Genomic DNA, 56,703 nt, shown 5'->3' on the forward strand with positions numbered 1-56,703 from the left:
TCATCACGGCCTTGCGGAACGGCCAAGGACCGGCGAGCCGGTGTGTCGCCCCGCCCTCCTCGAGGATGGCGTCGAGGAGCGCGAGGAAGCGCGCCCGCTCCCGCTCCAGCCGCGCGAGCGTCGCCGCCCGGACGGTCTCGGCCGGGATGGCGCGCGCCTTCAGCGCCGCGACGGCCTGTGCGACGGCGCGCGGATCGGGCGGTACAGTGAGGCAGAAGTCCGGATCGAAATGGACGTGCCGGCCGCCGATGCTCGGCGTGCTGACGACCGGCAGGCCGGCGAGCAGATATTCCGTGCTCGCGAACATCGCGCCTTCCGTCTCCGACAGGCACAGCCCGACATGCGCCCGGCCGAGCGCCCGGTTGACCTTGGGCGGCGACAGCCGCACCGGCTCGCCCTTTCGATCGAAGGCGTTGAGGAAGACATGGCCCGGCGCCTCCGCCTTGTGGCGGGCGATGATCGCCGCCTCGGCGGCCGGCTCCGGAAGCAGGCTGTTCCGATAGAAAAGAAAGGCGCAGCTCGGGATGGCGAGGCTCAGCTCGTGCCGCTTCCAGGGCACGAGCTGCGCATTGTAGATCGCGTCGAACTCGCGCGGCGTGCCGAGCGGACGGAATACCGCCTCCGGGGCGTTCGCCGTCTTGTTGTAGAAGAAGGCCGCCTCGCCCGTCGCCCGGACGAGCGCCGTTTCTTCCGGCGTGTTGCAGAGGAAGACGAGGCGATGCTGCGGATGGGAAAGGCGGTGCAGCACCGCGCGCCGGCGGAGCAGCGCGACGGCTTCCTCGCTCTCGATCGTCCGGGTCGGCGAAAAGAGGAACCAGACGGTGCGGCCGGCGAGACGTGACCCGGCGACGCCGGCGAGGCCGAGCGGCACAGTCTCGCCGATGCCGGAATAGGAGATCAGCGGATCGGCGCTGATCACGGTCGCCGGGAGGAGTGTGACGGTCGGCGCCTCGGGCGGCGGCTCGGCCCGCACGCGGGCGATCTCCGCCGCACCGGGCGGAACGAAGCCCAGCTCGTCGATCAGCATAGCGGCCGCCCCGCCCCCGTGCCCGCCCCCGTCATCTAGGCCCCCCGCAGCCGGCCGGGCGGCGCCCCTCAGCGCGCCTCCGGCTCGCGGATGTTGGCGCGGAACGGATCGGCGGGGAAGACCCCGAGCAGGCGCAACTCGGCGGAGAAGAAGGCGAGCTCCTCGAGCGCGCGGGCGAGCGGCGGCTCGTCGGGATGGCCGTCGACCTCGGCATAGAATTGCGAGGCGAAGAACTGCCCCTCGAGCTGGTAGCTCTCGAGCTTCGTCATGTTGACGCCGTTGGTCGCGAAGCCGCCGAGCGCCTTGTAGAGCGCCGCCGGCAGGTTGCGGACGCGGAAGATGAAGGAGGTGACGACCGGCCCGTTGCCCGCCGGGGCGCGGAGCCCCTCGCGCGACAGGATGACGAAGCGGGTGGTGTTGTGGGCGGCGTCCTCGACGTCTTCCGCAAGGATGGAGAGGCCGTAGATCTCGGCGGCGAGCCGCGGCGCCAGCGCGGCGCGGGTGACGTCGCGCGCCTCGGCGATCACGCGGGCGGCGCCCGCCGTATCGCCCGCCACATGGGCGACATAGCCGCGCTCGCGGATCAGCCGGCGGCACTGGCCGAGCGCGTGGACATGGCTCTCGACGACGCGGATCGTCTCGAGCGTCGCGCCTTCGACCGCCATCAGCTGGAAATGGATCGGCAGGAAATACTCGCCGATGATGTGGAGCCCCGAGCCGGGCAGCAGGTGGTGGATGTCGGCGACCCGGCCGGCGAGCGAATTGTCGATCGGGATCATGCCGAGATCGACATCGCCGCGCATGATCGCCTGGAAGCAGTCCTCGAAGGTGGCGGCGGGTACCGCCTCGCAATCGGGATAGACGTTCGAGCAGGCGATGTGCGAGTTCGCGCCGGGCTCGCCCTGGAACACGATCTTTTTCATGGGGATGGGATCTTCCGGTCGGATGGCGGCCGGGCCGAGGGGGCCGGTCCGCGAAGGGGCCTCACGACGTCGCGCCGAGGATCGCGCGGGCGCGCTCGAGGTCGGCGGGAGTATCGACGCCGAGCGGAACCGCGTCAACGAGGGCGACGTCGATGCGCATGCCGGCTTCGAGGGCGCGGAGCTGCTCCAGCCGCTCGCGCAGTTCGAGCGGCGAGGGCGGCAGGGCGACGTAGCGGTCGAGCGCCGCACGCCGATAGGCGTAGAGGCCGATATGGTGATAGTGCGGCCCGGCGCCCCAGGGGGCGGTCGCGCGGGTGAAATAGAGCGCCCTCAGCCGGTCGGGCCCGACCGGGCTGCCGACCACCTTGACGACGTTCTCGTTCGTCCGCTCCTCCTCGCGCACGATCTCGGCCGCGAGCGTCGCGATGTCGACCGCCGGATCGGCGAGCGGCGCGGCCGCGGCGGCGATCGCGGCCGGGTCGATCGTCGGCAGGTCGCCCTGCACATTGACGACGACGCCGGCCCGCCCGTCCGGATCGGCCGCAGCGAGCGCCTCGTGGATGCGCGCGGAGCCGTTCGGATGATCGGCCCGCGTCATCAGCGCGCGGCCGCCGGCTGCGGCGACGGCGACGGCGATCTCGGGCGCGTCGGTCGCGACGAAGACCGGGCCGATCGCCGCTTCCATGGCGCGGCGCCAGACATGGACGATCATCGGGACGCCGGCGATATCGGCGAGCGGCTTGCCGGGCAGGCGCGATGCGGCGAGCCGCGCGGGAATGAGCACGACCGTGCCGCCCGCCGTCCTTTCCGAGGAAACCATCGCTCCGTCTCCGCGCCGTTCCGGGCCACGCCGCCCGAGGTGGCAAAAGGTCTCAAGGGCGAGGCGCTTATACGTATTGCGCGGCGTGCGCGAAAGAAGCTAGTTTCCGCCGCACAATGGACGGGTCTCGCCGCCTCAGCGCGACGACGGCTGCGTTTTCATGCCGGTGTGGAGCCCCAGGCGCGATGGACTCTTTCGAGCTCAACAAGATCGTTGGCGCGGTCCTGTTCACCCTCCTCGTCACCATGTCGCTCGGCATCGTCGCCGAGGCGATCTACACGCCGGAGGAGCCCGAGAAGCCGGGATTCGCGATCGAGGTTCCGGAGGAGCAGGCTGCCGGCGGCACGCAGACCGCCGCCGCGGAGGAGACGCCGATCGCCGTGCTGCTCGCCAGCGCCTCGGCCGAGGCCGGCGCCGATGTCGCGAAGAAGTGCGTGTCCTGCCACACCTTCGGCAAGGGCGAGCCGGCGAAGGTCGGCCCCAACCTCTATGGTGTCGTCACAGGGCCGATCGCCCATATGGCCGGCTTCAAATACTCGGCGATCTTCACCGAGAAGCACGAAGCCGGCGACACCTGGACCTACGAGAACCTCAACCATTTCCTGCACAATCCGAAGGGCTTCGCGCCCGGTACGGCGATGGGTTTCGCCGGCCTGAAGAAGGATTCGGAGCGGGCGAATATGATCGCCTATCTCCGCTCGCTGTCCGACAACCCGCCGCCGCTGCCGACGCCGGAAGCTGCCCCGGCCGCCGAGCAGCCGGCCCAGGTCGGAGCCGAGCCGGCCGAGGGCGCGCCGCCCGCGGAGGGCACCCAGCCGGCCCCCGCCGGCGCCCAGCCCGACGCCGCGCCGCCCGCCGTCTCCCCGGCCAGCGAGCCGCCGGCCGCCGAGCCCGCCGCTCCGGCGACGCAGGCGCCTGCTGCGACCGAGACCCCTGCGGATCCGGCCCCCGCCGCGCAGCCGCCGGCCGACGCCGCGCCGGCCGCGCCGGCGACGGAGCCGCCCGCCGGTGCCGCGCCTTCCGAGCCCGCTCCGGCCGAGCAGCCGATCGCTCCGCCGGCGACGACGCAGCCTCAGGCCCCCGCCGAGGAGCCGGCCGGTCAGTCGACCGCGCCGTGAGCCCCACGCGATCGTGAGACGGATGAGGGCCGGAGGTCATCCTCCGGCCTTTTTCTTGCCTTGGGCTCGGGTAACCCGTTGCCGCCGGAGCATTCCGCCTTATCAATGAAGGCGGGATACGAGGAGTACCGCCAAGGATGAGAGCCGCCTTCTTCGCCGCCCTTCTGGCCATCGCCGCCCTGTCTCCGGCGGCCGCCCAGGAGACCCCGGACGGCACGAGGGCGGAGGCCGCCGGCACCTGGCGTCACGCCACCTCGCTGATCGGCGAGCCGAAATATCCGGCAGGCTTCACCCAGTACGACTATGTGAACCCCGGGGCGCCGAAGGGCGGCACGCTCGATCAGGCCGTGCTCGGCACGTATGACAGCTTCAACCCCTACATCGTTCAGGCGACGCCCGCGGCCGGCATCGGCCTCCTCTGGGATTCGCTGATGGAGCAGGCGACCGATCAGGCCGGCACGAGCTACGGCCTGATCGCCGAGGCGATGCGCTACCCGGCCGATCTTTCCTCCGTGACCTTCCGGCTCGATCCGCGCGCCCGCTGGCACGACGGAACCCCGATCACCGTCGACGACGTGATCTGGAGCTTCGACACGCTGAAGAAGAACTATCCCTTCTACGCCCAGTATTTCGCGAACGTCACCGGCGGGGAGAAGACCGGCGAGCGCGAGGTGACCTTCCGCTTCAGCGAGACGGGCAACCGCGAACTGCCGAACATCATGGGCGACCTGCCCGTCCTGCCGAAGCACTGGTGGGAGGGCACGGACGCGAAGGGTGAGAAGCGCGACGTCTCGCGCGGGACGCTCGAACCACCGCTCGGATCGGGGCCTTACAAGATCGGCGCCTTCTCGGCCGGCCGGTCGGTCGAATGGGTCCGCGTCGAGGACTATTGGGCGAAGGACCATCCGCTGCGCGTCGGCCGCTTCAATTACGACCGCATCCGCTACGAGTATTTCCGCGACGACAATGCGGTCTGGGAGGCGTTCAAGAAGGGCGGCATCTCGGATTATCGGCGCGAGAACCGGGCGCAGCGCTGGGCCGAGGGCTACGACTTCCCGGCCGTGCTGCGCGGCGACGTCGTCAAGCGGACTTTCGTCTCCGGCGCCGGCGCGCCGATGCAGGGATTCGCCCTCAACACGCGGCGGCCGCAGCTCCAGGATCGCCGCGTCCGCCGGGCGATCACGCTGGCGCTCGATTTCGAGGCGATGAACAAGAAGCTCTTCTTCGGCCTCTATCAGCGCACCGACAGCTATTTCGAGGGCCAGGACCTCGCCGCCTCGGGCCTGCCGCAGGGCAAGGAGCTCGAGATCCTCGAGACGGTGCGGGACAAGGTGCCGCCCGAGGTCTTCACCACGCCGTTCACCCTGCCGGTCTACGACACGCCGGCGAAGCTGCGCGACGGGCTGCGCGAGGCGAGCCGCCTGCTCGCCGAGGCCGGCTGGACACAGCAGAACGGCCGGCTCGTCAACGGTGAGGGCCAGCCGCTGACGATCGAGTTTCTCGGCGACGACGCCAGCGACGAGCGCGTCACCAATCCGATCATCGTCAATCTGCGCCGGCTCGGCATCGACGCGAAGCTGCGCATCGTCGACCCGATCCAGTTCCAGCGCCGCGCCGACAATTACGATTTCGACGCCACGACGGTCATTCTGCCGCAGTCGCAGTCGCCCGGCAACGAGCAGCGCGATTTCTTCGGCTCGGCGGCGGCGGAGCGGCCGGGCAGCCGCAACCTGATGGGCATCCGCGATCCCGCGGTCGATGCGCTGATCGACCGCGTCATCTTTGCGAAGGACCGCGCCGAGCTCGAAGCCGCCACCCACGCGCTCGACCGCGTGCTCCTGTGGAACTTCTACGTCGTGCCGCACTGGAACAATCCCGACATGTGGTTCGCGCTGTGGGCGAAGATCAAGGTGCCCGAGAAGCAGCCGGCCTATGTCGGCGTCGATCCCTTCTCCTGGTGGATCGACACGGCCCGCGAGAAGGCGGCCGGAGCGCAGCCGTGAGCGGCGGACCGACCCGCCGCTTCGTGCTCGCGGCCGGCGCCGCGGCGCTCGCCCTTCCGGCGGCGGAGCCCTTCGCCTGGGCGGCCGGCCGAACCGGCCTGCACGGCCTGTCGACCTTCGGCGACCTCAGATATCCGGCGGATTTCTCTCACTTCGCCTATCTGAACCCGGAAGCGCCGAAAGGGGGGCGGATCAATTTCCAGCCGCCCTACTGGTTCTTCAACCAGGCTCCGAACACCTTCAACACGCTGAACGGCTTCGTGCTGCGCGGCGACGCGCCGCCGCGGATCGAGCTGCTGTTCGATACGCTGATGGCCTCGGCCGCCGATGAGCCGGACTCCGTCTATGGGCTCCTCGCCGAAAGCGTCGCGGTTTCGGAGGATCGCAACAGCTTCACTTTCACGCTGCGCGAGGGGCCGCGCTTCCATGACGGCACGCCGCTTACCGCCGAGGATGTCGCCTTCTCGCTGATGCTTCTGAAGGAGAAGGGCCACCCGAATCTCTCGCAGCCGATCCGCGAGATGGTATCGGCGACCGCGCCCGACCCGAAGACCGTCGTCGTCACCCTGTCGGGTAAGCAGAACCGCGCGACCATCCTGACGGTGGTCGGCCTGCCGGTGTTCTCGAAGGCCTTCTATACGGCGAACGATTTCGAACGGGCGACGCTCACCCCGCCCCCCGGCTCGGGACCCTATCGTGTCGGCGCGGTCTCGGCCGGGCGCTTCATCGAATATGAGCGCGATCCGGACTATTGGGGCCGCGACCTGCCGGTCAATCGCGGCAGTGCCAATTTCGACCGCATCCGCATCGATTTCTTCCGCGAGCGCGCGGCCGCCTTCGAGGCGTTCAAGAAGGGCGACATCACCTTCCGCGAGGAGTTCACCTCGATCACCTGGGCGCGCGACTACAACTTTCCCGCCGTCGCCGACGGACGGGTGAAGAAGTCGCTGTTCGATGCCGAACAGCGGCCGTCCTTCCAGGGCCTGTTCTTCAACACGCGGCGGCCGAAATTCGCCGATCCGCGGACCCGCCAGGCGATCGCGCTCGCCTTCGATTTCGAGTGGTCGAACAAGAATCTCTTCTTCGACGCCTATCAGCGGCTCGCCTCCTATTTCGAGAAGTCCGACTTCAAGGCCGAGGGCGAGCCGACTCCGGCAGAGCTGGCCCTCCTCGAACCCTATCGGGCCGAGCTGCCGGAGGCGGTGTTCGGCCCCGCCTATGTTCCGCCGAAGACCGACGGCTCCGGCCGCGACCGGACCATGCTGCGGCAGGCCTCACAGCTTCTCGCCGCGGCGGGCTGGACGCGCGGGGGATCGGGCCTCGTCGATGCGTCGGGCGCGCGGCTGACCGTCGAATTCCTGATCGACGCCGAGGTCTTCGTGCGCGTCCTGTCGCCCTATGCGGAGAACCTGCGGGCGATCGGCGTCGACGCCTCGATCCGCCAGATCGATCCCGCGCAATATCAGGCGCGGCAGAACGATTACGATTTCGACATCGTGCTCAGCGCCGTCTCGCTCTCGGCGACACCCCTCGACGGGCTCGAGACGCTGTTCGGCTCCAGGGCCGCCGACTCGCCGGGCACCTATAACTTCTCCGGCATCAAGGAGCCGGTGGTCGACGCGCTGATCGGCAAGGTCGCGACGGTCGGCTCGCGCGACGAACTGATCGCGATCACCCGCTCGATCGACCGCATCCTGCGCGCCAGGCACTATTGGGTGCCGGCCTGGTTCCAGCCGAACCATCGGGTGGCGCATTGGGACCTGTTCGGCTGGCCGGCGGAGAAGCCGCCTTACGCCTTCTCGCCCGAGACCAGCTGGTGGTTCGACGCCGACAGGGCGCAGGCCGCCGGCAAGCCGAACGGGTGAGATCGACGCGCTCATGGCCGCCTACATCCTCCGCCGCCTGCTCCTGATGATCCCGACGCTCGTCGGCATCCTCGCCATCTCCTTCGTCGTCGTGCAGTTCGCCCCCGGCGGCCCGGTCGAGCGGGTCATCGCGCAATTGCAGGGCAGCGACGTCACGGCGTCGAGCCGGCTGGGCGGCGGCGGGGCGGGGGATTTCGCCAGCCAGAATCTCGACGCCGGCGCGACCGACGCCGTTTCCTCGCGCTATCGCGGCGCGCAGGGACTCGATCCGGAATTCATCAGGCAGCTCGAGCGCCAGTTCGGGTTCGACAAGCCGCCGCTCGAACGCTTCGGGCTGATGCTGTGGAACTATCTGCGCTTCGATTTCGGCCAGAGCTTCTTCCGCGACATCTCGGTCGTCGACCTGATCCTCGAGAAGATGCCGGTCTCGATCTCGCTCGGCCTGTGGATGACGCTCCTCTCCTACGGCATCTCGATCCCGCTCGGCGTCGCCAAGGCGGTGCGCGAGGGCTCCCGCTTCGACGTCTGGACCTCGGCGGTGGTGATCGTCGCCTATGCCATCCCCGGCTTCCTGTTCGCCGTGCTGCTGATCGTGCTGTTCGCCGGCGGCTCCTTCTTCGACTGGTTCCCCTTGCGCGGCCTCACCTCCGACAACTGGAGCCAGCTCTCCTGGCCCGCCCGCATCCTCGATTACTTCTGGCATCTCGCCCTGCCGCTGCTCGCCATGTCGCTTTCCGCCTTCGCGACGACGACGCTGCTGACGAAGAACTCGTTCCTCGACGAGATCCGCAAGCAATACGTCGTCACCGCAAGGATGAAGGGTCTTTCCGAGCGCCGCGTGCTCTACGGCCACGTCTTCCGCAACGCCATGCTGATCGTCGTCGCCGGCTTTCCCGGCGCCTTCATCGGCGCCTTCTTCACGGGCGCGCTGCTGATCGAGCAGATCTTCTCGCTCGACGGACTCGGCCTGCTGAGCTTCGATTCGGTGATGGGGCGCGACTATCCGGTGGTGTTCGCGACGCTCTACATCTTCTCGCTGATGGGCCTCGTCGTCGGCCTGATCTCCGACCTCACCTATACCTGGATCGATCCGCGGATCGATTTCGAAAGCCGGGAGGTCTGAGGCATGGCGGTCACGACCCCCTCTGCGGCGGAGTTGGGCGCGCCGCCGGCCCGCCGCCGTCTGGTCCTCTCGCCGCTCAACCAGCGCCGCTGGCGGAATTTCAAGGCGAACCGGCGGGGCTACTGGTCGCTCTGGATCTTCCTCGTCCTCTTCGTCCTGTCGCTGTTTGCCGAGTTCATCGCCAATGACCGGCCGATCCTCGCCGTCTACAAGGGCGAGTATCTGATGCCGATCTTCGTCGACTATCCGGAGGAGAAGTTCGGCGGCTTCCTCGCGACCACCGACTATCGTGACCCCTTCATCCAGGACGAGATCGCGGCGCATGGCTGGATGGTCTGGCCGCCGATCCGCTACTCCTACCGCTCGGTGAACAACGAGGTGGCGACCCCGGTGCCCGCCGCGCCCTGGTGGATGCTCGATGCCGGCCAGCGCTGCAGCGCCTATCCGCAGGGCGACGCCGACCCCAATTGCCGGCTCGGCAATTTCAACTGGCTCGGCACCGACAATCAGGGTCGCGACGTCGCCGCCCGGCTGATCTACGGCTTCCGCATCTCGGTCCTCTTCGGCCTGATCCTCGCTCTGATCTCCTCGGTGATCGGTGTGCTCGCCGGCGCGGTGCAGGGCTATTTCGGCGGCTGGACCGACCTTCTCTTCCAGCGTTTCATCGAGATCTGGACGGCGATCCCCTCGCTCTATCTGCTGCTCATCGTCTCCTCGGTGATCGCGCCGAGCTTCTGGGTGCTGCTCGGCATCCTGCTCCTCTTCTCCTGGGTGGCGCTCGTCGGCGTCGTCCGCGCGGAGTTCCTGCGCGCCCGCAATTTCGAGTATGTCCGCGCCGCCCGCGCCCTCGGCGTCGGCAACCGCACCATCATGGCGCGGCACCTCCTGCCGAACGCCATGGTGGCGACGCTCACCTTCCTGCCCTTCATCCTCAACGGCTCGATCACCACGCTGACCTCGCTCGATTTCCTCGGCCTCGGCCTGCCGCCCGGCTCGCCCTCGCTCGGCGAACTGCTCTCGCAGGGCCGCAGCAATCTCGAAGCCCCTTGGCTCGGCCTGACCGGCTTCGCCGTGATCTCGGTGATGCTCTCCCTCCTCATCTTCATCGGCGAGGCGGCCCGCGACGCATTCGACCCGCGCAAGACCTTCGCGTAGGATGGGAGCCGAAGGAGCCGAACGATGAACACGCTCGTCAGGAGCCACTATCCGGCATCGCGCCTGCCTGAAGAGTTGCGCGGCAGCATCGCCCCTCGCGCGCGGGTCACGGTCACGGTGTCCGTCGAGCCGCCGACCGCTCGCGAGCCGACTCTGCGGGAGATCGTCGGTCGCCTCGATCCCTTGCGTGCCGAGGGCCGCATCGCGGCCGTGACGGTCGACGAGGCGGTCGCGCAGGTCCAGGCGTTGCGGGACGACAGCCCTTCCTGATGTGTGTCTACCTCGATACCAATTTTTTCATCGGCCTGGTGGAGGGAGACGCGGCCCAGCGCGACGCCGCGCACCGGGTGGTGGAGAATGCCGGCGGAGGTCGGGCGACGCTCGTGACGAGCGAGCTCACGCTCGGCGAAGTCCTCGTCGAGCCCTATCGGCTCGCGGCCGTCGATCCGCACGCCTCGGCGGCGCTTCTCGACGTTTATGGCGACGTCGTTTCGGAACCGTTCGTGCACGCGTTGATCCCCATCGATCGGGATATCTTGCAAAGCGCGGCGCAACGGCGCGCGGCGAGGCCGGCCCTCCAATTCCTCGATGCGATTCATCTCGCGACCGCAGAAGCGGCGCGTTGCACGATACTCCTCAGCAGCGACCAGCGCATCCTGACGGCGGAGCAGCAGGGCCTCGAGCGGATCGAGGTGTCGGCTGACGGTCTCTCCGCCTTCGCGGAGCGGTTGGCATGATGGCGTGCCGCCCCCTTCCAGATCGCAGTTCCCTCGGTCCGGATCAGCGGTGGACTCGTCGTGGCCGCATTCGACCCGTGCAAGACCTTCGCGTAGGATGGCGTCTTGGGAGTGGAGCGATGCGCGCCGCGCTACGATGGCCTGGAGCCCAGTAACTGACGCATGACCGACGCGCCCCTCCTCTCCGTCGAAGATCTTTCGGTCCATTTCGTCCAGGGCGGCCAGCGCTCGGTCGCGGTCGATCATGTGTCGTTCACGGTCGGCCGCGGCGAGACCGTCGCGCTCGTCGGTGAATCGGGCTCCGGCAAGTCCGTCACGGCGCTGTCGATCGTCAAGCTCTTGCCCTATCCCCCCGCCGAGCACCCTTCGGGCCGCATCGTCTTCAGGGGAGAGGACCTCCTCGCCGCCTCGCAGAAGGCGCTCCGCAAGGTCCGCGGCAACGACGTCACGATGATCTTTCAGGAGCCGATGACGTCGCTCAACCCGCTCCACACCATCGAGCGGCAGATTACGGAAATCCTCGAACTGCATCGCGGCGTCCGCGGCGCCAGGGCGCGGGCGCGCGTGCTGCAGCTGCTCGAGGAGGTCGGCATCCGCGACGCCGGGAAGCGGCTCGACGCCTATCCGCACCAGCTCTCCGGCGGCCAGCGCCAGCGCGTGATGATCGCCATGGCTCTCGCCAACGAGCCGGACCTGCTGATCGCCGACGAGCCGACCACCGCCCTCGACGTCACCGTTCAGGCGCAGATCCTCGCCCTCCTCAAGGAAATCCAGACCCGCACCGGCATGGCGCTCCTCTTCATCACGCACGATCTCGGCATCGTGCGGAAGATCGCCGACCGGGTCTGCGTGATGACGGGTGGCAAGATCGTCGAGGCTGGTCCGACCGCCGAGATCTTCGCCGCGCCCAGGCACGCCTATACCCGCAAGCTGCTCGCCGCCGAACCGAGGGGCGTGCCGCCCGCGGCCGATCCGTCCGGCGACGTGGTGATGAAGGCCGACGATCTGAAGGTCTGGTTCCCGATCCGGCGCGGCTTCTTCCGCCGCACGGTCGACCATGTCCGGGCGGTCGACGGAGTGGATGTCGCGGTGCGGCGCGGCGAGACGGTCGGCGTCGTCGGCGAGTCGGGCTCGGGCAAGACGACGCTCGGCCTCGCGCTCCTTCGGCTGATCGCCTCCGAAGGGCCGATCGCCTTTCGCGGCGTGCGCATCGACGGCCGCAATTCGGGCGCGCTCAGGCCGCTGCGGCGGCACATGCAGGTGGTCTTCCAGGATCCGTTCGGCTCGCTGTCGCCGCGCATGTCGGTCGCCGACATCATCGGCGAGGGACTGCGCGTCCATGAGCCCGGCCTCGCAGCGCCGGCGCGCGAGGCGCGCGTCGTCAAGGCGCTCGAGGAGGTCGGGCTCGACCCCGCGACCCGCCACCGCTACCCGCACGAGTTCTCCGGCGGCCAGCGGCAGCGCATCGCGATCGCCCGGGCGATGGTACTCGAGCCGGAATTCGTGCTGCTCGACGAGCCGACCTCGGCGCTCGACATGTCGGTGCAGGCGCAGGTCGTCGACCTGTTGCGCGAGCTGCAGGCCCGGCACGGCCTCGCCTATCTCTTCATCTCGCACGATCTGCGCGTGGTGCGGGCGCTCGCCAACGAGGTGATCATCATGCGCGGCGGCAAGGTCGTCGAGCGCGGGCCGTCGGAGAAGATCTTCACGGCGCCCGAGACCGATTATACCAAGGCTCTGATCGCCGCCGCCTTCGACATCGAGACGGCGCGAGAGGGCGTCGTCTCGCAATAGCCGCCAGGAAAAGATCAAGACCCCCATCATGAAACCGGCCATCCTGCTCGCCACGGGCCCCTGGAATCCCAAGCTCTGGGAGGGGCCGCTCGCCGCGGCCGATCCCGACCGGCCGGTCTTCACCTATCCCGACGTTCCGGACCGCGCCGCGGTCCGCTACGCGCTGCTCTGGAAGTCGCCGGCCGATGCGCTCGCCCGCCTGCCCAATCTCGCGGCGATCTTCTCGCTCGGCGCCGGCGTCGATCACGTCGTCGGGCTCGACCTGCCGCCTGTGCCGATCGTGCGGATCGTCGATCCCGATCTCACCATGCGGATGACCGAGCACGTCGTGCTCCATGTGCTCTATCACCACCGCAAAATTCCGCAGTATCAGGAGCAGCAGAAGAAGCACATCTGGCGCGAACTGCGTCAGCCGGCGGCGAACGCCGTCCGGGTCGGCATCATGGGCCTCGGCGAACTCGGCCGCGACGCCGCCGACGTGCTGGTCCGGCTCGGCTTCCAGGTTTCGGGCTGGAGCCGGACGGCGAAGGCCGTGCCGGGCGTCGCCTGCTTCGCCGGAGCGGACGGCCTCGCGCCCTTCCTCGCCCGCACCGACATCCTCGTCGTCCTCCTGCCGCTCACCCCCGGGACGCGCGGCATTCTCGACCGTCGGGTCTTCGAAGGGCTGGCGCGCGACGGCGCGCTGCCCGGCCCCGTTGTGATCAATGCCGGCCGCGGCGGGCTGCAGAACGAGGCGGACCTCCTCGCCGCGCTCGACGACGGCACGCTCGCCGGGGCGAGCCTCGACGTCTTCGTCAACGAGCCGCTCGCCAAGGAGAGCCGGTTCTGGGATCATCCCCGCGTGATGCTGACGCCGCATGCCGCCGCCTCGAGCGAGGCTTCGGCGCTCGCGCCCGGCATCCTCGCGCAGATCGAGGCCTTCGAGCGGGGCGAGCCCCTGCGCAATCTCGTCGATCGCGAACGCGCCTATTAGGAGGCCGCCGATGCTGCCGCAGGAGATCATCCGCCGGAAGCGCGAGGGCGAGGCGCTCACCGCCGACGAGATCCGCTTCATGGTCGACGGGCTCACCCGCGGCTCGGTGACCGAGGGTCAGGTCGCGGCGCTCGCCATGGCGGTGTTCTTCCGCGGCATGGGCCGCGACGAGGCGGTGGCGCTCACCCTCGCCATGCGCGATTCGGGCACCGTGCTCGACTGGTCGCAGCTCGACGGGCCGGTGGTCGACAAGCATTCGACCGGCGGCATCGGCGACAATGTCTCGCTGATGCTCGCCCCGGCGCTCGCCGCCTGCGGCGCTTTCGTGCCGATGATCTCCGGCCGCGGGCTCGGCCATACCGGCGGGACGCTCGACAAGCTCGATGCGATCCCCGGCTATATCAGCCAGCCCTCGAACGAGCGCTTCGCCGCGGTGGTCCGCTCGGTCGGCACGGCGATCATCGGCCAGACCGCCGAGCTCGCGCCGGCCGACAAGCGGCTCTATGCGATCCGCGACGTGACCGCGACGGTCGAATCGATCCCGCTCATCACCGCCTCGATCCTGTCGAAGAAGCTCGCCGCGGGGCTCGGCGCGCTGGTGCTCGACGTCAAGACCGGCTCCGGCGCCTTCATGCCGACGCTCGAGGGCGCCCGCGCGCTCGCCGAGAGCCTCGTCGCGGTCGCGAACGGCGCGGGCCTGCGGACGACGGCGCTCGTCACCGACATGGACGAGCCGCTCGCCTCGGCCGCCGGCAATGCGGTCGAGGTGCGCAACGCCGTCGACTTCCTGACCGGCGCGCGGATCGACCCGCGCCTCTTCGAGGTGACCGTGGCGCTCGGCGGCGAGTTGCTCGCGACCGCCGGCCTCGCCGAGACGGCGGAAAGCGGACGGCGCCAGATAGAGATCGCGCTCGGCAGCGGCAGGGCGGCCGATCTCTTCGGCCGCATGGTCGCGGCGCTCGGCGGACCGGCCGATTTCGTCGAGCGGGCGGCCGATCATCTGCCCGGCGCGCCGATGGTGGCGGACGTCTTCGCCGAGGCTTCGGGGATCGTCACGGCGATCGACACGCGCGGCGTCGGCGTCGCCGTCGTCGAGCTCGGCGGCGGGCGGCGCACCGCGACGGACCGGATCGATCCGGCGGTCGGCTTCACGGATCTCGCGCCGCGCGGCGCGGCGGCCGGGCCGGATCGGCCGATCGGCCGCGTCCATGCCCGCTCGGCCGAGGACGCGGCGCGCGGCGCCGCGCTCCTTCGGGCCGCCTATCGGATCGGCGATACGCCGCCGCAGGCGCGGCCGGTGATCCACGAGCGGATCGACGTCGCCGCGGCAGGCTGAGCGCGCGAGGAGACGGCACGCGGGGTCGGCGAGGCCGCCGCGCCTATGTGCCGCGCGGCTTCGCCCGGCTGGTCGCCTGCGCGGCGAGCGGGTCCTCCGGCCAGACGTGCTTCGGATAGCGGCCGCGCATCTCGGCCCGCACGTCTTTCCAAGAGCCGCGCCAGAAGCCCGGCAGGTCGCGCGTCATCTGGATCGGCCGGTGGGCCGGCGACGTCAGCTCGACGAGGAGCGGCACGGCGCCGCCGCCGACCGCCGGATGGATGTCGAGGCCGAACAATTCCTGCACCCGGATCGATAGCAGCGGGCCGTTCTCGGTCGCGTAGTCGATCGGCAGCCGGCTGCCCGAGGGCGCGTCGAAATGCGACGGCGCCAGCCGGTCGAGCGCGGCCCGCTGGTCCCAGGGGACGAGCGCCCGGAGCGCTTCGGCGAGCGTGTCGGGGCCGATCGCGTCGGGGCGCCGCACGCCGGCGAGAAAGGGGCCGAGCCAGTCGCCGAGCGTCGCGGCGAGCGCCTCGTCCGAGACGTCCGGCCAGGGCGGGCCGAGCCGGCCGAAGAGAAAGCCGAGCCGCGCGCGGAACGCCGCCGCGCCCTTCTCCCAGGGGAGGCGCGCGACGCCGCGGCGGCCGATCTCGGAAAGCAGGGCGTCGCGGGTCTGCGCTTCCGTGACGGTGCCGAGCGCCCGCTCGGCGAGCACCAGCCGGCCGTAGCGGCGGACGCTGCGGCCACGCACCGAGCCGGTCCGCTCGTCGAAGGCGACCGCCGCCTCCTCGACGATGCGGTCGGCGAAGCCGGCCTCGATCGCGGCGCGGTCGAGCGGGGCTGCGGCGAGGATGCGGGCGTTCTCCGCCGTGCCGGTGACGCCCGCCACCGCGAGGAAGGCCTCGCGGGCGAGCGCGTCCGCCGGCTCGACCCGGGCGCCGCGGCCGCCCGCCATGACGAAGCCGCCGGGCGCGCCGCGCGCCATCGCCACGCGCTCCGGGAAGGCGTGCATCAGCACCGCGCCCGCCTCCTCGATCCTGTCGCGGCCGTCCGCCGGATCGGCGCCGACCGCCCGGGCGAAGCGCGCGGCGAGCGCCAGCGCATCGCGGCTGCGGCCGTCGCGCGCCGCGAGAAGCCGGCGCGCCCGCTCGCGCAGATCCGTGTCGTCGCCGGCGAGGCCCGGCTCGGAGAGCAGCACGGCGAGGCCGGCGGCGAGACCGCCGAGCCCCTCCGACGCGGCCCGCCGCAGCATGTGGCCGAGCCGCGGCGCGAGGGGGAGGCGGGCGAGCGCCCGGCCTTCCGGCGTCAGCCTGCGGTCGGCATCGAGCGCGCCAAGCTCGGAAAGCGTCTTCAGCGCCTCGTCCCAGGCGGGCTTCGGCGGCGGATCGAGAAAGGCGAGGGCGGCGGGGTCGGCGACGCCCCAGGCGGCGAGATCGAGGGCGAGCGGGGCGAGATCGGCCTCGAGCATCTCCGGCCGGTCGAAGGGGGCGAGCGCGGCGGTCTGGCCCTCCTCCCACAGCCGATAGCAGACGCCCGGCTCGGTGCGGCCGGCGCGGCCGCGGCGCTGGTCGGCGGCGGCGCGGCTGACCCGGCGCGTCTCCAGCCGGGTGATGCCGGTCGCCGGCTCATAGGCCGGCACGCGGGCGAGGCCGCTGTCGATCACCACGCGGACCCCCTCGATCGTCAGCGAGGTCTGCGCGATCGCGGTGGCGAGCACGATCTTGCGCCGGTCCGGCGCGGCGGGCCGGATGGCGCGGTCCTGGGCGGCGAAATCGAGCGCGCCATAGAGCGGCGCGAGTTCGGTCTCGGCGGGCAGCCGCCCCTCGAGCCGCTCCGCGGTGCGGCGGATCTCGGCCTGGCCGGGCAGGAAAACGAGCAGGCTGCCCGTTTCTTCGGCGAGCGCACGGCGGATGGCGGCGGCCGCGTCGTCCTCGATCCGGCCGCGCGGATCGCGCGGCAGGTGGCGCGTCTCGACCGGGAACATCCGGCCCGCGCTCTCGATCACCGGCGCATCGCCGAGGAGCCCGGCGACGCGCGCGCCGTCGATCGTCGCCGACATGACGACGAGGCGCAGGTCTTCGCGGAGCGCGCCGCGCGCGTCGAGCGCGAGCGCGAGGCCGAGATCGCCGTCGAGGCTGCGCTCGTGGAACTCGTCGAAGAGCACGGCGGCGACCCCGTCGAGCGCCGGATCGTCGAGGATCATGCGGGTGAACACGCCCTCGGTGACGACCTCGATGCGGGTCGCGGCGGAGACCTTCGTCTCCATCCGCACCCGGTAGCCGACGGTGCGGCCGACCTCCTCGCCGAGCGTCTCGGCCATCCGCCGCGCCGCGGCGCGGGCCGCGAGCCGCCGCGGCTCGAGCACGACGATCCGGCCGTCGCCGCGCCACGGCGCCGAGAGCAGGGCGAGCGGCACGCGCGTCGTCTTGCCGGCGCCGGGCGGCGCGACGAGCACGGCGCGGCCCTTGTCGGCGAGGGCGGCGATGAGATCGGGAAGGACGGCTTCGACGGGCAGCATCCCCCGCCTTCTAGAGGCTGACGGGCGGGCTTCCAAGCGCGCCGTGGACCGGGCTCCCGGGCAAAGGGGACGGTGCGCGTCCTCGCTCCCGCCGGGCCGGAGGGGGAGGGTGCGCGGCGATCGTCCGGATCGGCCCGCGCTTACGTCAATCGACGTATATGCCGCGCCGCACAACGGGCCGAGACTTGGCCACGACGGCGGCGGGCGCCCCTGGCAGGGACCTTGCTTGGACGCTGATGCGGAACGCTGCAGCCGTCGCGAGTCAACAAAGCGCCATGCCCCTCTCTCCCAGGGGGCCGGCAACAGGGGGACTTCCGATGTTCAAGAAAACCAGCCGCTTCCTCGCGGCGCTCGCCACCGCCGCCGTGCTCGGCGCCGGTGTGTCGGGCGCGTCGGCGCAGGAAGACACGATCAAGGTCGGCATCCTGCATTCGCTCTCCGGCACGATGGCGATCTCGGAGACGACGCTCAAGGACACCATGCTGTTCCTGATCGACGAGCAGAACAAGAAGGGCGGCCTGCTCGGCAAGAAGCTCGAGGCGGTGGTGGTCGATCCGGCCTCCGACTGGCCGCTGTTCGCCGAGAAGGCGCGCGAGCTGATCTCGGTCGACAAGGTCTCGGCGGTGTTCGGCTGCTGGACCTCGGTCAGCCGCAAGTCGGTGCTGCCGGTGTTCAAGGAGCTCAACTCGATCCTCTTCTACCCCGTCCAGTACGAGGGTGAGGAATCCGAGCGCAACGTGTTCTATACCGGCGCCGCGCCGAACCAGCAGGCGATCCCGGCCGTCGACTATCTGATGAACGAGGAAGGCGTCCAGCGCTGGGTGCTCGCCGGTACCGACTATGTCTATCCGCGCACGACCAACAAGATCCTCGAGGCCTATCTCAAGGCCAAGGGTGTCGCCGCCGAAGACATCATGATCAACTACACGCCGTTCGGCCACTCCGACTGGCAGACCATCGTCTCCGACATCAAGGCCTTCGGCTCGGCCGGCAAGAAGACGGCGGTCGTTTCGACGATCAACGGCGACGCCAACGTGCCCTTCTACAAGGAGCTGGCGAACCAGGGCATCAAGGCGGAAGACATCCCGGTCGTCGCCTTCTCGGTCGGTGAGGAAGAACTCGCCGGCATCGACACCGGCCCGCTGGTCGGCCACCTCGCCGCGTGGAACTATTTCGAGTCGGTCGACACGCCCGAGAACGCCGACTTCATCGCCAAGTGGAAGGCCTACATCAAGAACGACAAGCGCGTCACCAACGACCCGATGGAAGCCCATTATATCGGCTTCAACATGTGGGTGAAGGCGGTCGAGAAGGCCGGCACCACCGATCCGGACGCCGTCATCGACGCGCTGGTCGGCGTCTCCGTGCCGAACCTCACCGGCGGCTATTCCGCGATGATGCCGAACCACCACATCACCAAGCCCGTGCTGATCGGCGAGATCCAGGCCGACGGCCAGTTCGACGTGGTGTGGAACACGCCCGGCCTCGTGGTCGGCGACGAGTGGTCGGACTTCCTGCCCGACTCGAAGGACCTGATCTCCGATTGGCGCGCTCCGCTCTCCTGCGGCAACTTCAACGTCGCCACCGGCAAGTGCGGCGGCAGCTGACCGACGCCGGACACCAAGCGGGGAGGCGGCTTCCGCCTCCCCGCAAGCCTCTTTCTCCGAAGGTCTCGTTCTCCGCACTCCCTCTTCGGACGCCCCGTGGCGGGATCTCCCCGCCGCCCTTTCGAGAGCTCCGCATGACCCGCTTCGGCGCCTTCCTGACCGTTCTCCTCGCCGCGCTCGTCCTCCTCGCGGCGGTGCCGAGGAGCGAGGCCGCGGAGATCCGTCCGCTCGTCGACGCGCTCGGCAAGGGCGGCTATTCCGAACTCGATGCCGCGATCGGCGCGCTCGCCGCGACCGGCGACCCCGCCGCGGCGAACGTGCTCCAGGCGCTCGGCGACGGCACGCTGCAGGTCCGCAAGAGCGACGGCGCCGTCTTCATCGTGCGCGAGACGGGCGGCAGCTTCACCCTCGTCGATCCGGTGACCGGCGCCGAGGCCGGCACGGAGAGCCGCGGCGGGCTCGAACGCATCCGCGTCAACAACCGCGTGCGCCGCACGATCGCCGCCGCGATGGGCTCGCTCACCCTGATGAGCCCGGAAATTTCCCAACGCCGCGCCGCCGTCGAGACGATCTTCCGCTCCGGCGACCCGACGCAGCTTCCCCTCCTCGACGAGGCGATCGCCCGCGAGAGCGATCCCGCCGTTAAGCAGGCGATGGTCGAGGCCCGCGCCTCCGCCGTGCTCAAGTCGGACCGGCCCGAGGCCGACAAGATCGCCGCCGTCGACACGCTCAGGACCCGCGGCGGACAGGACGCGCTCGCGCTGCTCACCGCCGCGTCGGGCACGGCGACCGGCGCACTGAAGGCCGCGATCGACGAGGCGATCGGCACGATCGAGGGCACGCTCCGGCTCTGGCAGGGCGCACAGAACATCTGGTACGGCCTCTCGCTCGGCTCGGTGCTGCTGCTCGCCGCGATCGGCCTCGCCATCACCTTCGGCGTGATGGGCGTCATCAACATGGCGCATGGCGAGATGGTGATGATCGGCGCCTACACGACCTTCGTGGTGCAGGAATTCATCCGCACCTCGGCGCCCTGGCTGTTCGACTGGTCGCTCGCCATCGCCCTGCCGCTCGCCTTCCTCGTTGCCGGCGCGGTCGGCGTGGCGATCGAGCGCGGCGTGATCCGCTTCCTCTATGGCCGGCCGCTCGAGACGCTGCTCGCCACCTGGGGCCTGTCGCTGATCCTGCAGCAGGGCGTGCGCACGATCTTCGGCCCGACCAACCGGCAGGTCGGCAATCCGTCCTGGATGTCCGGCTCGTTCCAGATCGGCGAGCTCGCCATCACCTACAACCGGATGTGGATCATCGTCTTCGCGCTCGCCGTGTTCGCGATCCTGATCCTCGTGCTGCGCTATACGCCCTTCGGACTGCAGATGCGGGCGGTGACGCAGAACCGGCCGATGGCCTCCTCGATGGGCATCCGCACGCCCTGGGTCGACGCCTTCACCTTCGGCCTCGGCTCGGGCATTGCCGGTATCGCCGGGGTGGCGCTGTCGCAGGTCGACAATGTGAGCCCCGATCTCGGCCAGAGCTACATCATCGATTCCTTCATGGTGGTGGTGTTCGGCGGGGTCGGCAATCTCTGGGGCACGCTCGTGGGGGCGCTGACGCTCGGCGTCGCCAACAAGTTCATAGAGCCCTTCGCGGGCGCGGTGCTCGGCAAGATCCTCGTCCTCGTCTTCATCATCCTCTTCATCCAGAAGCGTCCGCGGGGCCTGTTCGCCCTCAAGGGCCGGGCGGTCGAGGCATGAGCGTGAGCGCGCGGGCGATCGGACTTTCGGACGGCTTCGGGGCGATGGGGCGCCTCGTCGCCCGCGGGGAGGACCGGGCGGAGGGGAAGACCCTCGGCACGGCCCTCTCCCGCGGGCGGCAGTCAGAAGCTTCCGGCCTCGCTCTCTCCGGGCGGGCCGCCGGAGGCCATTGGGTGAAACCCCTTCTCCCGCATGCGGGAGAGGGCCGGGGTGAGGGTCTTCGGACATGCTGAGCGGATTCCTCCTGCGCGCGCTCGACCGGCGGACCTGGATCGTTCTCCTCCTCCTCGTCGCGATCGGGCTCGCGGTCCCGGCGCTCAACCTCTTCACCGACCCGTCGAGCCCGATCCATGTGCCGACCTATGTCGTGGCGCTGCTCGGCAAATATCTGACCTATGCGCTGCTCGCGCTCTCGGTCGACCTGATCTGGGGCTATTGCGGCATTCTCTCGCTCGGCCACGGCGCCTTCTTCGCGCTCGGCGGCTATGCGATGGGCATGTATCTGATGCGCCAGATCGGCGCGCGCGGCGTCTATGCCAATCCGACCCTGCCGGACTTCATGGTGTTCCTCAACTGGAAGGAACTGCCCTGGTTCTGGTACGGCTTCGACATGTTCTGGTTCGCCGCGCTGATGGTGCTCGTCGTGCCGGGCCTGCTCGCCTTCGTCTTCGGCTGGTTCGCCTTCCGCAGCCGCGTCACGGGCGTCTATCTGTCGATCATCACCCAGGCGATGACCTATGCGCTGCTGCTCGCCTTCTTCCGCAACGACATGGGCTTCGGCGGCAATAACGGCCTGACCGATTTCAAGGACATTCTCGGCTTCAACATCCAGGCCGACACGACGCGCGGCGCGCTGTTCCTCGCCTCGGCGCTGGCGCTGGCGCTCGGCTTCCTGGTCTGCCGCGCGGTGATCGCCTCGAAGTTCGGCAAGGTGCTCGTCGCGGTGCGCGACGCGGAGAGCCGCACCCGCTTCATCGGCTACCGGGTCGAGGGCTACAAGCTCGTCGTCTTCGTCCTCTCCGCGATGATGGCGGGCGTCGCCGGCGCGCTCTATGTGCCGCAGGTCGGCATCATCAATCCGGGCGAGTTCGCGCCGGCGAACTCGATCGAGGCGGTGATCTGGGTGGCGGTCGGCGGTCGCGGCACGCTGATCGGCCCGATCGTCGGGGCCGTCCTCGTCAACTTCGCGAAGACCTGGTTCACCACCGGCATGCTCGCCGAATACTGGCTGTTCGTGCTGGGCGGCCTGTTCGTCGCGGTCACGCTCTTCCTGCCGAAGGGCGTGGTCGGAACCTTCATCGGCCGCAAGGGCGCCAACCGGCCCGGAAACGGCATTCCCGCGGCGCCCGCCGCGCAGCCCCAGCCGGCGGAGTGAGCGCGATGAACGAGAAGGCGAAGAATTCGCTCCTCTATCTCGACGGCGTCTCGGTCTCCTTCGACGGCTTCAAGGCGCTCAACGCCCTGTCGCTGGTCATCGAGCCGGGCGAGATGCGGGCGATCATCGGCCCGAACGGCGCCGGCAAGACGACGATGATGGACGTCATCACCGGCAAGACGAAACCCGACGAGGGCGACGTCTATTTCTCCGGCTCGGTCGACCTGCGCCGCATGGACGAGGCCTCGATCGCCTCGCTCGGCATCGGCCGCAAGTTCCAGAAGCCCACCGTCTTCGAGAGCCACTCCGTCTGGGACAATCTCGAACTGGCGCTCGCCGGCCCGCGCGGCCCCTTCGCCATGCTGTTCCACAAGCGGACGCGGGCGGAGGAGGAGCGGATCGAGGCGATCCTGACAACCATCCGGCTCGGCGAGAAGCGCGACTGGCTCGCCGCCAATCTGTCGCACGGCCAGAAGCAATGGCTGGAGATCGGCATGCTGCTCGCCCAGGAGCCGAAACTGCTTCTCGTCGACGAGCCGGCGGCCGGCATGACCGACGCCGAGACCGCCGAGACGGCGATCCTGCTCAAAGAGATCGCCAAGACCAAATCGGTCGTCGTCGTCGAGCACGACATGACCTTCGTGCGCGATCTCGACGTCAAGGTGACGGTGCTGCACGAGGGCTCGGTGCTGTCGGAAGGCACGCTCGACCATGTCTCGGCCGACCCGCGGGTCGTCGAAGTCTATCTGGGGCGGTGACCATGCTGAGCGTCGAGAAGATCGATCTGCACTATGGCGCCGCGCAGGCGCTGCGCGGCGTCTCGCTCGTCGCCAATCCCGGCGAGGTGACCTGCGTGATGGGGCGCAACGGTGTCGGCAAGACGAGCCTTCTCAGGGCGATCGTCGGCCAGCGACCGATCTCGGGCGGGCAGATCGTCTGGGAGGGCAAGCCGCTCGGCCGGATGGCGCCCTATGACCGCGCCAAGGCGGGCATCGCGATCGTGCCGCAGGGCCGCGAGATTTTTCCGCTCCTGTCGGTCAAGGAAAATCTCGAGACCGGATTCGCACCGCTCGCCCGCCGCGACCGGCATGTGCCGGACTATGTCTTCGATCTCTTCCCCGTCCTCAAATCCATGCTGCGGCGGCGCGGCGGCGATCTCTCGGGCGGCCAGCAGCAGCAGCTCGCGATCGGCCGCGCCCTCGTCACCCGGCCGCGCCTGCTCGTGCTCGATGAGCCGACCGAGGGCATCCAGCCGTCGATCATCAAGGACATCGGCACGGCGATCAAATGGCTGCGCGATCAGGGCACGATGGCGATCGTGCTCGTCGAGCAGTATTTCGACTTCGCGCACGAACTCGCCGACCGTTTCGCGGTGATGGACCGCGGCGAGGTGATCGTCTCGGGCACCCGTGCCGAAATGGACCCGGACAAGGTCCGGGCGCACATGACGGTGTGAGTGAGGCGCGGGGGCGGTCCGGACCGGACGGCCGCTGCGGATCCTCGACGGGTCGGATCGGGCTGACACGAGGGCGGCGTCCCGGTCGATAGCGCGTCTGCGCGCGGTCTCGCCGCTCGCCGGGCAGGGATGGCTCGGCCACGCCGGCGCTGCCATTCCGGTCTCGGGATCATGGACGCGAGATCGGGCGCGGTAGACGCCGGCTGCACGCGCCCGGTGGGGCCCTGCAGCGGCGCGATCGCACGGCCGCCACGAGATTGCGGACGGCCGATGCGGCCTGCGTCCGCGCCGGAGGGTCGGCGGAGCCGGCGGCCTTGCACACGAACATGATGAGCGGCAGCACGCGACGGGCCGTTGTCCCGGCCACGGATGGCGGGTGTGGCCTCAGAGCGCGCCCATGCCGGCGCTCTCTTCCGCCGAGGTGCCGAGCGGTTCGGGGCAAGTGACCAGCGCGCCGCTCTCGGCGAGAATCTTGCGCACCAGCGTGAAGCACACGGTGCATTGCGCCCGCACACCGAGTTCACGGTAGACGCGGGCCGGCGTCAGCGGACGGCCCGGAGACGCGGCGGCGATTTCCGCCGCCGTCTCCAGGATGATCCGCTTGGTGAGCACATTGCAGGAGCAGACGATCATGACGGCCTTCGAACCGGGCGAATGGAGCTAAACTAGGGTCTCTGCCTCAACTATTCCAGCCGGACCCCACCGATTCACCCGGTTCGCGATGCCGCGACCGCCTCAGCCGGCCCAGCCGCCGACCGCGCGCTTCGCCATCACGGTGACGAGATTGGCGCGATAGGCCGCCGACCCGTGGATGTCGGCGAGCATGCCCGCCGGGTCGATCGAGACCCCGTCGAGCGCCGACGGGGTCGGGTTCGCGGCGAGCGCCGCCTCGATCGCCTCGGCGCGGAACACGCCATCCGAGCCCGCGCCGGTGACCGCGACGCGGATCGAGCCGTCCTTCATCTGCGCCGCGAACACGGCGGTGAGCGCATAGCGCGAGGCGGGGTGGCGGAACTTCTGGTAATCGGCCCTGGCCGGGATGGGGAAGCTCACCCGCGTGATGATCTCGCCCTCTTCGAGCGCCGTGGTGAAGAGGCCCTGGAAGTACTCCTCCGCCGCGATCGACCGCTTGGTGGTGTGCACGGTCGCGCCGAGGCCGAGCACGGCGGCCGGATAGTCGGCCGCCGGGTCGTTGTTGGCGAGCGAGCCGCCGAGCGTGCCGAGATGGCGGACCGCCGGATCGCCGACGAGGCCGGCGAGCTTCGCGAGCGCGGGAATGGCGCGCGCCACCTCGGCAGAGGTCGCGACGGTCGCGTGGGTCGTGCCGGCGCCGATCGTCACCGCGTCGGCCGTCACCTCGATGCCCTTCAGCTCGGCAAGGCGTGAAAGGTCGATCAGGTCGGTCGGCGCCGCGAGCCGCTGCTTCATCGTCGGCAGCAGCGTCTGGCCGCCGGCGAGGAACCGCGCCTCGGAAGCGCCCGAGAACAGGCTCGCGGCTTCGGCGAGCGTCGACGGGCGATGATAGGTGGTCTCGTACATGGCTCTTCCTCTCGCCTCTTCTCTATTCCGCGGCCATTGCCGGCGCCGCCGCGCGATAGGCTTCCCAGACGCGCGCCGGGGTCGCCGGCATGGCGATGTCGCGAATGCCGAGCGCGTCGGTGATCGCATTGATCACCGCCGGCGGCGAGCCGATCGCGCCCGCCTCGCCGCAGCCCTTCATGCCGAGCGGATTGCCCGGGCAGATCGTTTCGGTCGTCATCAGCCGGAAGGAGGGCAGATCGTCCGCCCGCGGCATGGCGTAGTCCATATAGGAGCCGGTCATCAACTGGCCGCTCTCCCGGTCGTAGACCGCTTCCTCGAGCAGGGCCTGGCCGATGCCCTGCGCGATGCCGCCATGGACCTGGCCCTCGACGATCATCGGATTGATGATCTTGCCGAAATCGTCGGCGGCGACGAACTGCACGATCTCCGTCTTGCCGGTACCGGGATCGATCTCGACCTCGCAGACATAGGTGCCGGCCGGAAAGGTGAAGTTGGTTGGATCGTAGAAGGCGCCCTCCTTGAGGCCCGGCTCCATGCCGGCCGGCAGCGAATGGCCGGTATAGGCGGCGAGCGCCACCTCGAGGAAGCTCTTCTCGCGATCGGTGCCGGCGACCTTCAGCTTGCCGTCCTCGATCACGATGTCGCTCTCGTCCGCCTCGAGCAGGTGCGCCGCGATCTTCTTCGCCTTCGCCTCGACCTTGTCGAGCGCCTTGACGATCGCGCTCATGCCGACCGCACCGGAGCGCGAGCCATAGGTGCCCATGCCGAACTGCACCTTGTCGGTGTCGCCATGGACGATCGCGATCTTGTCGATGCCGATGCCGAGCCGGTCGTTGACGAGCTGGGCGAAGGTCGTCTCGTGGCCCTGGCCGTGTGCATGACTGCCGGTCAGCACCTCGACCGTGCCGACCGGATTGACGCGCACCTCGGCCGATTCCCAGAGACCGACGCCGGCGCCGAGCGAGCCGACCGCGGCCGACGGGGCGATGCCGCAGGCCTCGATATAGCAGGAGAGGCCGATGCCGCGGAGCTTGCCGCGGCGCGCCGCCTCGGCCTTGCGGGCGCCGAAGCCGGCATAGTCGGCCGCGGCGAGCGCGGCATCGAGCGTCGCGTCGTAATCGCCGGCGTCATAGGCCATGATCACCGGGGTCTGGTGCGGGAAGGTGCGGATGAAGTTCTTCCGCCGCAATTCGGCCGGATCGACGCCGAGCTCGCGCGCCGCCGTCTCCATCATCCGCTCGACGAGATAGGTCGCCTCCGGCCGGCCGGCGCCGCGATAGGCGTCGACCGGCGCGGTGTTGGTGTAGATCGCGTCCACCTCGCAATAGATCGCCGGGATGTCGTACTGGCCCGACAGGAGCGTCGCGTAGAGATAGGTCGGCACGCAGGAGGAGAAGGTCGACATATAGGCGCCGATATTGGCGCGGGTCGCGACCTTGAAGCCGATGATGCGATGGTCGGCGTCGAAGGCCATCTGCGCATGGGTGAGATGATCGCGGCCATGGGCGTCGACCATGAAGGATTCGGAGCGGTCGGCCGTCCATTTCACCGGCCGGCCGCCGATCCGCTTCGAGGCCCAGAGGCAGGCGGTCTCTTCCGGATAGATGAAGATCTTCGAGCCGAAGCCGCCGCCGACATCGGGCGCCACGACGCGCAGCTTGTGCTCCGGCGCGATGCCGACGAAGGCCGAGAGCACCAGCCGCGCGACATGCGGGTTCTGCGAGGTGTTGTAGAGGGTGAAATGCTCCTCGGCGGGATCGTAGGAACCGATCGCCGAGCGCGGTTCGATGGCGTTCGGCACCAGCCGGTTGTTGGCGATGTCGAGGGTGACGAGATGGGCGGCGCGGGCGAGCGCGGCGTCCGTCGCCGCGGCATCGCCGAGCGACCATTCGTAGATGATGTTGCGCGGCGCTTCCGGATGGATCTGCGGCGCGTCCGGATCGGTCGCCCGGGCGAGGTCGACCACCGCCGGCAGTTCCTCATAGGTGACGTCGACGAGCTCGGCGGCGTCGCGTGCCTGGTTCTTCGTCTCCGCGACGACGATCGCCACCTGGTCGCCGACATGGCGGGCGACGTCGCGGGCGATCGCCGGATGGGCGCCGGCCTTCATCGGCGTGCCGTCCTTCGAATGGATCATCCAGCCGCAGATCAGCCCGCCGATCTTGTCGGCGGCGAGGTCTGCGCCGGTCAGCACGTCGATGACGCCCGGCGCGGCCTTGGCGCGGCTCGTATCGATCGCGACGATCCGGGCGTGCGCGTGCGGCGAGCGGACGAACACCGCCTGGGCCGTCTTCGACGGGGCCATGTCGTCCGTGTAGCGGCCGCGGCCGGTGATGAAGCGCTTGTCCTCTTTCCTGAGAACCCGTGCGCCGATGCCTTCGACACCCATCCTTCGTTCCTCCCTGAACCTGGACGGAGACGGCGCCCTCCCGCGCCGTCTTCGATGACGCGTCTTTCGTTCCGTCGCCCGGCTATTCGGCCGCCTGGCTCAGGCCCGCCATCTGCGCCGAGGCGGCCTCGATCGCCTTGACGATGTTGTGGTAGCCGGTGCAGCGGCAGATATTGCCTTCGAGCTCGTGGCGGATCGTCTCCTCGTCGAGCGGGCCGCCGAGCCGGTTGATCATGTCGACCGCGCTCATGATCATGCCGGGCGTGCAGAAGCCGCACTGCAGGCCGTGATGCTCGCGGAAGGCGGCCTGCACGGGATGCAGCTCGTCACCGACGGCGAGGCCCTCGATCGTCGTCACCGCCGCGCCGTCCGCCTGGGCGGCGAGCAGCGTGCAGGACTTCACCGCCCGGCCGTCGAGATGGATCACGCAGGCGCCGCACTGCGAGGTGTCGCAGCCGACATGCGTGCCGGTGAGGCCGAACACGTCGCGCAGCAGCTGCACGAGCAGCGTCCGGTCCTCGACCTCGGCGGTCAACGCCTTGCCGTTCACCGTCAGACTGACCTTCGCCATGCCATTTCCTCCTTCTTTCGGGCGACCGTCGCGCCGGCGCCCCTCATTCGATCCGTGCGATCCGTCGCGCCGCGGTCAGCGCGTCATCAGGCCGATGACGACGATGACGGCGACGAGCGCCAGGAGGCCCCAGACATAGGGGCCGCCGAGGAAGCCGCGCCCGGCGGCGACCTCGATCTCCTCCTCCGCCTCGCGGGCGGCCTCCTCGATCTCCTGCGCGGCGTGGCGGAGCGTGCCTTCGGGCGCCGCCGGCGCCGGGCCGGCGAGCGGCGGGGCCTCGACGAGCGGCGCATCCGCCTCGGCAACGGGCGCGGCCGCGGCGGGCGCAGCGGCGCCGACGCGGGCGGCGAAATTGCCGAAGAACTCGTCGGCCATTTTCTTGGCCGTGGAATCGATCAGGCGCGCGCCGAGCTGGGCGAGCTTGCCGCCGACCTGCGCCTTGACGACATAGGACAGCACGGTGGCGTCGCCGTCCTCGACGAGGCGCACGTCCGCACCGCCCTTCGCGAAGCCGGCGACGCCCCCCTTGCCCTCGCCGCTGATCGTATAGCCGGCCGGCGGATCGAGATTCTGCAGCGTCACGTCGCCGTTGAAGGTCGCCTTGACCGGGCCGACCTTGGCAACCACACGCCCGGTCATGGTCGTGTCCGAGGTCTTGTCGAGCAGTTCGCAGCCGGGAATCGAGGCTTTGAGGATTTCCGGGTCGTTGAGCGCGGCCCAGACCACCTCCCGGCGGGCCGGGATGCGATATTCGCCGGTCATCTCCATGTCAGAACTCCTCAGTCGGCCGGCCGACCCGGCTCTCGCACCGCGACCGCGGCCGCAGTTTTTCCTTTGAACAATGAAGGTTGCACCCCGCCGCGCCGAGAGCAAGGGGGCGCGGGCCTCACCTTTTGGCGCAGCCCGCCGATTGGCTTCCGGCGCGGCCCCGGCTATGAACCGGGCGATGCGCACGACGCCCCCCGCCCGCCCCTCCGACGACGCCCCGGCTCCGCGCTGGCCGGTGATGCTCGAGACGCCCGGCTGGCGCGATTTCGCCCTCCTCGATTCGGGCCATGGCCGCAAGCTCGAGCGCTATGGCCCCTACCGCATCGTCCGGCCCGAGGCGCAGGCGCTGTGGTCGCCGCGGCTCGGCGAGGCGGAATGGGAGCGCGCCGACGCCGTCTTCACCGGCGGCAAGGACGAGGAGGCGGACGGCCGCTGGCGCTATCGCACGCCGCTTCCCGAGACCTGGCCGATGCGCTGGCGGTGGCCGGACGGCGAGGTGAAATTCCTCGGCCGCTTCACGGCGTTCCGCCATGTCGGCTTCTTCCCCGAGCAGGAGACGCACTGGATCTGGTTCTCGAAGCTGATCCGCGACGCGCGGCGGCCGCTCAAGGTGCTGAACCTCTTCGGCTATACCGGCATCGCCTCTTTCGTCGCCGCATCGGCGGGGGCGCAGGTGACGCATGTCGATGCCTCGAAGAAGGCGGTCGGCTGGGCGCGCGAGAACCAGGCACTGTCCGGCATGGAGGAACTGCCGGTGCGCTGGATCGTCGACGACGCGATGAAGTTCGTCGAGCGCGAGGTGCGGCGCGGTAACCGCTATGACGGCATCATCCTCGATCCGCCGAAATTCGGCCGCGGGCCGAAGGGCGAGGTGTGGGACATTTTCGAGCATCTGCCGGAAATGATGCGGCTGTGCCGGGCGCTCCTTTCGGACCGGGCGCTGTTCCTGCTCATCTCGGCCTATTCGATCCGGGCCTCCTTCATGGCGGTGCACGAACTGACCGCGGAGGTGCTCTCCGGCCTCACGGGCACGCTCGAATCGGGCGAATTGCTGATCCGCGAGGAGGGCGGCGGACGGGCGCTCTCGACGTCCCTGTTCTCGCGCTGGTCGGCGGGCGGGGTGTAGCGCGGTGCGGCGTCTCCTCCCCCCACCCCTACCCTCCCCCACAAGGGGGGAGGGGGTTTGCCGCTCCGCAATCGCGGGCGCCTATCTTGAAGCCGTGCGCCCTTTTCCCTCCCCCATCGTGGGGAAGGGCCGGGCCGGGGGGTGAACGTCGTGACCGTCAAGACCGTGACGAGCCTCACCAATCCGACCATCAAGGAGATCCGGGCGCTCGCCCTGCCGAAGAACCGCAAGGCCTCGGGCCTGTTCGTCACCGAGGGGATGAAGCTCGTCGCCGATGCGGTCGAAGAGAACTGGCCGATCCGGATCCTCGTCTATGGCGCCAAGGTCGCCGGCCATGCCGTGGTGGGCAAGGTGGCGGCGCGGGCGCAGGCGTCGGGCGGCACCGTGCTCGAAGTGTCGGAGGCGGTGCTTTCGAAGATCACGAGGCGGGACAACCCGCAGATGGTGGTCGGCGTGTTCGAGCAGCGCTTCATCGGCCGGGAGAGGGTGAAGCCGGGCCGGAGCGGCGTCTGGGTGGCGCTCGAGGGGATCAAGGATCCCGGCAATCTCGGCACCATCATCCGCACGGTCGATGCGGTCGGGGCGGACGGCGTGATCCTCGTCGGCGACACGGTCGACCCGTTCGGCGTCGAGGCGGTGCGCGCGACGATGGGCTCGGTCTTCCACGTGCCGCTCGCGCGGATGAGCGCGGCCGAGTTCGCCGCCTGGCGGAAATCCTGGCCGGGGATCGTCGTCGGCACGCATCTGTCGGGCCGCGAGGACTATCGCGCCGTAGGCTACGGCAAGCGGCCGACCCTGCTCCTGATGGGGAACGAACAATCGGGCCTGCCCGATCCGCTCGCCGGGCTCTGCGACCATCTCGTGCGCATCCCGCAGGAGGGCCGCGCCGACAGCCTCAACCTCGCCATCGCGACCGGCATCATGCTCTACGAGATCCGACGGGAGCGCCTCGCGCTATGACCGCCCGCATTCCCGGCCCGCTCTCCCGGCTCGGCCTGTCCGTCGCGCTCGCCGCCTTCCTCCTCGACCAGGCGGCGAAGCTGATCGCGAGCCGCGTGCTCGATTACGGCGTGCCCTCCGACCTCGTGCCGGGGCTCCTGTCGCTCCTCCTCATCCACAACACGGGGATAGCGTTTTCGATCGGCCACGGGCTCGACAGTCTCGCGCTGATCGTGCTCACCGCGGTGATCACCGTCGCGGTGTTGTGGATATGGCGCGGTGCGACCGAGGGCGGCCGGCTCGCGACGGTGGGCTTCGCGCTGATCCTCGGCGGGGCGGTCGGCAATCTCGTCGACCGCGTGCTCTACGGCCATGTCGTCGACTTCCTCTATCTGCATCTCGGCGAGCGGAGCCTGTTCGTCTTCAACCTCGCCGATGTGGCGCTGACCTTCGGGCCGATCCTGCTCGCCGGCGTCCATCTCCTCGGCTGGGGTGGCGGCCGGCGCACGGGCTGAGTGGCCCCCGCCGGAAGGCTTATTCGCGCCGGACCGATCGCGCGCTAGAATGGCCATCATGTCCGCGATCGCATCCGAGCCGAGCTTTCCCGATCGACCCGAGGCCGCTCTCTGGCGCACCGAGGTGGCGAAGGCGTTGAAGGGCGCGCCCTTCGAGAGCCTCGTCGCGCACACCCTCGACGGCATCCCGATCGCACCGCTCTACGATGCGGCGGATACGGTGCCGCTCGGCTCCGCAGAGCGGCGGCCGGGTGCGTGGCGGGTGTTCGAGCGGATCGACCATCCGGACGGCGCGGCGGCCGCGGCGGCGGCGGAAGTCGCGATCGAGGGCGGCGCGGACGGGATCGCCCTCGTGCTGGAGGGAGCCGCTTCGGCCCGCGGCTTCGGGGTTCCGGCCGAAGCGCTCGCAAATTTGCTGCGGCCGATGTTGCGCGGTAAGTGCTTGATTCGTATCGATCCCGGCCTCGCCGGCGAAGCGGCGGTGGCCGGGCTCGGCGCCGCGGCGGCCGAGGACGAGGCGGCGCTGTCGGTCGCGCTCGATTTCGATCCCCTCGGCGCCGCCTTCGCGGCGGGCCGACCCATTCCGGAGCCGGGCGCGATCGTCGCGACGGCGAAGGCGCTGTGCGCCCGCGGGCTCGCCGGCCCGCTCTTCGCGGCGGACGGCCGGGTCTGGCACGAGGCGGGTGCGGGCGAGGCGGACGAACTCGGCGCCGTGCTCGCCGGCGCGCTCGCCGCATGGCGCGCTCTCGAAGCCGCCGGCCTTCCGATCGATGCGGCGCGGCGCCGTCTCTCCTTCGTCCTCGCCGCCGATGCCGATCTCTTCCTCACCGTTGCGAAGCTGCGGGCGCTGCGCCGGCTCTGGGCGCGGATCGAGACGGCGGCGGGTCTTTCGCCGGCGCCGATCGCGCTCCATGTCGAGACGGCATGGCGGATGGCGACGCGGCAGGATGCCTGGAACGACATGGTGCGGGCGACCGTCGCGGTGTTCGGCGCCGCTGCGGGCGGCGCGGATTCGATCGCGGTGCTGCCCTTCACGGCGGCGCTCGGCCTTGCGGAAGACGGCGCCCGCCGCCTCGCCCGCACCACCCAGCTCGTCCTGCTGCACGAGGCGAAGCTCGCCCGCACCGTCGATCCGGTCGCCGGGGCCGGCGGTTTCGAGGCGCTGACGTCGGCGCTCGAGACGGCGGGCGCCGCGGCGCTCAGGCGGATCGAGGCGGAAGGCGGGCTCGCCGCGAGCCTCGCCTCGGGCAAGCTCGCCGCCCGGTTCGCGCAGACGGCCGCGGCCCGCGCCGCCGCGGTGGCGGAGGGGCGGATGGCGATCATCGGCGTCACCGCGCATCCGCCCGCGGCGGATGAGCCGCCATCGGTGGCGGCGGGTCTTTCGCCGGCGAAATATCGCCCGGACGGGCGTGTCGCGGCGGCGTTCGAGACGGAGCGGGGAGGGCCGGCGCGATGAGCGGGATCCCGGATTTCGGCGCGATCGACCTGCCGCCGCTCGGCCTCGCGCCCGCGACGGAAGGGCGGGCCGGCATCGAGACGGCCGAGGGCGTGGCGATCAAGCCGGCCTATGACGCGGCCGATCGCGGCGATCTCGCCGCTGCCGCGGGGTTTCCGGGTCTGCCGCCTTTCGTGCGCGGCCCCTATCCGACCATGTATGTCCAGCAGCCCTGGACGATCCGCCAATATGCCGGCTTCTCGACCGCCGAGGACTCGAACGCCTTCTATCGCCGTAACCTCGCTGCCGGTCAGATGGGCCTCTCCGTCGCCTTCGATCTCGCCACCCACCGCGGCTATGACAGCGACCATCCGCGCGTCGTCGGCGATGTCGGCATGGCGGGCGTGGCGATCGACTCGATCATCGACATGCGGCGCCTGTTCGAGGGCATTCCGCTCGAGAAGATGAGCGTGTCGATGACGATGAACGGCGCCGTGCTGCCGGTGCTCGCGCTCTATGTCGTCGCGGCGGAGGAGCAGGGCGTCGCCCCCGCGGCGCTCTCCGGCACGATCCAGAACGACATCCTGAAGGAGTTCATGGTCCGGAACACCTATATCTATCCGCCCGGGCCCTCGATGCGGATCGTCTCCGACATCTTCGCCTTCACCGCGACCCATATGCCGAAGTTCAATTCGATCTCGGTGTCCGGCTATCACATGCAGGAGGCGGGGGCGACCGCCGATCTCGAGCTCGCCTATACGCTCGCCGACGGGCTCGATTACATCCGCGCCGGGGTCGCGGCGGGGCTCGACGTCGACGCCTTCGCGCCGCGCATCTCCTTCTTCTTCGGCATCGGCATGGATGTCTTCATGGAGGTGGCGAAGCTGCGGGCGGCGCGGCGGCTGTGGGCGGAGTTCGTCGCCGACCGCTTCGCGCCGAAGAGCCGGAAATCGCTGGCGCTGCGCACCCATTGCCAGACCTCCGGCTGGTCGCTCGCCGCGCAGGACGTGATGAACAATGTCGTGCGCACGACCGTCGAGGCGCTTGCCGCGACCGCCGGCCACACCCAGTCGCTGCACACCAACGCCTTCGACGAGGCGCTCGCGCTGCCGTCCGACTTCTCCGCCCGGATCGCCCGCAACACCCAGTTGATCCTGCAAAGGGAGAGCGGCACGACGCGGATCATCGACCCGTTCGGCGGCTCCTTCTTCGTCGAGCGGCTGACGCACGATCTCGCGGCACGGGCGCGCGGCCATATCGAGGAGATCGAGCGGGCGGGCGGCATGGCGCGGGCGATCGAGGCCGGCCTGCCGAAGCTGCGGATCGAGGAGGCGGCGGCCCGCACCCAGGCGCGGATCGATTCGGCCGCGCAGATCGTCGTCGGCGTCAATCGGTGGCGGCCGGAGGCGGAGGCGCCGCCGACCGTGCTGAAGGTCGACAATTCGGCCGTTCGGGCGGCGCAGATCGAGAAGCTCGCCGTGCTGAAGGCGACCCGTTCGGGCGCCGCGGTCGAGGCGGCGCTGGCGCGGCTCGCCGAAGGGGCGCGGGGCGAGGGCAATCTCCTCGCCCTTTCGATCGACGCGGCGCGCACCGGCGCGACGGTCGGCGAGATCAGCCTGGCGCTCGAGCGCGTGTTCGGCCGCCATGTCGCGGAGATCCGCAGCGTGGCGGGCGTCTATGCCGCCGAGACCCCGGCGATCGCGGCGAGCGCCGAGCGCATCCGAGACCAGGTCGCCGCCTTCGCGGAAGCCGACGGGCGGCCGCCCCGCATTCTCGTCGCCAAGATGGGGCAGGACGGGCACGACCGCGGCCAGAAGGTGATCGCCACCGCCTTCGCCGATCTGGGGTTCTCGGTCGAGATCGGACCCTTGTTCCAGACGCCGGAGGAGGCGGCCGATCTCGCGGTCGGGAAGGACGTGCAGATCGTCGGCGTCTCCTCGCTCGCCGCGGGACATCTGACGCTCGTGCCGGCGCTCCGCGCCGCGCTCGCGGCGCGCGGCCGCGACGACATCGTCGTGGTGGTCGGCGGCGTCATCCCGCCGCAGGATTTCGCCGCGCTCGAGGCGGCGGGGGCGGCGGCGATCTTCCCGCCGGGCACCGCCATTCCCGATGCCGCCGAGCGGCTCATCGCGCTGTTGTCCGACCGGCTCGGCTACCGCCAGAGAGAGCCCGCCGCCTATCTCTGAGCCTTTGCGCCACCCGGTCGCAAGGCCGCTGCGGAACGGCGGCGGGACGGCACCGTTTCCTCGTCACGCGACCGGAACGGAGGACGCCATGTCGACCACCAGCAATCCCCTGATCCCGCCGATCCTGCCGGAGAACGAGGCGGCTGCCGCCAACGCGCCCGAGCCGGACAGCGAGCGGGCCGAGGCCGAGAAAGCGCGCGTCGGAAAGCGCCTGATGAAGGAGGGCGCGCTTCCGCTCGGCACGGCCGAGGAAACGCCCGAAGAGGCCTGCGACCCGCAGGACCACGCCTGAAGCGCGCAGCCTGGAGCGAGGACCAACAATGCCGCACGATCCGAGAAAGCCGGCCGATGACCATCTGCCGATGCCCCCCGAGGTCGACGAGCGGGCGAACCGCGCGATGGGGCCTCATATCTTCGATACCGACGGGCTGCCCGACGACGTCGCCCGCGATGTGCCGGCGGCGGAACAGGACGCCGAGGAGCGGGAGGAGGAGGAGCGGGACTGACGGTCTTCGACCGTCTCCCTCGAGCGGCGGTCGGCGCGGAAGAGAGGGAAAAGGCCTCGCTTCCGGGTCGACGTCTTCGCGCGCGGCTCACCGCCCCTGTGGCGCGGCGGCCGTCCCGGGAGTCGGGACGCGAGCGCTGCGGGTCGGCCGTCGGAAGTCTCGCCCGCACATCGCCGGAACCGAGCGCCTGCATCGCCGTTCCTGCCGCGCCGGGATGCGAGGTGCGGTATGGACAGGCTCTGGGACGTGGAAGCCTATGAAGTGGTGCGCGGTGCGGTCGAGACGGGGCATGTGATCGCCGTCGACCACGAGGCACGGCGGATCAGCATGCTGATCGACGATGCGCCGGATCCGGACGCGGTGGCGCAGCGCCTGGTCGGGCTTGCCGTGGTGCTTCGCGCCGCGCTGCATTTCGATACGCCCTCGCTCGAGGCGCGGGCCATCCGCCTGACGCGGCCGAAGGCCGGCTGAGCCGGGCGGTCGCCGGCTCAGGGCGCGCCGCGCAGCTCGATCAGGTCCCAGCGATTGCCGTAAAGGTCTTCGAAGACCGCAACGGTACCATAGGCCTCGCGCCGCGGCGTCTCGATGAAGCGGACGCCGGCCGCGGTGAAGGCGGCGTGATCGCGGTCGAAATCATCCGTTTCGAGGAACAGGAAGACGCGCCCGCCGGTCTGATCGCCGATCCGGGCCATCTGCGCGGGCCCCTCCGCGCGGGCGAGCAGGAGCCGCGCGCCGCCGCCGGCGGGCGCCACCACCACCCAGCGCTTCGCCCCGAGCGGCACGTCCTCAATAAGTGTGAAGCCGAGCGCGCCGACATAGAAGGCGATCGCCTCGTCATAGTCCCGGACGAGGAGGGCGACGGTGGCGAGCGCGGGCATGGCGAACTCCGGGGGCGGGGAAGACGAGGGATAGCGCGATCCGCGCCGATCGCAAGGCCGCCCGGGTTGCAGGCGCCGGTTAGCATCCCATGATTGACAATCTATGATATACACGACAAAGTTGCATAAAGTTCCCGGGAGGGTTCGATGCGACTTGCTCGACATGTGCTGCCGCTGGCCGCGGCGGTTTTCTGGATCGCCTCCGGGCATGCGGCCCGGGCGGAGTTCTCCTATCGGGTCATCATCGTCAACAATTCGGCCGCCGAGGTGACCGTAAAACTCGGCTATTCGACCAATTGGAACGCTGGCCGCTTCGCGACTCCGCGCGACCTGCCGCCGAGAACGACATCGGTGGCGTTCAATACCAGCGATGCCGGCTCGGGCAGCAATGATTTCATGAAGGTGAGCCTTCTCGACGGCACGGGGGACGGCTCGCCCGTCGAGAGTGCGCGGCTCTACTTTGCCGGTGCCAACACGCCCTTGCCCAATGACTGGTGGGGCGACCGGCGCTTCGCCTATCCCGGCAAAGGGAAGGTCATGGCGGCGAATATGGATACACCGGTCGGCGCGGTCCTCGTCGAGGCGCTGGACTGTGCCTATCACGATGATGTCGACCGGATCGACTGCACGCTTTCTCTGAACGATGCGCTGTTCAGCTCGAACAAGCCGAAATACGCCTATGACGACAAGAGGAACCCGGCCAACGGGCCGGAGATCGGCAACGCCCGCACCTATTTCGTCGATTCCGAGGCGAAGCACGACGCGATCATCTTCGGCAGCTACCAGCGGGATCTCTTCACGGCGGATTTCAAGGATGGAAATCTCGCTTATGTCAATCCGTCCTTCATTCCGCTCAACGGTTACTTTCCGGTTGTCGAAAACAGCTACGGCACGCTCACCACCACCACACCCGATTGTACACTCAATGGTGCCGTCGGGCACAAGAGCAGCAATCTCTATGTCTTCCTCGACGATCTGACATTCGTCACAGTCGGGACCTGCGACGAACGTTTCATCAAGACTTTCCCGATGGTCTATACGACGGACACGGTGGCGACGTCGGGTCAGGTGAACCGCTTCGACAACCAGGTCCCGAACGATGAGGCCATCGCCGAGGGGTATCTCGCGATTACGCATGGTGGTGTCGCCGGCTACGACTATGGCGCTGACCCGCAGACCAATGAGACCTTGATTTCCATCCGGCAGGTGCGGTCGGCCGGAGAGATGGTCGTCGGTGCCGACGGCACGGTTCTCAGCATCAACAATGACAGCGGCCATTTCCGCCCCAGCGAGGCGGCGCTCGACGCGATGGTGACCTATCTGCGCGAGGCGAAAGGGGCCGGCGGCGCCTTCGAGGGCGACAAGACCTGTGCGGACGGCGTGTGCACCTACAGGGCTGCGACCCGCGGAGCAGTACCCGCTGCAGAGCCACCGCAGCACGAGGCACCGCGATAACAGCGTGTCGCACCGCTCGCCGGGAGGGCGATCTTCCTCCCTCCTTCCAAGCACCTCTCTCCATGGAGCATCCGATGACCACATCGGCCATACCCGTCGGCACCATCGTCGCCTTCGCGCTTCTTCCTGCGAATATTCCGTATAACTGGCTGATCTGCGATGGAGGGCCGGTCGATTCGTCCTTTCCTCTCGCAAAGCTGATCACCAACACCCCCAACCTCTGCGGGACAGTGATGGTGGGCGCCGGCCAGAGCGCCTGGGGCCAGACCTTCACGCTCGGGAACACCGGCGGCGAAGCGACCCACACGCTCGTGACCACCGAAATCCCGTCTCACACGCACAGCTACAGCTACGATAATCCGATCGGCGGGACGGGCTTGTACGGCGGAAGCTATTGGGGTCCCGGGTCCGTCCAGGCCACGACCGGAAGTGCTGGCGGCGGCGGCGCGCACAACAACATGCAGCCCTATCTCGTCGTGAACTACATCATCTATGCCGGCGTGCCGGGCTAACGGCCGCCCCTACAACCTCACGCCGCCGCGGTGCCACGGCGGGCCGTGAGGTGGGCGATCAGGCGGCGCTGGCGGGCGAGCGCCGCGTCGAGCCGGTAGCGCGCGGCGATCGTCGCGCGTCCGGCACGGCGGAGCGGCAGCGCCGCGTCGGGTCGGGCGAGCACGTCGAGCACGGTTTCGGCGAGGGCCTCGGCGTCGAAGAACGGCACCAGACGGCCGTTGCGGCCGTCGGCGATCACCTCTTCGACCGGCGGCGTCGCCGAGCCGATCACGAGCGCGCCGCAGGCCATCGCCTCGAGCATCGACCAGGACAGCACGAAGGGATAGGTCAGATAGAGATGCGCCGCGGAGATCTGGAACAGCCGGATCAGCGCGGCGTGCGAGACGCGGCCGGGGAAGAGCACGCGGGCCGGATCGAGATCGGCGGCGGCGAGCGCCGCCTCCTTCCAGCTGCGGCCATCCGCGCGCGGGGTGCCATAGCTGACGCCATCGCCGCCGACGAAGACGACGAGCGCGGTCGGGTGGCGGCGAGTCACGATCTCCGCCGCCCTGAGGGCCTGCGGAAAGCCGCGATAGGGCTCGAGATCGCGCGCCGTGAAGGTGACGACCGGCGCGCCGGGCCGCAGCACGCGCCCGTCCGGCAGGGTGAGCGTGGCGCGCGGATCGGGGCGGAAGCGGGCGAGATCGATGCCGTCATGGCAGACCGCGATACGCGGCTGCAGCGCGGCCGGATAGAGGCTCTTCTGCCAGGCGGTCGGCGAGACGCCGGCCTCGATGGCGGCGAGCGTGACGAGCTGCGCGCTGTTGCGCAGCCGCAGCCTCTGGCGCAGCGCCAGATCGACCGGCACGGCCGGGTCGAAGCCGATATCGGCCCCTTCCGCGCTGTAGAAGAACTCGCAATAGCCGAGCGCCGGCGTGCGGGGCAGCACGTCCTTGACGAAGGTCATGCTGCCCCAGCCGATATGGCCGAGCACGAGATCGGGCGCACCCTCCGCGCGGCGCAGCGCGTCGAGGGTTTCTGCGACCCGCATGCCGATCCGGGCATGGTGGCTCGATGCGACCAGCGGCGCCTCGGCTTCGCTCCGTGCGGCCTCTGCACGGTGACGAAGGATCCGGACGCCTTCGATCCGCCGGTCTACGGTCTCGGTGACGAGCGTCACATCCGCACCCTCGGCGACGAGGCTGCGGGCGAGATGCTCGAACTGCCCGATCCCGCGGCGATGGACGAAAACCAGCCGCATGATGCCCGCCCCGCCCGGACGACCCGTCAGGTCGTGCCGTAGCGGGCCGCGTTGGTCCAGACGAGCTCGAGGCGCTTCAGCACCTGATAGGCCGTCTCGAGCGCCCGCGCCTCCTCCTCGTCCCGCACGATCATGCGGTGATAGGAATCGTCCGCGAAGCGCAGCGCGTCGCAGACGGCGCGCCCCCGCTCCGTCAGGCTGATCCGGGCCGAGCGCCGGTCGCGCGGGGAGGCCGCGCGATCGATATAGCCGAGATCGACGAGCTGCTTCAGGTAATAGGACACGTTCGAGCCGAGATAGTGGCCCTTGTCGAGCAGGTCGCGCACCGACAGCTCGTCGCTGCCGATCGTGAACAGGACCATCACCTGCGCCGGTCCGATGTCGTCGACGCCGAGCTTGCCCATCTCGATGCGCAGGAGATCGGCGAAGCGCCGATTGATCCGCTCCACCGTCCGGGCGAGTTCGAGATGCGTCACCGCCGACTGCTCGCCATCGGTGCCGGACCGCGCTTTCGCAACTGCGAGAGAATCGCTGCTTGCGCCGCCGTGTGTCGACCTTTTCACTTCTACTGCCGCTTGCAGAAGCTTTTGTGTCATTTTAGACCCTGTCAGTTGTCTTCAGTTCAAGAATTGAAACATTCTCGGATAAGACCCTCCGGTCAGGTGCTCGTCTAAACCGAACTCTGAGGCTCCCGCGTTTCCATTACCACGTCACAATTTCCAGTCTTGATAGGTTTGACTATGGACATGGGGCGAATGGACGATAGAGTTCAGTCGCGACCTTTTCAAGGCATTTTGATAATATGGCGAAAATCAAAGCATCCTTGAAACAGCATGGTGCATCGCATCCAGAGCAGATGCCCCGGCCCGTTGCGGCCGGAGCCGCAACGCTGGAGGCCCGCAGGATGTTCCTCGCAGGTCTCGGCTGGGCGGCGATTCTCTCGGCTTTCGTCAACATCCTGCAGCTCACCGTTCCGCTCTATATGCTGCAGGTGCACGATCGAGTACTCAATAGCCAGAGCATCGACACGCTCGTCATGCTCTCGATCGCCGCCGCCGGCGCACTCGCCTTGTACGGGACCCTCGAATTTATCCGTACGCAATCCTTTCAGGTCATCGGCGGGCGTCTGCTGCGGCAACTCAACCTGCCCGTGCTCGAGGCCTCGATCCGCGCCTCGGTGAAGGACGGTTCCGCCAAGGCGGCGCAGGGGCTGCGCGATCTGATGGACCTGCGCACCTTCATGACCAGCCCGGCCATGGCCGCCCCGCTCGAGGCGCTGTGGTCGCCCATCTTTCTCGTCACCCTGTTCTTCCTGCATCCGATCTACGGCATTGTCGGCTTTCTCGCCGTGATCGTCATCATAGCCGGCAATGTCGCCACCGATCTGCTGACCCGCAACCTGCTCAAGGAGGCGAACAAGGCGCAGGTCGATTCGGTGGCGCTCGTCGCCGCCGACCTGCGGCATGCCGAAGCGATCGAGGCGATGGGCATGCTGCCGGCGCTCTCCCGGCGCTGGCGGGCGGCGCAGCTCCACGCCGTCGCTCTCGCCGAGGCCGGCAACAGCCGCGCGAAGGCCGTCTCGACGATCACCCGGACGCTGCGCTTCGGCATCCAGGTGCTCGTGCTGGCGATCGGCGCGGTGCTCGTCATCAACCGCGCCGCCTCGCCGGGCGCGATGATCGCGGCGTCGATCCTGATGGGGCGGCTGCTTCTGCCCTTCGACAGCGTGATCGACAACTGGCGGTCCTGGGTGAACGCCTCGGCCGGCTGGCGGCGGCTGCGCGATCTGCTCGAGGAGAACGCGACGGCGCGCGAGACCATGACGAAGTCGAGCACGGAGGGCGATCTCGTCGTCGACCGCGTCGTCTATGCCGTGCCCGGCCAGGACCTGCCGATCCTCAAAGGCGTCTCCTTCAGCGTCTCGCCCGGCGAGGTGCTCGGCATCGTCGGCCCTTCGGCGGCCGGCAAATCGACGCTCGCCCGGCTGCTCGTCGGCATCGTCCGCGCTACGGCCGGCGGCGTCTATCTCGACGGACACAATGTCTTCCTCTGGGAACGGTCGTCCTTCGGCGCCGTCGTCGGCTATCTGCCGCAGCAGATCTCGCTCCTCGAAGGCACGATCCGCGACAACATCGCCCGGATGGGCGAATCGGACCCGCGCGCCGTCATCGAGGCGGCGCGCACGGCCGATGTGCACGAGATGATCGGCCGGCTGCCGCTCGGCTACGACACGCCGATCGGCGACGGCAAGCTGACGCTGTCGGGCGGCCAGCGGCAGCGCATCGGCCTCGCCCGCGCGCTCTATGGCCGGCCGCGGCTGATCGTGCTCGACGAGCCGAATGCGAGCCTCGACGCGGCCGGCGAGACGGCGCTGATGCGGGCGATCCGGGCGGCGAAGGCCGACGGGGCGATCGTCGTGCTGATCGCGCACCGGCCCTCGATCATGGAAATCGCCGACAAGCTCCTGGTGCTCGAGGGCGGCCGTGTCGCGCAGTTCGGTCCGCGCACCGACGTGGTCGCGGCGCTGACACCGGGGCGCGGCCGGGCGGCGGCGGAAGCGGGAGCGGGCCGATGAGCGTCAAGATCGTCAAGGCGACGGGGCGGGCCCTCGCGGCCGAGGGCAAGGCCGGGCCGGAGGCGCGGGCGGTGACGCCGCGCCGGTCCGATTCGCCGCCCGCGCGCGCGCCGGAAGGACCCCGGCCGCGGCGTGCGAGCGTCGAGACGCCCGCCGGGCGGACGGCGACGACCGATTATCGGCGGATCGAAGCGCCGTCGCCGCGCGAGCCGAGCCTCAGGCGGCTGGTGCTCGCCGGCACGGCCGCGATCGTCTTCGGCTTCGGCGGCTTCTTCGGCTGGGCCGCTTCGGCGAGCCTCGATTCCGCGGCGATCGCCGGCGGCACGGTGATCGTCGATTCGAAGCGCAAGACCGCGAGCCATCTCGAAGGCGGCATCCTGAAGCGGCTGCTCGTGCAGGAGGGCGATCGCGTCGCGGCCGGCCAGCCGCTGCTCGAACTCGACGACACGCGCGCCCGCGCCGAGCTGGCGCAGCTTTCGGCGCGGCGCCTCGGCCTCACGGCCAAGCTCGCCCGGCTGCACGCCGAACAGGCCGGCGATGCCGAGATCGGGTTCCCCGATGCGCTCCTCGCCTCCGACGACCCGATGGCACGCGAATCGGTGGCGGCGGAGAAGCGCTTCTTCGAGCAGCGTGCACGGGCGAAGGCCGGCAAGATCGATGTGGCGCAGAAGACCATCGCGCAGCACCGTGCCGAGATCGATTCGCTCAGCGAACAGCTCGTCGCTACCGATCGGCAGCTCGCCCTCGTCGGCGAGCAGCGCGATTCGATCGGCGGTCTCGTCGACAAGGGTTTTGCGACGCGCTCGAAACTGCTCGAACTCGAAGCGCGCTATGCCGAGCTCTCCGGTGAGCGCGGCGAACTCGCCGGCAACCGGGCCCGTGCCGAGCAGGCGCTCGCCGGGGCCGAGCTCGAGATCGTCTCGGTCGACAATGACTGGCAGTCGGACATTGCCGGCGAGATCACGAGCGCGCTCGTCGAGCGGGCGGAGGTCGAGGAGCGGATCGTGGCGGCCAAGGACGTGCTGTCGCGCATCGTCGTGACGGCGCCGCAGGAGGGCATCGTCACCAACATCCAGTTCCGCACCCCCGGCGGTGTGGTCGGCGCCGGACAGCCCCTGATGGACATCGTGCCGGAGAACGAGCGGCTGATCGTCGAGATGAAGGTGTCGCCGCGCGATATCGACAGCGTCGCGGCCGGCGCGAAGGTGCAGGTGCGGCTGACCGCCTTCAATATGCGCAGCCACGCCCCGCTGCCGGGCGAGCTGATCTATGTCGCGGCCGACCAGGTGACCGACCCGGCGACGGGGGCGGCCTATTTCATCGCCCGCGCCGCCGTCACCCCGGAGGCGCTCGCCGCCGACCCGTCCGTCCATCTGGCGCCGGGCATGCCGGCCGACGTGCTGATCCTCAACCAGCCGCGCACCGCCCTCGACTATCTCGTCTCGCCGGTTTCCGAGAGTTTCAGCCGGGCCTTTCGCGAGGAGTGACCGGACCTCGGGCACTCTTTGCTGCATCGCAATATTTCAAATATAGAATTGAATTGCTTTCCTTTTTGATCTCGTATTGCTTCCATACTGCGACGCAAATTAGATGTAAGTGATTGACTGATCATAGTTTCTTCATGAAATGACCAAAAAAGTGTCATTGCAGTTCTTTGACTCCCTCGTATAATCCGACCGTCTCCTTTGCTGCGATGCAGCGAGGTGGGCGGCCGATCGGCTCTTCCGGAGCCTTTGCGAGCAACAGAGACAGGAGACTGCGATGGCCACTCTCGAGGGCGGAGCGTATGACGACGTGCTGTTCGGCACGCGCTTCGACGACATCATCGCTGCCAAGGCCGGTGCCGATTTCATTTTCGGCGACGAAGGCGACGACATGCTCTACGGCGGCGACGGCGACGACACGCTGTTCGGCGGCGACGACAACGACATCCTGTTCGGCAATAACGGGTCGGATTCGCTGTTCGGCGACGCCGGCAACGACATCCTGAACGGCGGCGCCGGTGACGACCTGCTTTCGGCCGGCGACGGCAATGACACGCTGATCGGCGGTGCCGGCGACGATGTCCTCCTGGGCGGCGCCGGGGCGGACATCCTGAACGGCGGCGCGGGCGACGACGTGCTCGATGGCGGCGCCGGCAACGACATCCTGACCGGCGGAGCCGGTTCGGACGTGTTCGTCTTCTCCGGCGGCGGCGGCAACGACGTCGTGCTCGACTTCACGGCCGGCGAGGACCTGCTGCAGATCTCGGCCGGTATCAACGGGACCGACATCGCATCCGCCGACGACGTGGCGGCGCGCGCGACTCAGGTCGGCTCGAGCACGGTGATCGACCTCGGCAATGGCGACACGCTGACCTTGATGAATGTCGACGCCGATCACGTCGCCTCGCATCCGAGCCTCTATTTCATCGTCGGCTGAGGCCACGCGACAGCGCGGCGCGTCCGGCACGCCGGGCGCGCCAATCCCCCCTTTCGCCATCGAAGAGGTCGCGCGATGCTCGAGGCCGCAGGTCCCGCCCCCGGCGCCGTCACTGCACTCCGTCTCGCCCCCGGCGTCGCCGCCGTGCTGTTCGACGGTGCGGCGCCCGGTGCCGAGACGCGGATCGCCCGGGCCGACGGGACGCCGATCGCGCCGCTCGCCACGCTGCGGCTCGGACGAGCCGATGGGGGCGCGCGCACCATCTGGATCATGCGGCTCGGCGAGGCGTCGGCCGAGTTCGCCATCTCCGCCGCCGCTTTCGGACCGGAAGAGCGGCTCCGGCTCGATCCGGACCTCGCGGCAGGCGATCCGCTCGCACTCGTCGCCGGGCTCGACGGGCGCGGCCGGCTCGCGCTTCTCTCGGCGGCGCTCAACGCCTGGCCCGGCGCCTTCCGGCTCGGCCGCAGCCGCGTCTATGCGGCGACCCTCGGCCTGATCGCCCGCAGCCTGCAGCCGCGCGCCGCGGCCGCGATCGTCGCGTGCCGTCCCTTCGAGGGTCTCGCCATCATCGAGGCGACACTCTCCTCCGCGATCGGCCGGCTCCTCTCCGCCCATGTCGTCGGCTCCGAAGGTCTCAGCCGTCTGAAGGCCGACGCCGCACTCGGCCTCGCCGGCCCGCGCCGGCGGCTGGCGATCCTCGCCGATCACGGCGCGACGGCCCCCGGCGATCTCCTCGTCCTGATCGGCGAGACGGGCGCCGCGGTGCGGCCGCTCGAAGAGGGCGAGAAGGCCGCCTCGCTCGCCGGCTGGTGGACGAAGCGGCGCTTCGATCCGGCGCTCGCCGGGCTGGTGGTGCGCGGCCTGTCCGCCCGTTCGGAGGCGGGCCGGCGTGCCGTGCTCGAATTGCAGGCGCGCGCGCCGCTGCCGGCCCGGGCCGTCGCCGCGGGGCCGGCGCGGCCGATGGCGGTGATCGACCTCGCCCTGTCGCTCGAGGGCGGGCTGCTCGCGGGCGGCTTCCTCGACGATCCCGACCGGCTCGTCGCCGGCCTCGACCATTTGCTGCCCGATGGCGGCAGCGCGGCCCTCGAGACCCGCTGGCACCGCTTTTCCGGCCGTTATGCCGAAGAAGAGGGCGGCGCGACCCGGGCCGTCACCGGCTTCGTCGCCTTTCTGCCCGAGGCGGCGAAGGTCGGGCCGCTCCTGCAGCCGCGCTTCCGGCTCCGGCTCGCCTCCGGCACCGCCCTGCCGCTCGTGCCGCGGCCGCAGCCGACCGACCCCGCGGCGATGCGGGCGGCGGCGCTGCGCGCCGTGCCGGTGCAGAACGCCACCGCGGCGCTGCTCGCCGAGGCGCTCCATCCCGCGCTCGCCGAGATCCAGAAGCGCGCGGTGGCGCCGATCGCCGTCGAGCGGGCCGTGCGCTTCGGCACGGGCGCCGAAGCGCCGCTCGTCTCGCTCGTCGTGCCGCTCTACCGGGTGCTCGACTTCCTGCGCTTCCAGTTCGCCGCCTTCGCGACCGATACGACACTGCGCCAGCACGGCGAGATCGTCTATGTGCTCGATTCGCCGGATCAGGCCGAGGAGGCCGAGCATCTGCTCGGCGGGCTGTTCCGGCTTTACCGCATGCCGGTGACGCTCGCCGTTCTGAACGGCAATGGCGGCTTCGCCCGCGCGTCGAACGCCGGCGCGGACCTCGCCCGCGGCCGGCTGCTCGGCCTCGTCAATTCCGACGTGATCCCGATCGAGCCGGGCTGGGCGCTCCGCCTCGCCGAGCGGATCGGCGGCAAGCAGAATGTCGGCGCGGTGGGGCCGAAGCTGCTGTTCGAGGACGGCGCCCTGCAGCATGCCGGGCTCTATTTCGAGCGCGACGCGCGCGGCACCTGGCTCAACCACCATTATCACAAGGGCCTGCCCGCGGGCTGGGCGGCGGCCAACCGGCCACGGCTCGTGCCGGCGGTCACCGGCGCCTGCCTGCTGACGACGCGCAGCCTGTTCCGCGAGGTCGGCGGCTTCACCGAGGACTATGTCATCGGCGACTACGAGGACAGCGATCTCTGCCTGAAGATCCGCGCGACCGGCCGGACGATCGGCTACGAGCCGCGCGTCGCGCTCTATCATCTCGAGCGGCGGTCGATCCGCCGCCACGCCGATTACATGCGTGGTATCGCCTCCCGCTACAATTCCTGGCTGCACGGCGAGCGCTGGGACGCAGAGATCCGCGCCCTGATGGGCGAGACGGCCGCGGAGGCGGTGCGACCGGTGCTGCGCAAGCGTGCCGCTGCGGCGGCCGCGGAGAGGAGCGCGGCATGAGCGCGGTGATGGAGCGCCCCGCCGCCGCCGCTGCCGCCCGGCCGAGTTACGATCCGGCGCGCGTCGCCTTCATCGAGGAGGCGGTGCGGACCAATCGCTTCCTCCCGACGCCCGAGGCCGACCGGGTGTTCGTCGGCGATGGCGGCTTCCGGGAGATCGGTGCCGAGTTCCTCGGCCATCTCGTCCGCCTGGGCGGTCTCCTGCCCAGCGACCGCGTGCTCGATCTCGGCTGCGGTATCGGCCGGATCGCCCTGCCGCTCACCCAGTATCTCGACCCGGCGACGGGCGCCTATGAGGGGATCGACCCCGTCGTCGAGGGCATACGCTGGACGCAGCGGCGCATCTCGACCGTCTATCCGAACTTCGCCTTCCGGGCGATCGACATCGCCCATCCGCTCTACAATCCGAACGGCAAGGTCGACGGGCGGACACTGAAACTGCCCTTCTCGGACGCCCGCTTCGACTTTGCGCTGATGGTCTCGGTCCTGACCCATCTGCCGACCGAGGAGGCGCTCGTGCAGATCGGCGAGCTCGGGCGCGTCGTGGCGCCGGGCGGACGGATCTTCCTCACTCTCTTTGCGATCGATGCGGCGGCCCGCGAGGCGCGGCCCGGCCGCGACCCGCGGCTCGGTTTCCGGCGGATCGGCGCCGGGCCGGCGTGGTGCGCCGATCCCGCCGCGCCGCTCGGCGCGGTCGGCTTCGACGACGGCTTCATCGACGCGGCGGTGGAGAAAGCCGGCTTCGCGATCGTCGAGAAGGGCTTCGGCCGCTGGCGGGGTGCAGCGGCGGATCATTTCCAGGATGTGATCGTCGCCGAGCGGAGGGCCTGACGCGATGGCCGAACGCATCCTCGTCGTCGCCCACAATCATCCGGCGCTGCATCCCGGCGGCACCGAGATCTTCGCCCACGATCTTTTCCACGCCTACAAGGCAGCCGGCTGCGCCGCCGTCTTCCTCGGCGCGACCAACGGACTGCACCGCGCGGAAAAGCCCGGCACCAGCTTTCAGGCGGTCGGACCGGCGGGGGACGAACTGCTCGTCTGGTCGGGGCATTTCGACCGGTTCAACCTGTCGCAGATCGACCTCTACGGCGTCGTGCCCGATCTCGAGGCGCTGCTTTCCGATTTCCGGCCGGATGTGGTCCACATCCACCATCTGCTGCTGATCGGCGCGGAGTTTCCGGCGCTCGTCCGCCGCGTCCTGCCGCAGGCGCGCATCGTCATGACCCTGCACGACTATTACCCGATCTGCGCGCATGACGGGCTGATGATGCGCACGGGCGGCCGCGAGCGCTGCCACGGCGCGTCGCCCGACGCATGCCACCGCTGCTTCCCCGAGATCGCGCCCGACCGGTTCCTGCTGCGCGAGCGCTATCTGAAGACGCTCCTCGCCGCTGTCGACCTCTTCGTCTCGCCGAGCGCCTTTCTGAAGGCGCGCTATGTCGCCTGGGGCCTGCCGGAGGAGAAGATCGAACTGATCGCCAATGGCCGGCCGGCCATCGACGCCCCGTTCCGGCCGCGCAGGGGCGAGCGGCGCGACGTGTTCGGCTATTTCGGCAATCTCAACCGCTGGAAGGGCATCGACGTGCTCCTGCGGGCCGCCGAACGGCTGATCGACGCCGACATCGCCTTCGAGCTGCGCGTGCATGGCGGCGCGCCCTTCCAGGCCGAGGCCTTCCACACCGAGATCGACGGCCTGTTCGCCCGCACGGCGAGCCATGTGATCCGGCGCGGCGCCTATGACCGCAGCGAGATCCCGGCGCTGATGGCCGAGGTCGACTGGGTGGTGATGCCCTCGATCTGGTGGGAGAACGCCCCCCTCGTCATCCAGGAGGCACAGCGCCACGGCCGGCCGGTGATCACCAGCGCGATCGGCGGCATGGCCGAGATGGTCGAGGACGGCGGCAACGGGCTCACCGTGCCGCCCGACGATCCGGCCGCGCTCGCCCGAACGATGGCGCGCGCCGCGGCCGACCCCGCGCTCTGGCACCGGCTTTCGGGCGCCGCCGTTCCGCCACCCGGCATCGACGCCGTCGCCGCCCGCTATCTCGCGCTCTTCGCCGCGCTCGCCCCCATTCCGGCCGTAGCCTGAGGAGACCCTTCCATGAGCCCGGTCCAGCCCGTTCCCCTGCCGCAGAAGCCCGATGTCGAGCCGGCGCCCGGCGTGCCGATGCTCGCCGGCCGCGTCGATGCGATCGATGGCGGCCGGCTCTATGGTTGGGCCTTCGACCGGTCGCGGCCCGGCGAGCGGGTCAAGATCACCGTGCTGCTCGCCCGCAAGGTGGTCGCCGAAGTGACGGCCGACCGGCACCGCTCCGACTTGCGGCGGAACGGCGTCGGCGACGGTTCGCACGCCTTCGACGTGCAGTTGCCGCAGCACGCGGTGGACCGGGCGCGCGAACTGGAAGTGGTGGCGCAGTCGCCCTCCGGCGAGGAGCGCGTGCTGCACGCGCCGAGCCTCGACGAGCAGGCGGCCGAACAGCTCATCTCGGCGCCGCTCGGGCGGGTGCTCGACCGGCTCGAGGTGCTGATGAACGCGCAGCGCCAGCTCCAGCTCGGCCAGCACGCGCTGCAGAAGCGCGACCCCGATGCCGGCGACCCGGTCTCCGACACGCTCGACGAGCTGCGCGAGGATCTCGACCGCCGGCTCTCCGACCTCGAGGTCTATCTGATGCGCTTCGACGGTGTCGTCGCCGGCATGGAGGCGCGCATCGAGGCGCTCGCCGGGCGGCGCGGCAGCGAGACGCGGCTGCTGCCGCTTCTGCTCGCCGGCCTGATCGGTCTCGCCGCCGGTGTCGGCGGCGCCCTCGTCGCCGTGATCTGAGGAGGCCGCCATGCTCGACGAACCGCGCCGGATCGAAGGCAAGGAGACGGCGGCCGCCGATCCGGCCGACCGCCGGCCGCTGTTCGACGCCGAGACGGCGCTTGCCGCGCCGGTCGACGACCAGCTCGTGCTCGTCGCCGGCCTCGGCGAGGAGATGAGCGGCGCGCTGACGGCGCTTCTGAACGGCGATCCGGCGATGCCGGCGAAGGCGACGGTCACCTCCTGGCCGCTCGCCCGGCCGCAGCCCGGCGCCACGCATGCTTTCGTCGCCGCGCTGCAGGTCGCGCCGCTGAAGCGCGGCCGGCTCGCCTCGCTCCTGCTGCGCCATCACGGCCGGGCGGTGCGCTATACGCTCGCCCGCCGCACGGTGGGCGCCGGCGCCCTGCTCGCCGCGCTCTCCGAGATCGCCGAGCCGCCGCGCCACACCGTCGCCGACCGCATCGTCGAGACCCTGCTCCCCGGCCCGCTATCCCGGCGCAAGCTCGCCGCGGTCGCCGCCCTCGTCGAGGCGGGCGCCCGCCATGACGGCTATGTCGAGATCGTCGGCGGCTTCGAGGAAGGCGACATCTTCCTGCAGGGCTGGTCGGCGCATTTCGGCCCCGGCACGACGCGCGTGCTGCTCGCCGGTGCGCGCACCCAGATCGCCCAGGCCGCGGTCGCCACCTTCCACCGCGACGACCTTTCCGGACGGGCGCAGGGCTTTGCGGCGACGCTCGTCTCGCCGGAGCCGATCGATGCGGCCGCGCTCACCCGCGTCTTCTTTCGCAACCGCGAGGGCTGGCACAGCGCCGAGGTCTATGACCGGCGCATCCTGTCCGGCCCGCGCGAGACGCCGACGCACGCCCGCGCCATCCTCGCCCGGACGCGCGGGCCGGCCGACGTGCTCGCCAAGCTGCGCGCCGCGGCGCATCGTTATGACGGCACCGACACCGTCTCGTCGCTCCCCATTCCGGTGCGGCTCGGCCTCGATCATGCGACGCGGGTCGAGGGGGGCGGGGTGCTGATCGCCGGCTGGCTGCTCGATCCGGACCGGCGCGTCACCGCGGTGACGCTGCGGCGGCCGCGCGGCGAATGCCGGCTCGACGCCGACTGGACCCGGCTCGACCGGCCCGACGTGGTGCGCGCCTTCGAGGGCAAGCCGCCCTTCGGTCCCGGGCTCGAGGGCGGGCGCCACCGGCACGGCTTCATCGCCTTCGCCCCCGCCTTCGATCCGGATGGCACCTCGCCGCTCCACATCGAGCTCTCCTTCGATCTCGGGCCGCCGGCCTTCCTGCCGGTGATCGCCAAGCGCGGCAGCTATCGCGAGGCGACGCTGCGGCAGCTGCGCACCATCGATCCGCGCGAGGGGACTTTCCGCCGCGTCGTGGAGCGCCAGCTCGTGCCGCTCGTCGAGCAGGCGGCCCTCCCGCCGGTGAAGACGCTCTCCGTCGAGCCGATCGGCCACGCGACGGCGGAGGGCGGCGTGACCCTCGTCATCGGCCTCGACGAGGAGGCGACCGAGGTGGCGCCGCTGCTCACCCTGCTCGCGCTCGATCCCGAAACGCGCGGCCGGCCGATCGTCATCGCCGCGCCCGTCGATCTGACCGACGCGCTCGGCGCCGAACTCGCGCGGCTCGCCCGGTTCTGGCGGCTGTCGCTGCGGCTCGTCGCGACCGATGGCGGCGACGCGATCGACGCGCTGATCGCCGGCGCCGCGGCGGCCGAGACGGAGACCGTGCTGCTGCTCTCGGGGGCGCTCGTGCCCGGCGAGCGCGGCTGGCTCGGCCAGCTCGTCGCCGCGCAGGCGGAGGCGGGCGGCATCGTGTCGCCGACCTTCCTCTACGAGGACGATTCGATCCGCTGGGCCGGCCCGGTCTTCGAGGACGGCGTGCTCGTCGACCGCCGTGCCGGCTATCCGGCGGCGGCGCTCGCCCATGCCGCGCCGGCTTCCGTCGCCGCGGCCAATCTCGAATGCGCGCTGCTGCCACGCTCGACCGCGCTCTCGCTCGAGGGCCGGGCGCGGGCCTTTCTCGGCCGTGAGCGCAAGGCGCTCGACCTCGCCCTCGCGCTCGCCGCGGACGGCGTGCCGGCGCTCTGGCTGCCGACCGTGCGGCTCCTGTCGCCCGAGATCGAAACCGGCGGCGGCACGCTCAGGGCGCATGCGCGGCGGATCGACGAGATCGTCTTCGCCGCCCGCCAGGCCGACCGCCCCCTTGCGAGGAACTGACCCCATGCCGCGCCCCGAGCCCGCCCGCAAGATCCGCGTCCTCGTCGTCAGCCACGCCCATCCCGCGCTGTCGCTCGGCGGCGCGGAGATCGCGTCGCACAACCTGCACAAGGGGCTCAACGCGCTCGCCGGCGCGGAATCGGTCTTCCTCGCGCGGGTCGGCCATCCGATCCCCCGGCACGGCGCGACGGCCTTGATGAGCCTGCGCCAGGCGGCCTCGGAGATCCTCTTCCACAACGACGAATACGATCATTTCTATCTGTCGAACCGCAACACGGACGAGATCGAGCGCGACCTGATCCGCTTCGTGCGCGATCTCGCGCCCGACGTGGTGCATTTCCATCACGTGCTCGGACTCGGCCTCGAGACGCTCGCGGCGATCCGCGCCGCGCTGCCGAAGGCGACCATCCTCGTCACCTTCCACGAGTTCCTGTCGATCTGCCACCATCACGGCCAGATGGTGAAGACGAAGGGCACGCTCTGCGAGCGCGCCTCGCCGACCGAGTGCAACCGCTGCTTCCCGGAAGTGCCGGCGGCGAAGTTCCTGCGCCGGGAGCATCTCGTCCGGGCGATGCTCGACCTCGCCGACGCCTATGTCTCGCCCTCCGCCTTCCTCGCCCAGCGCTTCGTCGAATGGGGCCTGCCGGCCGCGCGCATGCACGTCATCGAGAACGGCATCGACGTCGCCGAGACGGCCGAGCCGCGTCCGCTCGCCGCCGGCGGGCGGCGCGGGCGGTTCGCCTTCTTCGGCCAGATGACGCCCTTCAAAGGCATCGACGTGCTGATCGATGCGGTCGCCCGCGTGCCGGAAAAGATCTGGGGCGAGGATGCGCGGCTGCTGATCTTCGGCGGCAATCTCGAGGCGCAGCCGCCCGGCTTCCAGGAGAAGATGAAGAAGCTGATCGAGGAGGCCGGCGCCCGCGTCCGCTTCTACGGCGCTTACCGCAATGCCGAGATGCCGCGGCTGATGCGCTCGGTCGACTGGGTGGTGATGCCCTCGATCTGGTGGGAGAACTCGCCGGTCGTCATCCAGGAAGCCTTCCATCACGGCCGGCCGCTGATCGTCTCCAACATCGGCGGCATGGCCGAGAAGGTGCGCGACGGCGAGGACGGGCTGCATTTCCGTGTCGGCTCGGCCGAGGATCTCGCCGACCGGTTCGCCGAGGTGCTCAGCGAGCCGGCGCTCTTCGACGGCCTGCGCGGCACGATGCGGCGGCCGCTCTCCCATCTCGACTGCGCAAGGGCGCATCTCGATCTCTACCGCGCGCTCGGCGCGCGCGGGCGGGCGGCCGCGCGGGCGGCGCCGCTCGAAGCCGTTCCCGCGTGATCCGGCCTCACCCCCGGACCCGAACCCCCAGCCAAGGAGACGATACGATGGCGCGCATTCTGGTCATGATCCCGTCGGGCGAAGTCTATGATCACGACAATGTCCGCTGGTACAAGTACCAGGACATTCAGCGCTCGATCAACCGCTACCACAATATCGGCGACGCCTTCGTCTACGATTCCTCGCTCAAGCTGATGAATTTCGACAAGCTGAGCGTGCTGGAGATCGCCGATCCGAAGATGGACGATATCGACCGGCTGCGTGAGGAATACGACTTCGTGTTCCTGCGGGGGTCGAACTACGTCAATCAGTCGATGCAGTGGTGGAACACCATTCCGGTGCTGAAGAAGCTGAACCTGCCGGTGCTCGGCTTCGGCATCGGTGCGCAGGCGCCCGTCAAGGGCAAGCTCGAGCTCTCCGAGGAGACGAAGACCGTCCTGCACATGATGGCCGATTCGACCGCCTCGATCGGCGTGCGCGGCGCCTATTCGGCGCAGGTGCTGTGGGACATCGGCATCAAGAATGTCCGCATCATCGGCTGCCCGACCGCCTTCCGCCGCAACGATCCGAATCTGCAGATCACCCTGCCGCCGCTCGATACGGTGCGCGATGTCGGCATCACGCTGCGCCGCGAGGTTTCGTCGACCTATGCGCAGGACATCAAGCGTTACCTCACCTTCCACCGCGACCTCGTCAAGCAGATGGCGGCGCGGTTCGACGTCGTGCTGATGGCGCAGGGCGAGGTGGAGGAGAAGAAGCTCGTCTTCGGCACCGACGAGCAGAAGGAAGAGGCGATCGCCGCCCTGAAGGGCAACAAGACCGTCGTCGACTGGTATTTCGACGACGAGATGGAGCGGCTCTATCGCGAGCGGATGTTCTATTCCGACGTCGTCGCCGACTATGAGAGCCTCGTCCGCGCCAAGGATCTCGTGCTCGGCTACCGGCTGCACGGCAATCTGATGGCGCTGTCGAACGGCACGCCCTCGGTCTACTTCACCTATGACAGCCGGACGGTCGAGTTCGCCGAGACCTATCAGATCCCGAGCTTCGACGTGTTCTCGAACAAGGAGTTCCGGCTCGAGGATTACTGGGACCAGTCGCTCTTCGACAAGTTCAACCGCGCCTGGTTCAACACCTATCGCGAGATGCGGACCTTCCTGGTCGAGAACGGCGTCGACACCAAGATGGTCGACGTGACCAAGCCGAACATGGTGCGGCCGAAGGGGCCGGCCCTGCCGGGCGTCGTCGAGCCGGCGCGCAAGGTGGCGTGATGCAGCGGCTCGGGCGGCTCGCCGCGGCGCTCGCCTTCGGCCTCGCAGGGCTCTGCCCGGCGGGGGCGGCGGCGCTGCGCGACGGCGGGCCGCCCGGCCTGCGGCTCGCGACCGCGGGGCCTGTCGAGACGGTGTTCGACTGGTCGAAGGATGCCTGCGCGCCGAGCCATGTCCCGGACTCCTCGGCGCGGGCCTTCCGCGATGCGGCCGGAGCGGTGCACCTGATCGCCAGCCACAACGACAACCGGCTGTTTTCCGGCCCGGACCTCGATCACCTGCGGCCGGATTGCGCGATCGTTCACGAGGCGGCGCGGAACGCCGATCTCGCCCGTTATGACGATCTCGACTGGATCTCCGGCGTCTGGACCCGCGACGGGGAGACCGTCTACGCCCTCGTCCATTCCGAGCTGCGCGGCGAGCGCACGCCGGGCCTGTGTCCTGCCGGGAAATACAGCCCCTGCCTCTTCAACACCGTCACGGCGCTCGTCTCGCACGACGGCGGCCGGACGTTCGACAGACCACCCGGCGGTGCCGAGCCGGTCGTCATGGCGCTGCCCTATCCTTTCCCGACCGACCGCAGATCCCGCGTCGGCTATGCCAATCCGTCCAACATCATCGAGAAGGACGGCTTCCTCTACGCCTTCGTCTTCGCCGATTCCTACCGGGCGCAGAAGCGCGGCCCCTGTCTCATCCGCACTGCGACGCCCGACGATCCGTCCTCCTGGCGCGGCTATGACGGAACGGACTTTTCCGTCCGCTTCGTCGATCCCTTCGCCGGCGTGCCGGCGGAGCCGCAGGCGCATGTCTGCGCGCCCGTCGCGCCGGGCACGCTCGGCCGGATGATCGGCAGCGTCACGCGGCACCGGCCGTCCGGCCTCTATGTCGCGGTGTTCGGCGACGAGCGGCCGGTCGGCGGCCGGCCGCGCTCCGGTATCTTCGCGGCCACCTCGCCCGATCTCTTCCATTGGAGCGCGCCGGCCCTCGTCTTCGCAGCGCCGCTGCTCTGGCAGGGCGGCTGCGGCGGGGCGGCTCCGGTCTTCTATCCGTCCCTCCTCGACGACGACGCGCGCACGCGCGCCTTCGAGGACATGGACGACACGGCCTTTCTCTATCTCGCCCGGTTCAATCTCGACCGCTGCCGGATCACCTGGGATCGCGACCTGATCCGGGTGCCGGTGCGGGTGACCGGGCCGGACGGAAGTTGAACCGGTTGGTGAACCAGGGGAGGTCGGCCATGCCGATCGTGGGAAGCAACGAGAACGACGTCATCCTCGGCACGGCCGCGGCCGAGACGATCGCTGCAGGGGCGGGCAACGACGTGGTCTGGGGTGGCGGCGGGGCCGACACGATCGAGGGCGGCTCGGGCCGCGACACGGTCGTCTATCGCACCTCCGCGGCCGCGGTGACGGTGAACCTCTCCGTCAGCGGGCCGCAGGCCTCGGGCGGCGATGCGGCCGGCAACACCCTCGTCGGCATCGAGAGCGTCGCCGGCTCCCGCTTCGACGACACGCTGATCGGCGACGCGGGCGCCAACAATCTCAATGGCGGCGCGGGCGCCGACTATCTCGACGGCGGCGCCGGCATCGATACGGCGATCTACAGTTCCTCGGCCGCGGCGGTGCGGATCGACCTTTCCTCGTCCGGGCCGCAGAGCGGCGGCGATGCCGAGGGCGACGTGCTCGTCAGCATCGAGAACGTCGTCGGCTCCCGCTTCGCCGACACTCTGATCGGCGACAATGGCGACAACGTCTTCACCGGCGGGGCCGGCGCCGACACGATCATCGGCGGCGGCGGTGTCGACATCGCCTCCTATGCCGGCTCCTCGGCGGCGATCAACGTCGTGCTCGGCCGCGCGGTGCAGTCGGGCGGCGAGGCCGAGGGCGACCGGCTCACCTCGATCGAGGGCGTCTATGGCTCGCGCTTCAACGATGTGATCATCGGCGACAATGGCGACAACGTCCTCTCCGGCGGCGCGGGCGACGATTATCTCGTCGGCGGCGGCGGCTTCGACCGGCTGAACGGCGGTGCGGGCAACGACACGCTGGTGATCAGCGGCCTCGCGCGCGCCGATGGCGGCGAGGGAACGGACAAGCTCGTCATCGACGTCAGCGCCTACAATGCCGGGGTCTCGGGCGGCAAGGGCTTCTTCG

Annotated in this window: 49 protein-coding genes (2 of these 49 only partly in view); 37 read left to right on the top strand and 12 right to left on the bottom strand. The window is 69.9% G+C overall.

Annotation, left to right across the window (positions count from 1 at the left end; all coding sequences use genetic code 11):
- From GGQ63_RS11110 to GGQ63_RS11120, 3 genes are all read right to left on the bottom strand, one after another.
- Nucleotides 1–1,027: the 5' portion of a glycosyltransferase gene (locus GGQ63_RS11110; protein WP_183855746.1), read on the bottom strand. Its footprint begins 128 nt before the window's first position; only the first 1,027 of its 1,155 coding nucleotides appear in the window; its start codon is at nt 1,025–1,027; its stop codon lies off the left edge, out of view.
- A gap of 68 nt (nt 1,028–1,095) precedes the next feature.
- Nucleotides 1,096–1,950 (bottom strand): prephenate dehydratase, encoded by an 855-nt coding sequence (locus tag GGQ63_RS11115; RefSeq protein WP_183855748.1) that lies wholly within the window; start codon nt 1,948–1,950, stop codon nt 1,096–1,098.
- Nucleotides 1,951–2,011: 61 nt separating this feature from the next.
- The gene (locus tag GGQ63_RS11120) at nt 2,012–2,770 is read right to left on the bottom strand and encodes a 3-deoxy-manno-octulosonate cytidylyltransferase (RefSeq protein WP_183855750.1); all 759 of its coding nucleotides are present in this window, start codon (nt 2,768–2,770) and stop codon (nt 2,012–2,014) included.
- Between the two features lie 185 nt (nt 2,771–2,955).
- Here GGQ63_RS11120 and GGQ63_RS11125 point away from each other — a divergent pair, with 185 nt between their 5' ends.
- The 10 genes from GGQ63_RS11125 (at nt 2,956) to deoA (ending at nt 14,874) form a co-directional block, all read left to right on the top strand.
- The gene (locus GGQ63_RS11125) at nt 2,956–3,888 is read left to right on the top strand and encodes a c-type cytochrome (RefSeq protein WP_183855752.1); all 933 of its coding nucleotides are present in this window, start codon (nt 2,956–2,958) and stop codon (nt 3,886–3,888) included.
- A gap of 137 nt (nt 3,889–4,025) precedes the next feature.
- On the top strand, nt 4,026–5,891 hold the full coding sequence (locus GGQ63_RS11130) for an extracellular solute-binding protein (RefSeq protein ID WP_183855754.1): 1,866 nt from the start codon (nt 4,026–4,028) through the stop codon (nt 5,889–5,891).
- A complete protein-coding gene (locus GGQ63_RS11135; RefSeq protein ID WP_183855756.1) occupies nt 5,888–7,756 on the top strand; it encodes an ABC transporter substrate-binding protein in 1,869 nt (622 codons plus the stop codon). Before GGQ63_RS11130 ends, GGQ63_RS11135 begins: the two co-directional genes overlap by 4 nt.
- A gap of 13 nt (nt 7,757–7,769) precedes the next feature.
- Nucleotides 7,770–8,879 carry a microcin C ABC transporter permease YejB gene (locus GGQ63_RS11140; RefSeq protein WP_183855758.1) on the top strand — a complete coding sequence of 370 codons (1,110 nt, stop codon included), beginning with the start codon at nt 7,770–7,772 and terminating at the stop codon, nt 8,877–8,879.
- Between the two features lie 3 nt (nt 8,880–8,882).
- Nucleotides 8,883–10,034, top strand: a complete 1,152-nt coding sequence (locus GGQ63_RS11145; RefSeq protein ID WP_183855760.1) for an ABC transporter permease — start codon at nt 8,883–8,885, stop codon at nt 10,032–10,034.
- Nucleotides 10,035–10,058: 24 nt separating this feature from the next.
- Nucleotides 10,059–10,304, top strand: a complete 246-nt coding sequence (locus GGQ63_RS11150) for a hypothetical protein (protein ID WP_183855762.1) — start codon at nt 10,059–10,061, stop codon at nt 10,302–10,304.
- Nucleotides 10,304–10,771, top strand: a complete 468-nt coding sequence (locus GGQ63_RS11155) for a type II toxin-antitoxin system VapC family toxin (RefSeq protein ID WP_183855764.1) — start codon at nt 10,304–10,306, stop codon at nt 10,769–10,771. The genes GGQ63_RS11150 and GGQ63_RS11155 overlap by 1 nt, the downstream gene beginning before the upstream one ends.
- Before the next feature lie 162 nt (nt 10,772–10,933).
- Nucleotides 10,934–12,565, top strand: coding sequence for an ABC transporter ATP-binding protein (locus tag GGQ63_RS11160; protein ID WP_183855766.1), 1,632 nt, complete (start codon nt 10,934–10,936; stop codon nt 12,563–12,565).
- A 28-nt stretch (nt 12,566–12,593) separates the two neighbouring features.
- A complete protein-coding gene (locus GGQ63_RS11165) occupies nt 12,594–13,538 on the top strand; it encodes a 2-hydroxyacid dehydrogenase (protein ID WP_183855768.1) in 945 nt (314 codons plus the stop codon).
- Between the two features lie 10 nt (nt 13,539–13,548).
- Complete coding sequence (deoA, locus tag GGQ63_RS11170; RefSeq protein WP_183855770.1) at nt 13,549–14,874, top strand: thymidine phosphorylase; 1,326 nt, start codon at nt 13,549–13,551, stop codon at nt 14,872–14,874.
- Nucleotides 14,875–14,917: 43 nt separating this feature from the next.
- Here the strand turns inward: deoA and hrpB are convergent, their stop codons facing one another.
- Entirely contained in the window at nt 14,918–17,371 is a 2,454-nt protein-coding gene (hrpB, locus tag GGQ63_RS11175; protein WP_183855773.1) for an ATP-dependent helicase HrpB, read from the bottom strand.
- Between the two features lie 317 nt (nt 17,372–17,688).
- Between hrpB and urtA the strand changes: the two genes are divergently transcribed.
- The 5 genes from urtA to urtE all read left to right on the top strand — a co-directional run bounded on the left by urtA (nt 17,689) and on the right by urtE (nt 23,560).
- Nucleotides 17,689–18,978 carry an urea ABC transporter substrate-binding protein gene (gene urtA, locus GGQ63_RS11180; RefSeq protein ID WP_183855775.1) on the top strand — a complete coding sequence of 430 codons (1,290 nt, stop codon included), beginning with the start codon at nt 17,689–17,691 and terminating at the stop codon, nt 18,976–18,978.
- A 134-nt stretch (nt 18,979–19,112) separates the two neighbouring features.
- Nucleotides 19,113–20,729 (top strand): urea ABC transporter permease subunit UrtB, encoded by a 1,617-nt coding sequence (gene urtB, locus GGQ63_RS11185; RefSeq protein ID WP_183855777.1) that lies wholly within the window; start codon nt 19,113–19,115, stop codon nt 20,727–20,729.
- Between the two features lie 226 nt (nt 20,730–20,955).
- On the top strand, nt 20,956–22,104 hold the full coding sequence (urtC, locus tag GGQ63_RS11190) for an urea ABC transporter permease subunit UrtC (protein ID WP_183855779.1): 1,149 nt from the start codon (nt 20,956–20,958) through the stop codon (nt 22,102–22,104).
- 5 nt (nt 22,105–22,109) lie between these two features.
- Nucleotides 22,110–22,862, top strand: a complete 753-nt coding sequence (gene urtD / locus GGQ63_RS11195) for an urea ABC transporter ATP-binding protein UrtD (protein ID WP_183855781.1) — start codon at nt 22,110–22,112, stop codon at nt 22,860–22,862.
- 2 nt (nt 22,863–22,864) lie between these two features.
- Nucleotides 22,865–23,560, top strand: coding sequence for an urea ABC transporter ATP-binding subunit UrtE (gene urtE / locus GGQ63_RS11200; RefSeq protein ID WP_183855783.1), 696 nt, complete (start codon nt 22,865–22,867; stop codon nt 23,558–23,560).
- 384 nt (nt 23,561–23,944) lie between these two features.
- On the opposite strand, the gene GGQ63_RS11205 is transcribed toward urtE, so the two are convergent.
- The 5 genes from GGQ63_RS11205 to GGQ63_RS11225 form a co-directional block, all read right to left on the bottom strand.
- On the bottom strand, nt 23,945–24,193 hold the full coding sequence (locus GGQ63_RS11205) for a (2Fe-2S)-binding protein (RefSeq protein WP_183855785.1): 249 nt from the start codon (nt 24,191–24,193) through the stop codon (nt 23,945–23,947).
- 102 nt (nt 24,194–24,295) lie between these two features.
- A complete protein-coding gene (locus tag GGQ63_RS11210; protein WP_183855787.1) occupies nt 24,296–25,099 on the bottom strand; it encodes an FAD binding domain-containing protein in 804 nt (267 codons plus the stop codon).
- 22 nt (nt 25,100–25,121) lie between these two features.
- Nucleotides 25,122–27,491 carry a xanthine dehydrogenase family protein molybdopterin-binding subunit gene (locus GGQ63_RS11215; protein WP_183855789.1) on the bottom strand — a complete coding sequence of 790 codons (2,370 nt, stop codon included), beginning with the start codon at nt 27,489–27,491 and terminating at the stop codon, nt 25,122–25,124.
- 82 nt (nt 27,492–27,573) lie between these two features.
- Nucleotides 27,574–28,062 (bottom strand): (2Fe-2S)-binding protein, encoded by a 489-nt coding sequence (locus GGQ63_RS11220; protein ID WP_183855791.1) that lies wholly within the window; start codon nt 28,060–28,062, stop codon nt 27,574–27,576.
- A gap of 75 nt (nt 28,063–28,137) precedes the next feature.
- Nucleotides 28,138–28,830 (bottom strand): SRPBCC family protein, encoded by a 693-nt coding sequence (locus tag GGQ63_RS11225; protein ID WP_183855793.1) that lies wholly within the window; start codon nt 28,828–28,830, stop codon nt 28,138–28,140.
- 73 nt (nt 28,831–28,903) lie between these two features.
- Here GGQ63_RS11225 and GGQ63_RS11230 point away from each other — a divergent pair, with 73 nt between their 5' ends.
- From GGQ63_RS11230 to GGQ63_RS11265, 8 genes are all read left to right on the top strand, one after another.
- Nucleotides 28,904–29,956, top strand: coding sequence for an RsmD family RNA methyltransferase (locus tag GGQ63_RS11230; RefSeq protein WP_425502073.1), 1,053 nt, complete (start codon nt 28,904–28,906; stop codon nt 29,954–29,956).
- Between the two features lie 141 nt (nt 29,957–30,097).
- On the top strand, nt 30,098–30,916 hold the full coding sequence (locus GGQ63_RS11235) for a TrmH family RNA methyltransferase (protein WP_183855797.1): 819 nt from the start codon (nt 30,098–30,100) through the stop codon (nt 30,914–30,916).
- Nucleotides 30,913–31,410: a signal peptidase II gene (gene lspA, locus GGQ63_RS11240; RefSeq protein WP_183855799.1), complete on the top strand. Its 498-nt coding sequence runs from the start codon at nt 30,913–30,915 to the stop codon at nt 31,408–31,410. The genes GGQ63_RS11235 and lspA overlap by 4 nt, the downstream gene beginning before the upstream one ends.
- Nucleotides 31,411–31,468: 58 nt before the next feature.
- The gene (locus tag GGQ63_RS11245) at nt 31,469–32,866 is read left to right on the top strand and encodes a methylmalonyl-CoA mutase family protein (RefSeq protein WP_183855801.1); all 1,398 of its coding nucleotides are present in this window, start codon (nt 31,469–31,471) and stop codon (nt 32,864–32,866) included.
- Entirely contained in the window at nt 32,863–35,031 is a 2,169-nt protein-coding gene (gene scpA, locus GGQ63_RS11250; protein WP_183855803.1) for a methylmalonyl-CoA mutase, read from the top strand. Before GGQ63_RS11245 ends, scpA begins: the two co-directional genes overlap by 4 nt.
- Nucleotides 35,032–35,119: 88 nt before the next feature.
- A complete protein-coding gene (locus GGQ63_RS11255; protein ID WP_183855805.1) occupies nt 35,120–35,323 on the top strand; it encodes a hypothetical protein in 204 nt (67 codons plus the stop codon).
- Between the two features lie 28 nt (nt 35,324–35,351).
- Nucleotides 35,352–35,537, top strand: coding sequence for a hypothetical protein (locus GGQ63_RS11260; RefSeq protein ID WP_183855807.1), 186 nt, complete (start codon nt 35,352–35,354; stop codon nt 35,535–35,537).
- Nucleotides 35,538–35,765: 228 nt separating this feature from the next.
- Nucleotides 35,766–36,008: a hypothetical protein gene (locus GGQ63_RS11265; protein WP_183855809.1), complete on the top strand. Its 243-nt coding sequence runs from the start codon at nt 35,766–35,768 to the stop codon at nt 36,006–36,008.
- A gap of 17 nt (nt 36,009–36,025) precedes the next feature.
- Here the strand turns inward: GGQ63_RS11265 and GGQ63_RS11270 are convergent, their stop codons facing one another.
- Nucleotides 36,026–36,415, bottom strand: a complete 390-nt coding sequence (locus GGQ63_RS11270) for a VOC family protein (RefSeq protein WP_183855811.1) — start codon at nt 36,413–36,415, stop codon at nt 36,026–36,028.
- Nucleotides 36,416–36,562: 147 nt separating this feature from the next.
- Between GGQ63_RS11270 and GGQ63_RS11275 the strand changes: the two genes are divergently transcribed.
- Nucleotides 36,563–37,870 carry a hypothetical protein gene (locus GGQ63_RS11275; RefSeq protein ID WP_183855813.1) on the top strand — a complete coding sequence of 436 codons (1,308 nt, stop codon included), beginning with the start codon at nt 36,563–36,565 and terminating at the stop codon, nt 37,868–37,870.
- A 74-nt stretch (nt 37,871–37,944) separates the two neighbouring features.
- Nucleotides 37,945–38,382, top strand: coding sequence for a phage tail protein (locus GGQ63_RS11280; RefSeq protein ID WP_183855815.1), 438 nt, complete (start codon nt 37,945–37,947; stop codon nt 38,380–38,382).
- A 17-nt stretch (nt 38,383–38,399) separates the two neighbouring features.
- Here GGQ63_RS11280 and GGQ63_RS11285 read toward each other — a convergent pair whose 3' ends face one another.
- Nucleotides 38,400–39,623 carry a glycosyltransferase gene (locus tag GGQ63_RS11285; RefSeq protein ID WP_183855817.1) on the bottom strand — a complete coding sequence of 408 codons (1,224 nt, stop codon included), beginning with the start codon at nt 39,621–39,623 and terminating at the stop codon, nt 38,400–38,402.
- A 26-nt stretch (nt 39,624–39,649) separates the two neighbouring features.
- Nucleotides 39,650–40,219 (bottom strand): MarR family transcriptional regulator, encoded by a 570-nt coding sequence (locus GGQ63_RS11290; protein WP_183855819.1) that lies wholly within the window; start codon nt 40,217–40,219, stop codon nt 39,650–39,652.
- A gap of 308 nt (nt 40,220–40,527) precedes the next feature.
- On the opposite strand from GGQ63_RS11290, the gene GGQ63_RS11295 reads away from it, so the two are divergent.
- From GGQ63_RS11295 to GGQ63_RS11350, 12 genes are all read left to right on the top strand, one after another.
- Nucleotides 40,528–42,198: a type I secretion system permease/ATPase gene (locus GGQ63_RS11295; RefSeq protein WP_246429732.1), complete on the top strand. Its 1,671-nt coding sequence runs from the start codon at nt 40,528–40,530 to the stop codon at nt 42,196–42,198.
- The gene (locus GGQ63_RS11300; RefSeq protein WP_183855823.1) at nt 42,195–43,685 is read left to right on the top strand and encodes an HlyD family type I secretion periplasmic adaptor subunit; all 1,491 of its coding nucleotides are present in this window, start codon (nt 42,195–42,197) and stop codon (nt 43,683–43,685) included. Before GGQ63_RS11295 ends, GGQ63_RS11300 begins: the two co-directional genes overlap by 4 nt.
- A 274-nt stretch (nt 43,686–43,959) precedes the next feature.
- Nucleotides 43,960–44,619 carry a calcium-binding protein gene (locus GGQ63_RS11305; RefSeq protein WP_183855825.1) on the top strand — a complete coding sequence of 220 codons (660 nt, stop codon included), beginning with the start codon at nt 43,960–43,962 and terminating at the stop codon, nt 44,617–44,619.
- Nucleotides 44,620–44,694: 75 nt separating this feature from the next.
- Entirely contained in the window at nt 44,695–46,926 is a 2,232-nt protein-coding gene (locus tag GGQ63_RS11310) for a glycosyltransferase family protein (RefSeq protein WP_183855827.1), read from the top strand.
- A complete protein-coding gene (locus tag GGQ63_RS11315) occupies nt 46,923–47,756 on the top strand; it encodes a class I SAM-dependent methyltransferase (protein WP_183855829.1) in 834 nt (277 codons plus the stop codon). Before GGQ63_RS11310 ends, GGQ63_RS11315 begins: the two co-directional genes overlap by 4 nt.
- A gap of 4 nt (nt 47,757–47,760) precedes the next feature.
- Nucleotides 47,761–49,017, top strand: coding sequence for a glycosyltransferase family 4 protein (locus tag GGQ63_RS11320; RefSeq protein WP_183855831.1), 1,257 nt, complete (start codon nt 47,761–47,763; stop codon nt 49,015–49,017).
- Nucleotides 49,018–49,029: 12 nt separating this feature from the next.
- The gene (locus GGQ63_RS11325) at nt 49,030–49,749 is read left to right on the top strand and encodes a hypothetical protein (protein WP_246429733.1); all 720 of its coding nucleotides are present in this window, start codon (nt 49,030–49,032) and stop codon (nt 49,747–49,749) included.
- Nucleotides 49,750–49,759: 10 nt separating this feature from the next.
- Complete coding sequence (locus GGQ63_RS11330) at nt 49,760–51,955, top strand: hypothetical protein (RefSeq protein WP_183855833.1); 2,196 nt, start codon at nt 49,760–49,762, stop codon at nt 51,953–51,955.
- Between the two features lie 4 nt (nt 51,956–51,959).
- Nucleotides 51,960–53,282: a glycosyltransferase family 4 protein gene (locus tag GGQ63_RS11335; protein WP_183855835.1), complete on the top strand. Its 1,323-nt coding sequence runs from the start codon at nt 51,960–51,962 to the stop codon at nt 53,280–53,282.
- A 47-nt stretch (nt 53,283–53,329) separates the two neighbouring features.
- Nucleotides 53,330–54,553: a polysaccharide pyruvyl transferase family protein gene (locus tag GGQ63_RS11340; protein ID WP_183855837.1), complete on the top strand. Its 1,224-nt coding sequence runs from the start codon at nt 53,330–53,332 to the stop codon at nt 54,551–54,553.
- On the top strand, nt 54,553–55,758 hold the full coding sequence (locus GGQ63_RS11345; RefSeq protein ID WP_183855839.1) for a hypothetical protein: 1,206 nt from the start codon (nt 54,553–54,555) through the stop codon (nt 55,756–55,758). The genes GGQ63_RS11340 and GGQ63_RS11345 overlap by 1 nt, the downstream gene beginning before the upstream one ends.
- Nucleotides 55,759–55,787: 29 nt before the next feature.
- Nucleotides 55,788–56,703: the 5' portion of a calcium-binding protein gene (locus tag GGQ63_RS11350; protein ID WP_183855841.1), read on the top strand. The gene runs 851 nt beyond the window's last position; 916 of the gene's 1,767 nt are visible here — the first part of the coding sequence; its start codon is at nt 55,788–55,790; the stop codon falls past the right edge of the window.

This window comes from Prosthecomicrobium pneumaticum, from assembly GCF_014199915.1.
Taxonomy (GTDB): domain Bacteria; phylum Pseudomonadota; class Alphaproteobacteria; order Rhizobiales; family Kaistiaceae; genus Prosthecomicrobium; species Prosthecomicrobium pneumaticum.

What these genes read in the sequence shown, in the direction of transcription:
- GGQ63_RS11145 (WP_183855760.1), top strand. Translation starts at nt 8,883, where the DNA reads ATGGCGGTCACGACCCCCTCTGCGGCGGAGTTGGGCGCGCCGCCGGCC.
- GGQ63_RS11315 (WP_183855829.1), top strand. Translation starts at nt 46,923, where the DNA reads ATGAGCGCGGTGATGGAGCGCCCCGCCGCCGCCGCTGCCGCCCGGCCG.
- GGQ63_RS11300 (WP_183855823.1), top strand. Translation starts at nt 42,195, where the DNA reads ATGAGCGTCAAGATCGTCAAGGCGACGGGGCGGGCCCTCGCGGCCGAG.
- GGQ63_RS11115 (WP_183855748.1), bottom strand. Translation starts at nt 1,950, where the DNA reads ATGAAAAAGATCGTGTTCCAGGGCGAGCCCGGCGCGAACTCGCACATC.
- GGQ63_RS11140 (WP_183855758.1), top strand. Translation starts at nt 7,770, where the DNA reads ATGGCCGCCTACATCCTCCGCCGCCTGCTCCTGATGATCCCGACGCTC.
- GGQ63_RS11265 (WP_183855809.1), top strand. Translation starts at nt 35,766, where the DNA reads ATGGACAGGCTCTGGGACGTGGAAGCCTATGAAGTGGTGCGCGGTGCG.
- GGQ63_RS11260 (WP_183855807.1), top strand. Translation starts at nt 35,352, where the DNA reads ATGCCGCACGATCCGAGAAAGCCGGCCGATGACCATCTGCCGATGCCC.
- urtE (WP_183855783.1), top strand. Translation starts at nt 22,865, where the DNA reads ATGCTGAGCGTCGAGAAGATCGATCTGCACTATGGCGCCGCGCAGGCG.
- GGQ63_RS11310 (WP_183855827.1), top strand. Translation starts at nt 44,695, where the DNA reads ATGCTCGAGGCCGCAGGTCCCGCCCCCGGCGCCGTCACTGCACTCCGT.
- GGQ63_RS11125 (WP_183855752.1), top strand. Translation starts at nt 2,956, where the DNA reads ATGGACTCTTTCGAGCTCAACAAGATCGTTGGCGCGGTCCTGTTCACC.
- GGQ63_RS11340 (WP_183855837.1), top strand. Translation starts at nt 53,330, where the DNA reads ATGGCGCGCATTCTGGTCATGATCCCGTCGGGCGAAGTCTATGATCAC.
- GGQ63_RS11285 (WP_183855817.1), bottom strand. Translation starts at nt 39,623, where the DNA reads ATGCGGCTGGTTTTCGTCCATCGCCGCGGGATCGGGCAGTTCGAGCAT.
- urtB (WP_183855777.1), top strand. Translation starts at nt 19,113, where the DNA reads ATGACCCGCTTCGGCGCCTTCCTGACCGTTCTCCTCGCCGCGCTCGTC.
- GGQ63_RS11150 (WP_183855762.1), top strand. Translation starts at nt 10,059, where the DNA reads ATGAACACGCTCGTCAGGAGCCACTATCCGGCATCGCGCCTGCCTGAA.
- GGQ63_RS11270 (WP_183855811.1), bottom strand. Translation starts at nt 36,415, where the DNA reads ATGCCCGCGCTCGCCACCGTCGCCCTCCTCGTCCGGGACTATGACGAG.
- urtD (WP_183855781.1), top strand. Translation starts at nt 22,110, where the DNA reads ATGAACGAGAAGGCGAAGAATTCGCTCCTCTATCTCGACGGCGTCTCG.
- GGQ63_RS11290 (WP_183855819.1), bottom strand. Translation starts at nt 40,219, where the DNA reads ATGACACAAAAGCTTCTGCAAGCGGCAGTAGAAGTGAAAAGGTCGACA.
- urtC (WP_183855779.1), top strand. Translation starts at nt 20,956, where the DNA reads ATGCTGAGCGGATTCCTCCTGCGCGCGCTCGACCGGCGGACCTGGATC.
- GGQ63_RS11335 (WP_183855835.1), top strand. Translation starts at nt 51,960, where the DNA reads ATGCCGCGCCCCGAGCCCGCCCGCAAGATCCGCGTCCTCGTCGTCAGC.
- GGQ63_RS11295 (WP_246429732.1), top strand. Translation starts at nt 40,528, where the DNA reads ATGTTCCTCGCAGGTCTCGGCTGGGCGGCGATTCTCTCGGCTTTCGTC.
- GGQ63_RS11320 (WP_183855831.1), top strand. Translation starts at nt 47,761, where the DNA reads ATGGCCGAACGCATCCTCGTCGTCGCCCACAATCATCCGGCGCTGCAT.
- GGQ63_RS11245 (WP_183855801.1), top strand. Translation starts at nt 31,469, where the DNA reads ATGTCCGCGATCGCATCCGAGCCGAGCTTTCCCGATCGACCCGAGGCC.
- GGQ63_RS11120 (WP_183855750.1), bottom strand. Translation starts at nt 2,770, where the DNA reads ATGGTTTCCTCGGAAAGGACGGCGGGCGGCACGGTCGTGCTCATTCCC.
- GGQ63_RS11220 (WP_183855791.1), bottom strand. Translation starts at nt 28,062, where the DNA reads ATGGCGAAGGTCAGTCTGACGGTGAACGGCAAGGCGTTGACCGCCGAG.
- GGQ63_RS11325 (WP_246429733.1), top strand. Translation starts at nt 49,030, where the DNA reads ATGAGCCCGGTCCAGCCCGTTCCCCTGCCGCAGAAGCCCGATGTCGAG.
- GGQ63_RS11165 (WP_183855768.1), top strand. Translation starts at nt 12,594, where the DNA reads ATGAAACCGGCCATCCTGCTCGCCACGGGCCCCTGGAATCCCAAGCTC.
- GGQ63_RS11155 (WP_183855764.1), top strand. Translation starts at nt 10,304, where the DNA reads ATGTGTGTCTACCTCGATACCAATTTTTTCATCGGCCTGGTGGAGGGA.
- GGQ63_RS11345 (WP_183855839.1), top strand. Translation starts at nt 54,553, where the DNA reads ATGCAGCGGCTCGGGCGGCTCGCCGCGGCGCTCGCCTTCGGCCTCGCA.
- lspA (WP_183855799.1), top strand. Translation starts at nt 30,913, where the DNA reads ATGACCGCCCGCATTCCCGGCCCGCTCTCCCGGCTCGGCCTGTCCGTC.
- GGQ63_RS11280 (WP_183855815.1), top strand. Translation starts at nt 37,945, where the DNA reads ATGACCACATCGGCCATACCCGTCGGCACCATCGTCGCCTTCGCGCTT.
- GGQ63_RS11160 (WP_183855766.1), top strand. Translation starts at nt 10,934, where the DNA reads ATGACCGACGCGCCCCTCCTCTCCGTCGAAGATCTTTCGGTCCATTTC.
- GGQ63_RS11205 (WP_183855785.1), bottom strand. Translation starts at nt 24,193, where the DNA reads ATGATCGTCTGCTCCTGCAATGTGCTCACCAAGCGGATCATCCTGGAG.
- GGQ63_RS11305 (WP_183855825.1), top strand. Translation starts at nt 43,960, where the DNA reads ATGGCCACTCTCGAGGGCGGAGCGTATGACGACGTGCTGTTCGGCACG.
- GGQ63_RS11215 (WP_183855789.1), bottom strand. Translation starts at nt 27,491, where the DNA reads ATGGGTGTCGAAGGCATCGGCGCACGGGTTCTCAGGAAAGAGGACAAG.
- GGQ63_RS11255 (WP_183855805.1), top strand. Translation starts at nt 35,120, where the DNA reads ATGTCGACCACCAGCAATCCCCTGATCCCGCCGATCCTGCCGGAGAAC.
- GGQ63_RS11330 (WP_183855833.1), top strand. Translation starts at nt 49,760, where the DNA reads ATGCTCGACGAACCGCGCCGGATCGAAGGCAAGGAGACGGCGGCCGCC.
- GGQ63_RS11130 (WP_183855754.1), top strand. Translation starts at nt 4,026, where the DNA reads ATGAGAGCCGCCTTCTTCGCCGCCCTTCTGGCCATCGCCGCCCTGTCT.
- GGQ63_RS11275 (WP_183855813.1), top strand. Translation starts at nt 36,563, where the DNA reads ATGCGACTTGCTCGACATGTGCTGCCGCTGGCCGCGGCGGTTTTCTGG.
- scpA (WP_183855803.1), top strand. Translation starts at nt 32,863, where the DNA reads ATGAGCGGGATCCCGGATTTCGGCGCGATCGACCTGCCGCCGCTCGGC.
- urtA (WP_183855775.1), top strand. Translation starts at nt 17,689, where the DNA reads ATGTTCAAGAAAACCAGCCGCTTCCTCGCGGCGCTCGCCACCGCCGCC.
- deoA (WP_183855770.1), top strand. Translation starts at nt 13,549, where the DNA reads ATGCTGCCGCAGGAGATCATCCGCCGGAAGCGCGAGGGCGAGGCGCTC.
- GGQ63_RS11225 (WP_183855793.1), bottom strand. Translation starts at nt 28,830, where the DNA reads ATGGAGATGACCGGCGAATATCGCATCCCGGCCCGCCGGGAGGTGGTC.
- GGQ63_RS11210 (WP_183855787.1), bottom strand. Translation starts at nt 25,099, where the DNA reads ATGTACGAGACCACCTATCATCGCCCGTCGACGCTCGCCGAAGCCGCG.
- GGQ63_RS11230 (WP_425502073.1), top strand. Translation starts at nt 28,904, where the DNA reads ATGAAGGTTGCACCCCGCCGCGCCGAGAGCAAGGGGGCGCGGGCCTCA.
- hrpB (WP_183855773.1), bottom strand. Translation starts at nt 17,371, where the DNA reads ATGCTGCCCGTCGAAGCCGTCCTTCCCGATCTCATCGCCGCCCTCGCC.